The organism is Citrobacter sp. A316 (genome assembly GCF_002042945.1).
GTDB lineage: Bacteria > Pseudomonadota > Gammaproteobacteria > Enterobacterales > Enterobacteriaceae > Citrobacter > Citrobacter portucalensis.
On record NZ_MVFZ01000007.1, the window covers coordinates 172,277 to 229,947 of the forward strand.

General features: G+C 52.0%; 49 protein-coding genes, 1 tRNA gene and 1 pseudogene (2 of these 51 running past the window's edge). 19 read left to right on the forward strand and 32 right to left on the reverse strand.

What is annotated here, in order from left to right; all coding sequences use genetic code 11:
• A protein-coding gene (locus tag BZK41_RS10975; RefSeq protein ID WP_079938208.1) for a FadR/GntR family transcriptional regulator crosses the window boundary here: on the reverse strand, positions 1-46 show its beginning. 626 nt of this gene lie to the left of the window's left edge; 46 of the gene's 672 nt are visible here — the first part of the coding sequence; it begins with the start codon at positions 44-46; its stop codon lies beyond the left edge, outside the window.
• Positions 47-154: 108 nt separating this feature from the next.
• The gene (locus BZK41_RS10980; protein WP_079938174.1) at positions 155-1,351 is read right to left on the reverse strand and encodes an NAD(P)/FAD-dependent oxidoreductase; all 1,197 of its coding nucleotides are present in this window, start codon (positions 1,349-1,351) and stop codon (positions 155-157) included.
• A 229-nt stretch (positions 1,352-1,580) separates the two neighbouring features.
• Here BZK41_RS10980 and pitA point away from each other — a divergent pair, with 229 nt between their 5' ends.
• On the forward strand, positions 1,581-3,080 hold the full coding sequence (gene pitA, locus BZK41_RS10985) for an inorganic phosphate transporter PitA (protein ID WP_003827471.1): 1,500 nt from the start codon (positions 1,581-1,583) through the stop codon (positions 3,078-3,080).
• Positions 3,081-3,144: 64 nt separating this feature from the next.
• Here pitA and uspB read toward each other — a convergent pair whose 3' ends face one another.
• On the reverse strand, positions 3,145-3,480 hold the full coding sequence (gene uspB / locus BZK41_RS10990) for a universal stress protein UspB (protein WP_003023371.1): 336 nt from the start codon (positions 3,478-3,480) through the stop codon (positions 3,145-3,147).
• A 393-nt stretch (positions 3,481-3,873) separates the two neighbouring features.
• Here uspB and uspA point away from each other — a divergent pair, with 393 nt between their 5' ends.
• Both uspA and dtpB read left to right on the forward strand, forming a co-directional pair.
• The gene (gene uspA, locus BZK41_RS10995; RefSeq protein WP_003023368.1) at positions 3,874-4,311 is read left to right on the forward strand and encodes a universal stress protein UspA; all 438 of its coding nucleotides are present in this window, start codon (positions 3,874-3,876) and stop codon (positions 4,309-4,311) included.
• Between the two features lie 281 nt (positions 4,312-4,592).
• Positions 4,593-6,065, forward strand: coding sequence for a dipeptide/tripeptide permease DtpB (dtpB, locus tag BZK41_RS11000; RefSeq protein ID WP_079938175.1), 1,473 nt, complete (start codon positions 4,593-4,595; stop codon positions 6,063-6,065).
• An 85-nt stretch (positions 6,066-6,150) separates the two neighbouring features.
• Here the strand turns inward: dtpB and BZK41_RS11005 are convergent, their stop codons facing one another.
• Positions 6,151-6,654, reverse strand: coding sequence for an Rrf2 family transcriptional regulator (locus tag BZK41_RS11005; protein ID WP_003023361.1), 504 nt, complete (start codon positions 6,652-6,654; stop codon positions 6,151-6,153).
• 232 nt (positions 6,655-6,886) lie between these two features.
• Between BZK41_RS11005 and BZK41_RS11010 the strand changes: the two genes are divergently transcribed.
• On the forward strand, positions 6,887-8,086 hold the full coding sequence (locus BZK41_RS11010; protein WP_079938176.1) for an NAD(P)/FAD-dependent oxidoreductase: 1,200 nt from the start codon (positions 6,887-6,889) through the stop codon (positions 8,084-8,086).
• Between the two features lie 174 nt (positions 8,087-8,260).
• Here the strand turns inward: BZK41_RS11010 and rsmJ are convergent, their stop codons facing one another.
• The gene (gene rsmJ / locus BZK41_RS11015; RefSeq protein ID WP_079938177.1) at positions 8,261-9,010 is read right to left on the reverse strand and encodes a 16S rRNA (guanine(1516)-N(2))-methyltransferase RsmJ; all 750 of its coding nucleotides are present in this window, start codon (positions 9,008-9,010) and stop codon (positions 8,261-8,263) included.
• Positions 9,011-9,144: 134 nt separating this feature from the next.
• Complete coding sequence (gene prlC, locus BZK41_RS11020; protein ID WP_139762596.1) at positions 9,145-11,187, reverse strand: oligopeptidase A; 2,043 nt, start codon at positions 11,185-11,187, stop codon at positions 9,145-9,147.
• A 208-nt stretch (positions 11,188-11,395) separates the two neighbouring features.
• On the opposite strand from prlC, the gene BZK41_RS11025 reads away from it, so the two are divergent.
• Both BZK41_RS11025 and gorA read left to right on the forward strand, forming a co-directional pair.
• Positions 11,396-12,238: a 23S rRNA (adenine(2030)-N(6))-methyltransferase RlmJ gene (locus tag BZK41_RS11025; protein ID WP_079938179.1), complete on the forward strand. Its 843-nt coding sequence runs from the start codon at positions 11,396-11,398 to the stop codon at positions 12,236-12,238.
• A 104-nt stretch (positions 12,239-12,342) separates the two neighbouring features.
• Positions 12,343-13,695 carry a glutathione-disulfide reductase gene (gorA, locus tag BZK41_RS11030; protein ID WP_079938180.1) on the forward strand — a complete coding sequence of 451 codons (1,353 nt, stop codon included), beginning with the start codon at positions 12,343-12,345 and terminating at the stop codon, positions 13,693-13,695.
• Between the two features lie 41 nt (positions 13,696-13,736).
• Here gorA and BZK41_RS11035 read toward each other — a convergent pair whose 3' ends face one another.
• Positions 13,737-15,131, reverse strand: coding sequence for a cytochrome-c peroxidase (locus tag BZK41_RS11035; RefSeq protein WP_079938181.1), 1,395 nt, complete (start codon positions 15,129-15,131; stop codon positions 13,737-13,739).
• A 427-nt stretch (positions 15,132-15,558) separates the two neighbouring features.
• Between BZK41_RS11035 and BZK41_RS11040 the strand changes: the two genes are divergently transcribed.
• Entirely contained in the window at positions 15,559-17,208 is a 1,650-nt protein-coding gene (locus BZK41_RS11040; protein WP_079938182.1) for an alpha,alpha-trehalase, read from the forward strand.
• Positions 17,209-17,235: 27 nt separating this feature from the next.
• Here BZK41_RS11040 and BZK41_RS11045 read toward each other — a convergent pair whose 3' ends face one another.
• On the reverse strand, positions 17,236-18,825 hold the full coding sequence (locus tag BZK41_RS11045) for an STY4199 family HEPN domain-containing protein (protein ID WP_079938183.1): 1,590 nt from the start codon (positions 18,823-18,825) through the stop codon (positions 17,236-17,238).
• Positions 18,826-18,992: 167 nt separating this feature from the next.
• Here BZK41_RS11045 and BZK41_RS11050 point away from each other — a divergent pair.
• Together BZK41_RS11050 and BZK41_RS11055 are read left to right on the forward strand one after the other, a co-directional pair.
• Positions 18,993-19,531, forward strand: a pseudogene (locus BZK41_RS11050) (GNAT family protein).
• Between the two features lie 86 nt (positions 19,532-19,617).
• Complete coding sequence (locus BZK41_RS11055; protein WP_079938184.1) at positions 19,618-19,968, forward strand: lysozyme; 351 nt, start codon at positions 19,618-19,620, stop codon at positions 19,966-19,968.
• A 15-nt stretch (positions 19,969-19,983) separates the two neighbouring features.
• Here the strand turns inward: BZK41_RS11055 and BZK41_RS11060 are convergent, their stop codons facing one another.
• The 4 genes from BZK41_RS11060 to BZK41_RS11075 form a co-directional block, all read right to left on the reverse strand.
• Positions 19,984-20,589, reverse strand: coding sequence for a response regulator transcription factor (locus tag BZK41_RS11060; RefSeq protein ID WP_079938185.1), 606 nt, complete (start codon positions 20,587-20,589; stop codon positions 19,984-19,986).
• A 361-nt stretch (positions 20,590-20,950) separates the two neighbouring features.
• Positions 20,951-21,799, reverse strand: a complete 849-nt coding sequence (locus BZK41_RS11065; RefSeq protein ID WP_079938186.1) for an EAL domain-containing protein — start codon at positions 21,797-21,799, stop codon at positions 20,951-20,953.
• A gap of 51 nt (positions 21,800-21,850) precedes the next feature.
• Positions 21,851-23,788 carry a methyl-accepting chemotaxis protein gene (locus BZK41_RS27690; protein WP_079938187.1) on the reverse strand — a complete coding sequence of 646 codons (1,938 nt, stop codon included), beginning with the start codon at positions 23,786-23,788 and terminating at the stop codon, positions 21,851-21,853.
• A 135-nt stretch (positions 23,789-23,923) separates the two neighbouring features.
• On the reverse strand, positions 23,924-24,364 hold the full coding sequence (locus tag BZK41_RS11075) for a winged helix-turn-helix domain-containing protein (protein ID WP_079938188.1): 441 nt from the start codon (positions 24,362-24,364) through the stop codon (positions 23,924-23,926).
• Positions 24,365-24,930: 566 nt separating this feature from the next.
• On the opposite strand from BZK41_RS11075, the gene BZK41_RS11080 reads away from it, so the two are divergent.
• Positions 24,931-25,725 carry a winged helix-turn-helix domain-containing protein gene (locus tag BZK41_RS11080; protein ID WP_139762597.1) on the forward strand — a complete coding sequence of 265 codons (795 nt, stop codon included), beginning with the start codon at positions 24,931-24,933 and terminating at the stop codon, positions 25,723-25,725.
• Positions 25,712-26,176, forward strand: coding sequence for a hypothetical protein (locus tag BZK41_RS11085; RefSeq protein ID WP_079938190.1), 465 nt, complete (start codon positions 25,712-25,714; stop codon positions 26,174-26,176). The genes BZK41_RS11080 and BZK41_RS11085 overlap by 14 nt, the downstream gene beginning before the upstream one ends.
• Before the next feature lie 15 nt (positions 26,177-26,191).
• Here the strand turns inward: BZK41_RS11085 and BZK41_RS11090 are convergent, their stop codons facing one another.
• Positions 26,192-26,950: an SDR family oxidoreductase gene (locus BZK41_RS11090; protein ID WP_079938191.1), complete on the reverse strand. Its 759-nt coding sequence runs from the start codon at positions 26,948-26,950 to the stop codon at positions 26,192-26,194.
• A 119-nt stretch (positions 26,951-27,069) separates the two neighbouring features.
• Between BZK41_RS11090 and BZK41_RS11095 the strand changes: the two genes are divergently transcribed.
• The 3 genes from BZK41_RS11095 to BZK41_RS11105 all read left to right on the forward strand — a co-directional run bounded on the left by BZK41_RS11095 (position 27,070) and on the right by BZK41_RS11105 (position 30,699).
• Complete coding sequence (locus BZK41_RS11095) at positions 27,070-27,969, forward strand: LysR family transcriptional regulator (protein WP_079938192.1); 900 nt, start codon at positions 27,070-27,072, stop codon at positions 27,967-27,969.
• A gap of 71 nt (positions 27,970-28,040) precedes the next feature.
• Positions 28,041-29,042, forward strand: coding sequence for an inner membrane protein YhjD (yhjD, locus tag BZK41_RS11100; RefSeq protein ID WP_032945313.1), 1,002 nt, complete (start codon positions 28,041-28,043; stop codon positions 29,040-29,042).
• A 334-nt stretch (positions 29,043-29,376) separates the two neighbouring features.
• The gene (locus BZK41_RS11105; RefSeq protein ID WP_079938193.1) at positions 29,377-30,699 is read left to right on the forward strand and encodes an MFS transporter; all 1,323 of its coding nucleotides are present in this window, start codon (positions 29,377-29,379) and stop codon (positions 30,697-30,699) included.
• An 83-nt stretch (positions 30,700-30,782) separates the two neighbouring features.
• On the opposite strand, the gene BZK41_RS11110 is transcribed toward BZK41_RS11105, so the two are convergent.
• Positions 30,783-32,843: an AsmA family protein gene (locus tag BZK41_RS11110; protein WP_079938194.1), complete on the reverse strand. Its 2,061-nt coding sequence runs from the start codon at positions 32,841-32,843 to the stop codon at positions 30,783-30,785.
• 78 nt (positions 32,844-32,921) lie between these two features.
• A complete protein-coding gene (gene pdeH / locus BZK41_RS11115; protein WP_079938195.1) occupies positions 32,922-33,689 on the reverse strand; it encodes a cyclic-guanylate-specific phosphodiesterase in 768 nt (255 codons plus the stop codon).
• Between the two features lie 230 nt (positions 33,690-33,919).
• On the opposite strand from pdeH, the gene BZK41_RS11120 reads away from it, so the two are divergent.
• Positions 33,920-34,849 carry a sugar kinase gene (locus BZK41_RS11120; protein WP_008786409.1) on the forward strand — a complete coding sequence of 310 codons (930 nt, stop codon included), beginning with the start codon at positions 33,920-33,922 and terminating at the stop codon, positions 34,847-34,849.
• 99 nt (positions 34,850-34,948) lie between these two features.
• On the opposite strand, the gene BZK41_RS11125 is transcribed toward BZK41_RS11120, so the two are convergent.
• The 5 genes from BZK41_RS11125 to BZK41_RS27250 form a co-directional block, all read right to left on the reverse strand.
• A complete protein-coding gene (locus BZK41_RS11125) occupies positions 34,949-36,442 on the reverse strand; it encodes a pitrilysin family protein (RefSeq protein WP_079938196.1) in 1,494 nt (497 codons plus the stop codon).
• Positions 36,443-36,663: 221 nt separating this feature from the next.
• Entirely contained in the window at positions 36,664-37,950 is a 1,287-nt protein-coding gene (gene dctA / locus BZK41_RS11135) for a C4-dicarboxylate transporter DctC (RefSeq protein WP_079938198.1), read from the reverse strand.
• Between the two features lie 157 nt (positions 37,951-38,107).
• Positions 38,108-40,114, reverse strand: coding sequence for a biofilm formation regulator HmsP (gene hmsP / locus BZK41_RS11145; protein WP_079938199.1), 2,007 nt, complete (start codon positions 40,112-40,114; stop codon positions 38,108-38,110).
• Between the two features lie 226 nt (positions 40,115-40,340).
• Positions 40,341-40,448 carry a type I toxin-antitoxin system toxin Ldr family protein gene (locus BZK41_RS26920; RefSeq protein ID WP_139762598.1) on the reverse strand — a complete coding sequence of 36 codons (108 nt, stop codon included), beginning with the start codon at positions 40,446-40,448 and terminating at the stop codon, positions 40,341-40,343.
• Between the two features lie 85 nt (positions 40,449-40,533).
• The gene (locus BZK41_RS27250) at positions 40,534-40,755 is read right to left on the reverse strand and encodes a hypothetical protein (RefSeq protein ID WP_172313156.1); all 222 of its coding nucleotides are present in this window, start codon (positions 40,753-40,755) and stop codon (positions 40,534-40,536) included.
• 118 nt (positions 40,756-40,873) lie between these two features.
• On the opposite strand from BZK41_RS27250, the gene megL reads away from it, so the two are divergent.
• Together megL and BZK41_RS11160 are read left to right on the forward strand one after the other, a co-directional pair.
• Positions 40,874-42,070: a methionine gamma-lyase gene (gene megL / locus BZK41_RS11155; RefSeq protein ID WP_008786414.1), complete on the forward strand. Its 1,197-nt coding sequence runs from the start codon at positions 40,874-40,876 to the stop codon at positions 42,068-42,070.
• A gap of 117 nt (positions 42,071-42,187) precedes the next feature.
• Entirely contained in the window at positions 42,188-43,486 is a 1,299-nt protein-coding gene (locus tag BZK41_RS11160) for an aromatic amino acid transport family protein (protein WP_079938201.1), read from the forward strand.
• Between the two features lie 35 nt (positions 43,487-43,521).
• Here BZK41_RS11160 and BZK41_RS11165 read toward each other — a convergent pair whose 3' ends face one another.
• The 11 genes from BZK41_RS11165 to BZK41_RS11225 form a co-directional block, all read right to left on the reverse strand.
• Positions 43,522-44,724: a sigma 54-interacting transcriptional regulator gene (locus tag BZK41_RS11165; RefSeq protein WP_079938202.1), complete on the reverse strand. Its 1,203-nt coding sequence runs from the start codon at positions 44,722-44,724 to the stop codon at positions 43,522-43,524.
• Between the two features lie 176 nt (positions 44,725-44,900).
• A complete protein-coding gene (dppF, locus tag BZK41_RS11170) occupies positions 44,901-45,905 on the reverse strand; it encodes a dipeptide ABC transporter ATP-binding subunit DppF (RefSeq protein WP_003827418.1) in 1,005 nt (334 codons plus the stop codon).
• A complete protein-coding gene (gene dppD, locus BZK41_RS11175) occupies positions 45,902-46,885 on the reverse strand; it encodes a dipeptide ABC transporter ATP-binding protein (RefSeq protein ID WP_003024317.1) in 984 nt (327 codons plus the stop codon). Before dppD ends, dppF begins: the two co-directional genes overlap by 4 nt.
• A 10-nt stretch (positions 46,886-46,895) precedes the next feature.
• Complete coding sequence (gene dppC / locus BZK41_RS11180; RefSeq protein ID WP_003024315.1) at positions 46,896-47,798, reverse strand: dipeptide ABC transporter permease DppC; 903 nt, start codon at positions 47,796-47,798, stop codon at positions 46,896-46,898.
• A 9-nt stretch (positions 47,799-47,807) separates the two neighbouring features.
• On the reverse strand, positions 47,808-48,827 hold the full coding sequence (gene dppB, locus BZK41_RS11185) for a dipeptide ABC transporter permease DppB (protein ID WP_003837733.1): 1,020 nt from the start codon (positions 48,825-48,827) through the stop codon (positions 47,808-47,810).
• A gap of 166 nt (positions 48,828-48,993) precedes the next feature.
• Positions 48,994-50,601 (reverse strand): dipeptide ABC transporter periplasmic-binding protein DppA, encoded by a 1,608-nt coding sequence (gene dppA, locus BZK41_RS11195; RefSeq protein ID WP_079938203.1) that lies wholly within the window; start codon positions 50,599-50,601, stop codon positions 48,994-48,996.
• Entirely contained in the window at positions 50,516-50,752 is a 237-nt protein-coding gene (locus tag BZK41_RS27255) for a hypothetical protein (protein WP_162604169.1), read from the reverse strand. Before BZK41_RS27255 ends, dppA begins: the two co-directional genes overlap by 86 nt.
• A gap of 610 nt (positions 50,753-51,362) precedes the next feature.
• Positions 51,363-51,439: transfer RNA gene (locus tag BZK41_RS11210), tRNA-Pro, on the reverse strand.
• Positions 51,440-51,530: 91 nt separating this feature from the next.
• Entirely contained in the window at positions 51,531-53,225 is a 1,695-nt protein-coding gene (gene eptB, locus BZK41_RS11215) for a kdo(2)-lipid A phosphoethanolamine 7''-transferase (protein WP_079938204.1), read from the reverse strand.
• A gap of 210 nt (positions 53,226-53,435) precedes the next feature.
• Complete coding sequence (locus BZK41_RS11220; protein WP_003024301.1) at positions 53,436-54,638, reverse strand: MFS transporter; 1,203 nt, start codon at positions 54,636-54,638, stop codon at positions 53,436-53,438.
• A 251-nt stretch (positions 54,639-54,889) separates the two neighbouring features.
• Complete coding sequence (locus tag BZK41_RS11225) at positions 54,890-55,591, reverse strand: autotransporter outer membrane beta-barrel domain-containing protein (protein ID WP_079938205.1); 702 nt, start codon at positions 55,589-55,591, stop codon at positions 54,890-54,892.
• Positions 55,592-55,750: 159 nt separating this feature from the next.
• Between BZK41_RS11225 and tag the strand changes: the two genes are divergently transcribed.
• Both tag and BZK41_RS11235 read left to right on the forward strand, forming a co-directional pair.
• A complete protein-coding gene (tag, locus tag BZK41_RS11230) occupies positions 55,751-56,320 on the forward strand; it encodes a DNA-3-methyladenine glycosylase I (protein WP_003846107.1) in 570 nt (189 codons plus the stop codon).
• Positions 56,310-56,750, forward strand: coding sequence for an N-acetyltransferase (locus BZK41_RS11235; protein ID WP_079938206.1), 441 nt, complete (start codon positions 56,310-56,312; stop codon positions 56,748-56,750). The genes tag and BZK41_RS11235 overlap by 11 nt, the downstream gene beginning before the upstream one ends.
• On the opposite strand, the gene BZK41_RS11240 is transcribed toward BZK41_RS11235, so the two are convergent.
• The coding region annotated (locus BZK41_RS11240; protein WP_172313160.1) for a molybdopterin-dependent oxidoreductase crosses the window boundary (this coding region is incomplete at its 5' end): on the reverse strand, positions 56,719-57,671 show 953 of its 1,048 nt. The annotated region continues 95 nt past the right edge of the window. The genes BZK41_RS11235 and BZK41_RS11240 overlap by 32 nt on opposite strands.

Consider the following 57,671-nt stretch of genomic DNA (forward strand, 5'->3'; position numbering starts at 1 on the left):
CTATCTTTTGATAGAGCCGCTCCTGTTTTACCTCAGGAATAACCATGTGCATCCCGTTCCCTTCTGTGTACGATTTTTAACTGATTTATCTTATCATTCCCGGAGTTAAGAAACGCATGCCTGAGTCAGTTCCTTGTAACAGAGGTAAACAAATTCACTCACCAGATACCAAATCCTGTGCGCATGCCCAGGCGCTCGACCATGCCCACTGGAAGTTATAGCCTCCCAACCAGCCGGTGACGTCCATCACTTCGCCGATAAAGTAGAGCCCTGGCACTTTGCGGGCTTCCATCGTGCGCGATGACAGCTCGTTGGTATCAACACCGCCCAGCGTGACTTCAGCGGTACGATACCCTTCCGTACCGTTCGGCTGCACCCGCCACTCGGTCAGCGTTTCAATCAGCGTTTGTTGATCGCGCACGTTAAGCTGCTTCAGAGACACGTCAGGAATTTGCCCTAACTGCTGCAAGCATTCCACCAGACGCTTTGGCAACTGCATCGCTAATGTGTTCTTTAAGCTCTGGTTAGGGTGTGTGCTACGTTGTTCGTCGAGGAAGCTCGCCAGGTCAACATCCGGCAACAAATTAATGCTGACAAATTCGCCTGGCTGCCAAAAACTGGAAATCTGCAAAACAGCCGGGCCCGAAAGTCCTCGGTGTGTAAAGAGCAGATTTTCACGAAACACGGTGCCATCCTCGGCGGTGATAACGGAAGATACCGATACGCCAGAGAGCACCTGAAGCTGCTCCAGCAGTGGCTTATGCAACGTAAAGGGCACCAGTCCCGCGCGCGTTGGCAACACCTTCAGTCCGAACTGTTCGGCAATTTTATAACCAAACGGCGTTGCCCCCAGACCCGGCATGGAAAGCCCACCGGAAGCGATAACCAGTTTTTTCGTGCCGACCGTCATGCCGTTCAATTCGAGGGTGAAACCTTCATCATCCCGCGCCACGCTCAGGACTTCGCTACGTAACCGCATAGTTACGTTACCTTTTTCACACTCGTCTACCAGCATATCGACAATTTGCTGTGCGGAATCATCGCAGAAAAGCTGACCTAGCGTTTTTTCATGCCAGGCAATACCGTGTTTGCCCACCAGGTCGATAAAATCCCACTGCGTGTAACGCGCCAGCGCCGATTTGCAAAAATGGGGGTTTTGGCTCAAATAGGCGGCCGGTTCGACATAAAGATTGGTAAAGTTGCAGCGTCCCCCGCCAGACATGAGAATCTTGCGTCCTGGCTTTTTACCATTATCAATCAGCAGTACTCGACTACCTGCTTGTCCTGCCTGCGCGGCACAAAACATACCCGCTGCGCCAGCGCCTATAATAACGGTATCAAACCTTTCCACGTTGCGATCCTCTCTAAAAAGCGGGTGTGAATTGTAAAGATTCCTCAGTGGTCGCACCAGCACCAAACTACCGATAAAGGGTATTTAACTGAAATATATAGGATAATTCTTTAGTGGTGTAAAACAAAGCAGGAGACAAATCAAAAAAACTCTATATTTCACTTTGCCCGCGCCGCCAAAGTCACTGATAATGCGCCGCGTTCATGTCCTCAAAATGGCGTAACGTCCTATGCTACATTTGTTTGCTGGCCTGGATTTACATACCGGGCTTTTACTATTGCTTGCTCTGGCTTTTGTGCTGTTCTACGAAGCAATTAACGGCTTCCATGACACAGCCAATGCTGTCGCAACCGTGATCTATACCCGTGCAATGCGTTCGCAATTGGCGGTGGTCATGGCTGCGTTGTTCAACTTCTTTGGTGTTTTGCTGGGTGGTCTCAGCGTGGCGTATGCCATCGTGCATATGCTACCAACGGATCTGCTGCTTAATATGGGATCGTCACATGGCCTTGCCATGGTGTTCTCCATGCTGCTGGCGGCAATAATCTGGAACCTGGGTACCTGGTACTTTGGTTTACCTGCATCCAGCTCCCACACGCTGATCGGCGCCATTATCGGTATTGGTTTAACCAATGCACTGATGACCGGCACCTCGGTGGTGGACGCACTTAACATTCCGAAAGTTATCGGTATTTTTGCTTCGCTTATCATCTCGCCAATTGTTGGTCTGGTGGTTGCAGGCGGTCTTATTTTCATTCTGCGTCGTTACTGGAGCGGTACAAAAAAACGTGCCCGTATCCACCTGACGCCAGCAGAACGTGAAAAGAAAGATGGCAAGAAAAAGCCGCCGTTCTGGACCCGTATTGCACTGATCCTCTCCGCTATCGGCGTTGCGTTCTCTCATGGCGCTAACGACGGGCAGAAAGGCATTGGTCTGGTGATGCTGGTACTTATTGGCGTAGCGCCTGCAGGCTTCGTGGTGAATATGAATGCTTCCGGTTACGAGATTACCCGTACCCGTGATGCAATCAATAACGTCGAAGTCTTCTTCCAGCAGCGTCCTGACCTGCTTAAACAGGCCACTGGCGTAGACCAGCTGATTCCGTCCCCGACGGACGCGGCACCCGCGACGACGACAGAGTTCCATTGCCACCCGGCGAATACCATCAACGCGCTGGAACGTGCGAAAGGTATGCTGGCGAACCTGGAAACCTACGACAAGTTAAGCGTCGAACAGCGTGGTCAGCTGCGCCGTATTATGCTGTGCATCTCTGATACCACCGATAAGGTGGTTAAGCTGCCAGGCGTAAGCGCCGACGATCAGCGTCTGCTGAAAAAACTGAAAGCTGACATGCTGAGCACCATTGAGTACGCGCCTATCTGGATCATTATGGCCGTCGCACTGGCGCTGGGTATTGGTACGATGATTGGCTGGCGTCGCGTAGCCACCACCATTGGTGAGAAAATCGGTAAGAAAGGCATGACCTATGCCCAGGGGATGTCGGCACAGATGACCGCCGCAGTCTCTATCGGTCTCGCCAGTTACACCGGCATGCCCGTTTCCACCACCCACGTTCTCTCTTCTTCCGTTGCGGGGACGATGGTTGTTGATGGCGGCGGATTGCAGCGTAAAACGGTAACCAGCATTCTGATGGCCTGGGTCTTCACCCTGCCGGCTGCGATTATTCTTTCCGGGGTGCTGTACTGGCTTTCCCTGAAGCTTATCTAAGCGAATGCACGGTAAAAAAGCGGGTCAGGAAGCTGGCCCGCTTTTTTTGTATCTGTTATTGGAATCAGTGCCAAATAATCAGCGCAACCATGCTGATTAGCACCAGGCCGCATAGCGCGCTGGTAAGGATGAACTGACCGCGAACCCGCTCACAGCGGCGAATAAATTCATCATCATGATGATCGCGGTAACGCTGAGCGTAGATATACCACACCAGACGCATCTGCTTGTTCGGTTGCCCATGCGAGGTAAAAAAGCCCCCTCCATCTACATACTGGTAAAGTAATGGATCGCAACCACGAAGTACCACTAACAGTGCGCGTAGCGAAGAAAAATAGCGCGCCATATTAACAATGCAAACGACACATAAAGCCCAGAATAATGCAATGGTGCTTATCATACCTCCTCCCCGGCGACCCGCCCACGGAACTCCTTTCCGGGACTACCGCTCCCCGATACCCTGCCAAACCATTCAATGAAGAGTGCAGCCGAAACCGTTCGTGTTAGTATCACGCATCCGAACGCCTCTTTAAATAGTGTAGGAGATCAGTTAATTTTTTTGCCATAAGGTTAATCGCTATCAATGCAATTAACTAAAAATTTTGTTTAACTGCTTGGCAAGCAAGGCGGATTGACGGATTATCCTGGTCGCTATAATGTAAGGATAGTCCTTATATGGTACGTTTTTACGACTGGGCTAGCCCCGCGCATAAGGTTCGCAGGACGCGGATGACGCGGCGGCAGATAAACGCCAGCAGGCTAGTCATCGACAACTTATGGAAGGAGTAACACTATGGCTTATAAACACATTCTTATCGCGGTTGATCTTTCTCCGGAAAGCAAAGTTCTGGTTGAAAAAGCGGTTTCTATGGCGCGACCTTACAATGCTAAAGTCTCCCTTATCCACGTTGACGTAAACTATTCCGACCTGTACACCGGGCTCATCGATGTGAATCTGGGCGACATGCAGAAGCGCATTTCTGAAGAAACCCACCACGCGTTAACCGAGCTGTCCACCAATGCAGGCTACCCTATCACCGAAACCCTGAGCGGTAGCGGCGACCTGGGCCAGGTTCTGGTTGATGCCATCAAAAAATACGACATGGACCTGGTCGTATGTGGTCACCACCAGGATTTCTGGAGCAAACTGATGTCCTCCGCGCGCCAACTGATCAACACCGTCCACGTCGACATGTTGATTGTTCCGCTGCGTGACGACGAAGAAGCATAAAATGCTTGCTGCCGGAAGATAGCCCGGCACGCTGTAAGCAATTAAGCCTGTAAACGCCCGCCTTTGCGGGCGTTTTTGTTTTTATCATCCGGACACAATTAGTACATCAATCCAACAAATAAATCATAATTAGTGTGATCAACTAATTGGATCGAAAACTATCTCTATAATACTCTACACCCGCGGCCAATAACCGCAGTCTATAACAAAATAAGACTTTTTCGGCGCGTTTAAGTATACGCGTTCATACTTTTCGGGATGGCTTTGAAAGGCGATGGAATATGAATAAAACTGCACCTACGGGCTTGCTGCAGCAACCTCGTCCGTTCTTCATGATCTTCTTTGTGGAATTATGGGAACGATTTGGCTATTACGGCGTTCAGGGCATCCTGGCGGTATTTTTTGTTAAGCAGCTCGGATTTTCACAAGAACAGGCATTTGTCACCTTTGGTGCCTTTGCCGCACTGGTTTACGGCCTGATCTCGATCGGCGGCTACGTCGGCGATCACCTGTTAGGCACCAAGCGCACGCTGGTACTCGGTGCCATTGTGCTGGCAATCGGCTATTTCATGACCGGGATGTCGCTGCTCAAGCCGGATCTGATCTTTATTGCTTTGGGTACTATTGCCGTCGGTAACGGGCTGTTTAAAGCCAACCCGGCAAGCCTGCTGTCCAAATGCTATCCACCAAAAGATGCCCGTCTGGACGGGGCTTTCACCCTGTTTTATATGTCGATTAATATCGGTTCGCTGCTGTCGCTGTCGCTGGCACCGGTGATTGCCGATAAGTTTGGCTACGCTGTGACCTACAACCTGTGCGGGGCCGGGCTTATCGTCGCGCTGCTGGTCTACTTTGCCTGCCGTGGAATGGTGAAGGACATCGGTTCTGAACCTGACCATAAACCGCTGAATTTCCGTAACCTGTTGTGCGTGCTGGCCGGTACGGTAGTGATGGTATTTATCTGCGCCTGGCTGATGCACAACGTGCAGGTTGCCAACCTGGTGCTGATCGTCCTGTCGATTGCTGTCACCATTATCTTCTTCCGTCAGGCATTCAAACTGGATAAAACCGGGCGCAACAAGATGTTCGTGGCCTTTATCCTGATGCTGGAAGCGGTGGTGTTTTACGTGCTGTACGCGCAGATGCCGACATCGCTGAACTTCTTTGCGATCAATAACGTACACCATGAAATTCTTGGTTTCGCCATTAACCCGGTGAGCTTCCAGGCGCTGAACCCGTTCTGGGTGGTACTGGCGAGTCCGGTACTGGCCGCAATCTATACCCGTCTGGGCAACAAAGGCAAAGACCTGACCATGCCGATGAAATTTACGCTCGGTATGTTCCTGTGCTCATTGGGCTTCCTGACGGCCGCCGCTGCCGGGATGTGGTTTGCCGATGCGCAAGGGCTGACGTCGCCATGGTTTATCGTGCTGGTGTATCTGTTCCAGAGCCTGGGTGAACTGTTGATTAGCGCCCTGGGACTGGCGATGGTCGCCGCTCTCGTGCCACAACACCTGATGGGCTTCATTCTCGGGATGTGGTTCCTGACGCAGGCTGCGGCCTTCCTGATGGGGGGTTATGTCGCCACGTTCACCGCCGTACCAGAGAACATCACCGACCCACTGCAAACGCTGCCTATCTACACCAACGTCTTCAGTAAGATTGGCCTGGTCACCCTGGCAGTAACGGTCGTGATGGCGATTATGGTGCCATGGCTGAACCGCATGATTAATACGCCAAGTACCGAACAGTAATACTCAGTGCCGGATGCGGCTTACGCCTTATCCGGCCTACATTCAACAAGCCCGATCGCTTTGCGCCATCGGGCATTTTCGATCATTACCCTTTGCGAGCGTCTATCCACTCCTGCACTTCCACCACAAAGGTGTCCGGTGCTTTACGGTACATTTTGCGCGCCAAATCGAGAATCGTATGCTGGCCGAGCGCTTCTTCCATTCGCTGCTGGGCCATGTCCATTACCGAACGCACGCCACAAATGCCTTCACAGGCCCACTCAGGTGGATGCTCCTCAAATACCGCCAGCCGCTGGCGAATTTCACGACATTCAAAGATGCGCTTATCGCCATCAATAGCATTCACCACATCCAGCACCGTGATGTGTTCAGCGGGTTTAGCTAACTGGAAACCGCCGCCCTTGCCTTCAATGCTGCGCACCAGACCCGCTTTCGACAAACGAGTAAAAATTTTCGCCAGATAGTCATATGGCACGCTTTGCAGCTCGGCAATTTCCCGCACGCTCATATCCCGCGCGTCGCCCTTACTGTCGACCATACACATCAGGCTATGAATGCCGTACTCAACCCCAGAACTGTAGAATGCCATTCTCTTATCTCAGCCAAAATGAATCTGAGTTTATTGTAGCTTTTTCATCTCATTCATTCCAGACAGCAAAATAACCCGCCTGCAAAATAAAACTTTAAATATATATTTATCAAATAGATATTCAAAAACTCTCAACCTTTTAGGTAAAAAGGAGCTCGATCGCATTGCAATCCTTAACTACGACAAATAAAATCCGAGTAAATAATTCGTAGTCACCAGTGAGAAAAACCCAATGCGTAAACAAATTCTGATCGTGGGCGCCGGCTTTGCCGGTATGTGGGCAGCATTAAGCGCCGCGCGACTGGCGGATAAACATCAGCAGGCCATTGATATTACAGTAATTGCCCCACAGCCAGAGCTACGTGTCCGCCCACGTTTTTATGAAAACGCCGTTCATACGCTGGTCGCACCGCTGCAACCGCTGTTTGACGTTACCAGCGTCAACTTCTTGCAAGGTCACGTCGAGCAAATCCTCCCGGACTCTAAAGAGGTGAGCTGGAAAGATGCCAACGGTGACATTCATCTGCGCCGCTACGACCGCCTGGTGCTCGCCAGCGGAAGTCATGTAAACCGCGACGCCGTCGCCGGTGCCGCCGAGCACGCGTTTGACCTCGACCAACTTGAAAGCGCCGCCGTACTGGAGCAGCACATTAAAGATCTGGCATTACAACCGGAAAGTGAGGCTCGCAATACCGTGGTGGTCTGCGGCGGCGGCTTTACCGGGATTGAAATGGCGCTGGAATTGCCGGGTCGTTTGCGCGAAATATTGGGCGCTGATTCTAAGACCAGAGTTGTCGTAGTTGAACGCGGTGCTCAGCCAGGCGGACGCTGGAGCCAGGAATTACGTGACGTGATTATCGAAGCCTCTGCTGAACTGGGCGTCGAGTGGCTGGTCAATGCGGAAGTAGAAAGCGTGGATGCCTCCGGCGTCACGCTGAAAGATGGGCAGGTGATTGCCTCTCAGACGGTTATCTGGACCGTCGGCGTGCAGGCCAATGGCCTGACAGCACAGATTAACGCCCCGCGCGATCGCCAGGGCCGTCTGCATGTGAATGCCAATCTGCAGGTTGTGGGTCACGATGATATCTACGCCACTGGCGATGTCGCCTATGCCGCCACCGACGACAAAGGCAACCATGCGCTGATGACCTGTCAGCACGCTATTTTGTTGGGTAAATTTGCCGGTAATAACGCCGCGGCGGACCTGTTAAACGTAACACCACTGCCATATCGTCAGGAAAACTACGTCACTTGTCTGGATCTCGGTGCCTGGGGTGCGGTGTATAGCGAAGGATGGGACCAGCAGGTGAAACTGACGCGCGCAGAAGCGAAGAAGCTGAAGGTGTCGATTGTCAGCGAGCTGATTTATCCGCCGAAAGCAGATCGTGCAGTAGCATTTGAAATTGCCGATCCGCTGGCACCGTTTGTTTAATGGGTAATGCCGGATGCGGCTAACACCTTATCCGGCCTACAAAGACACGCTGCCATAGGCCTGATAAGCGCACCATGCCGGATGCGGCTAACGCCTTATCCGGCCTACAAAGACACGCTGTCGTAGGCCTGATAAGCGCAGCGCATCAGGCGATTCAGCACACAGACCAACAAACTATGCCGTCCCGGCGTAGATATCAAACCGATGCCCTTTCGTGACTACCGCGTTCGGCGTGGCGACATCCGCCAGCGGCGGCGCGTAGTCCGGGCGCTTCACCACCACACGTTTAGTGGCTAACTGACGCGCAGGCTCCAGCAGGCCATCCGCATCCAGGTCCGGCCCCACCAGCGACTGAAACACACGCATCTCTTTTTTTACCAGCGCGCTTTTCTGCTTATGCGGGAACATCGGGTCGAGGTACACCACCTGCGGGCGCGGCGTGATATCGGTTAACGCCGTCAGACTCGACGCGTGGATCAGCTGTAAACGTTCCTGCAGCCACGGACCGATTTCCGGGTCGGCGTAGCCGCGCGCCAGACCATCATCGAGCAGCGCGGCAACCACTGGGTTTCGTTCCAGCATCCGTACACGACAGCCTACCGAGGCCAGTACAAACGCATCGCGCCCCAGCCCTGCGGTTGCATCGACCACATCCGGCAGGTAATCGCCTTTAATGCCGACAGCCTTCGCCACCGCTTCACCGCGACCACCGCCAAACTTACGCCGATGGGCCATCGCTCCGCCCACGAAATCAACAAAGATACCGCCGAGTTTGGGTTCATCACGTTTGCGTAGTTCCAGATGTTCCGGCGTCATCACCAGCGCCATCAGGTTATCTTCATCGTGTTCCAGTCCCCAGCGGGCGGCAAGAACAGATAAGGCGCCGTCTCCGGCGCCTGTTTCATCAATTAAGCAGATTTTCAATTCCGCTTTACCCTAAATAATTCGAGTTGCATCAAGACAACAAGTGAAGGAATCCCTGGGAACGTACAAATAGTACGTGACCAGGGTGAGTGAGCGCAGTTGCCGAAGAGGCAGCTTGAAGTATGACGGGTAAATCAGCCTTTGATCCCGTAATGCTCCAGCATTGCATCCAGCTGTGGCTCGCGGCCACGGAAGCGCTTAAACAGTTCCATCGGCTCTTCAGAACCGCCACGGGTGAGGATGTTATCGAGGAACGATTGTCCGGTTTGACGATTGAAAATCCCTTCATCTTCAAAGCGAGAGAAAGCATCCGCCGCCAGTACGTCGGCCCACAGATAGCTGTAGTAACCCGCCGCGTAGCCACCAGCAAAAATGTGGCTGAAGGCATGCGGGAAGCGGCCCCAGGTCGGCCCCGGCACCACGGCGACCTGCTTTTTAATTTCCGCCAGCGTATCGAGGATTTTAGCCCCTTGCTGCGGGTTAAATTCCGCGTGCAGACGGAAATCAAACAGACCGAACTCCAGTTGACGCAGAATAAACAGTGCCGCCTGGTAGTTTTTCGCCGCCAGCATTTTATCCAGCAGTTCCTTCGGCAGCGGTTCACCGGTCTCAAAGTGACCAGAGATAAACGCCAACGCTTCCGGCTCCCAACACCAGTTTTCCATAAACTGGCTCGGCAGTTCGACCGCATCCCATGGCACACCGTTGATACCGGAAACGCCCGCGGTTTCGACACGGGTCAGCATATGGTGCAGACCATGGCCAAATTCGTGGAACAGGGTGATCACTTCATCGTGGGTAAACAGCGCAGGTTTACCGTTCACCGGGCGGTTAAAGTTACAGGTCAGGTAGGCGACCGGCTTTTGCAATGTGCCGTCGGCTTTACGCATCTGGCCGACGCAGTCGTCCATCCACGCCCCGCCGCGTTTATGTTCACGGGCATACAGATCAAGATAGAAGCTGCCGCGCAGCTCGTTATTTTCGTCGTACAGCTCGAAGAAGCGAACCTCCGGATGCCAGACGTCAACATCGGTGCGCTCTTTAGCGGTGATGCCATAAATACGTTTAACCACTTCAAACAGGCCGTTCACGGCTTTGTTTTCCGGGAAGTATGGACGCAGTTGCTCATCGCTGATGCTGTAGAGGTGCTGTTTTTGTTTCTCGCTGTAGTAAGCGATATCCCACGGCTGCAAGTCATCAACACCAAATTCCGCTTTCGCGAAGGCGCGCAATTGGGCCAGCTCTTTCTCACCCTGCGGACGGGCACGTTTCGCCAGGTCGGTCAGGAAGTCGAGAACCTGCTGCGGGTTCTCCGCCATTTTGGTAGCCAGAGATTTAAAGGCGTAGCTTTCAAAGCCCAGCAGCTGTGCCAGCTCATGACGCAGCGCGAGGATCTCTTCCATTATCGGGCTGTTGTCCCATTTGCCCGCGTTTGGCCCCTGGTCAGACGCGCGCGTGGAGTAAGCACGATACATCTCTTCACGCAGTCCCTGGTTATCACAGTAGGTCATCACCGGCAGGTAGCTTGGGATGTCCAGGGTTAACAGATAGCCTTCCTGCTCTTTGGCTTCAGCCTGGGCTTTTGCGGCGGCCAGCGCGCTTTCCGGCATCCCGGCAAGTTCTGCTTCGTCGGTCACCAGCTTAGTCCAGCCCATCGTAGCATCGAGGACGTTATTGCTGTACAGGTTGCCGAGCTCAGACAGGCGGGTAGCGATCTCACCATAGCGCTGCTGTTTTTCCTTCGGCAGACCAATACCAGAAAGCTCAAAATCGCGCAGCGCGTTATCAACCGCTTTTTTCTGTGCAGTGTTCAGAGTGGCGTAATGATCGCCATCACGCAGATCGCGGTACGCTTTGTACAGGCCTTCATGTTGTCCAACCCAGGTGCTGTATTCAGACAGCAGCGGCAGCGTTTGTTCGTAGGCTTCACGCAGTTCCGGGCTGTTTTTCACCGAGTTCAGATGGCTAACCGGAGAGAAAATACGCCCCAGCACATCGTCAACTTCCGCCAACGGCTGGCAGAGGTTTTCCCAGGTGTACGGCGCGCCCTGCGCAACCACGCGCTCAACGTTTTCGCGGCAATCATTCAGCGCCTTAGTAACGGCAGGCACAACGTGCTCAGGCTGAATTTTAGAAAACGGCGGCAGTTCGAAGGGAGTCAGCAATGGATTGGTCATTAGCGCGGTCCTGTTGAAAAGAGTGAATGAAGCGCGTATCCGGCGCTGTGCATATTAATTTGTACAATGGGGTTAAGTGTAGAGGATTTCAATGCTAACCGTGACGGAAAGACGCCCGGTAGCGCTGCGCTTACCGGGCCTACGGGTAATCTGTGCCGATCTGCTGTAAACTGTGGCAAATCGTCATTTCAGCGGAATTTCATTACCCATGCTCAGTTATCGCCACAGTTATCACGCAGGCAACCACGCCGACGTCCTTAAACATTCCGTTCAGAGTCTGATCATCGAGTCGCTCAAAGAGAAAGAAAAACCGTTTCTCTATCTGGACACCCATGCTGGCGCTGGCCGTTATCAGCTGAGCAGTGAGCATGCCGAACGTACCGGTGAATATCTGGAAGGGATCGCCCGCATCTGGCAGCAGGACGATTTGCCTGCCGAACTGGAGCCCTACATTGGCGTGGTGCAGCACTTCAACCGTAGCGGTCAGCTGCGCTACTACCCGGGCTCTCCGTTAATTGCTCGCCAGCTGCTGCGCGAACAGGACAGCCTGCAATTAACTGAACTGCACCCGAGCGACTTCCCTCTGCTGCGCGGCGAATTCCAGAAAGATGAGCGCGCTCGCGTGGCCAAAGCCGATGGTTATCAGCAGCTGAAAGCAAAATTGCCGCCGGTTTCCCGTCGTGGGTTGATCCTTATCGATCCCCCATACGAAATCAAAAGCGACTACCAGGCAGTAGTGACCGGGATTAACGAAGGCTACAAACGTTTCGCGACCGGCACCTATGCGTTGTGGTATCCGGTGGTTCTGCGCCAACAAATCAAGCGCATGATCCACGATCTGGAAGACACCGGCATCCGCAAAATTCTGCAAATTGAGCTGGCGGTACGCCCGGACAGCGATCAGCGTGGCATGACGGCATCCGGCATGATTGTGATTAACCCGCCATGGAAGCTGGAGCAGCAGATGAACAACGTCCTGCCGTGGCTACACAGCAAACTGGTCCCGGCAGGAACCGGGCATACTTCAGTAAGCTGGATCGTGCCGGAGTAATCGCAGCCATCGGTGGAACCTTTTAATATCAGGTATACAATCGCGAATATTTTGGCGGATGGCGTAACGCTTCTCCGCCCTACAATGAACATAAAGGAGCGGTCATGACCAAGCACTATGATTACATCGCTATTGGCGGCGGCAGCGGCGGTATTGCCTCCATTAACCGTGCAGCAATGTACGGCCAGAAATGCGCACTGATTGAAGCCAAAGAGCTGGGCGGCACCTGCGTTAACGTTGGCTGCGTACCGAAGAAAGTGATGTGGCATGCCGCACAGGTCCGCGAAGCGATCCACATGTACGGTCCGGATTACGGTTTCGACACCACCATCAATAAGTTCGACTGGGATAAACTGATCGCCACGCGTACCGCTTATATCGACCGCATTCATACTTCGTACGACAACGTGCTGGGCAAAAATAATGTCGATGTGATCAAAGGCTTTGCCCGCTTTGTGGATGCCAAAACCATTGAAGTAAACGGTGAAACCATTACTGCCGATCATATTTTGATTGCCACCGGTGGTCGCCCGAGCCATCCGAGCATTCCGGGTGTGGAATACGGTATCGATTCCGATGGTTTCTTTGAACTGCCCGCGCTGCCAAAACGCGTGGCCGTTGTTGGCGCAGGCTATATCGCCGTTGAACTGGCTGGCGTGATTAACGGCCTGGGTGCTCAAACGCATCTGTTCGTGCGTAAACACGCGCCGCTGCGTAGCTTTGACCCGATGATCGTCGACACGCTGGTTGAGGTGATGAACGCCGAAGGCCCGACTCTGCATACTCACGCGATTCCGAAAGCGGTCGTTAAAAACGCTGACGGCAGCCTGACCCTGCAACTGGAAGATGGTCGTAGCGAAACGGTAGACTGCCTGATTTGGGCAATTGGTCGTGAACCAGCCACCGATAATTTCAACCTGGCTGTTACCGGCGTGAAAACCAACGAAAAAGGCTACATCGTCGTTGATAAATTCCAGAATACCAGCGTGCCGGGTATTTATGCCGTCGGCGATAATACCGGCGCCGTTGAGCTAACGCCGGTTGCCGTTGCCGCGGGCCGTCGCCTGTCTGAGCGTCTGTTTAACAACAAGCCGGACGAGCATCTGGACTACAGCAACATCCCGACCGTGGTCTTCAGCCATCCGCCAATTGGCACCGTGGGCCTGACCGAGCAGCAGGCTCGTGAACAGCACGGCGATGACCAGGTGAAAGTGTATAAATCATCGTTTACCGCGATGTATACCGCTGTCACCTCACATCGTCAGCCGTGCCGCATGAAACTGGTTTGCGTCGGTCCGGAAGAGAAAATTGTCGGTATTCACGGCATTGGTTTTGGAATGGATGAAATGCTGCAAGGCTTCGCGGTCGCGCTGAAAATGGGCGCAACCAAGAAAGACTTTGATAACACCGTTGCGATTCACCCAACGGCGGCAGAAGAGTTCGTTACCATGCGTTAAGCAATAAAAAACCGGATGGCGCTTTACCATCCGGTTTTCTCTTATTTACCCTGCATATATGGCGTATACACGCCGTTTAAGCTTTCGAGGAACGCCACGATATCGTCGATATCTTCCTGCGGCAGTTCTTTACCTACCTGATAACGCAGCATCAGTTTTACCGCACCGTCGAGCGTAGGCACATCACCGCGATGGAAATAAGGCGCGGTCAGCGCAACGTTACGCAAGCCTGGGACTTTTTGACGCAGCTTGTCACGTAATTCATTAGTGACGTTCATGCGGCCAATATCTGCGGCAGTGACCTCGCCAAAATTAAAGTCCTTTTTCAAACCCAAAGGTTCGAATGAGCGTCCGCCTAAAATAATACCGCCATGACAGGTCGCACACTTATTATCTTTAAACAACTGATAGCCATGTTTTTGCTGAGCAGTTAACGCCGTTTCATCGCCGCGTAGCCATTTATCAAACGGCGAATTTGGCGTAATTAGCGTTTTCTCAAACTCAGCAATCGCATCGGTAATATTATCCCCGCTGAATCCCTGCGGATAAACCGCGATAAACTCTTGCTTGAGTTGCGGATCCTTGTCTAGTTTCTGGATAATTTCATCCCAGGATTTAGACGCCATCTCGATAGGATTCAACGGCGGGCCGCCTGCCTGCGCCTGCAATGTTGGCGCACGACCATCCCAGAATTGTTCAACGTTGAAGACCGAGTTAAACACCGTCGGCGCATTAATCGGGCCAACTGCGCCGCCTACGCCGATCGACGTTTTCCGGCCATCCACGCCGCCTGCATTCAGGGCGTGGCAATGCGCGCAAGAAATCGTGCTGTCACCTGAAATACGCGGGTCGTGGTAAAGCGTAAAGCCTAGCGCCACTTTGCGGGCATCAGTCGGGATGCTTTCCGGTATCGGCTGCACAGGTTCATTACGATGCTGCGTGGCGGTATCGTTACTGGCGTAATACTGCTCACGCTGTTTCGCAATCCAGCCCAGGATCTCTGCTCGCTCCGTATCGCTTACCTTGCCAGCCCAGTGCAGCGCGGTGTATCGCGTTGGCGGCATGGTGTCGTATTGCATCACCCATTCAATTTTATTCAGGTCGCTTTGCAAAACGGGTTTATCTGCGACCAGCGCCGCACGAACGGCTTCAAGATTGAATGATTTGTATCCCAGTTGAATATCGTAATTCATCAACTGCTTAGCGACAGGGAAAGAAGAATAGAAAGGTAATTCAGCTGAAGGCGTGTGACAATAATCGCATCCTTTTTCGCGTAAAAAACCTAATACTTTATTATTTTCTTCCAGCGTAGAGGCCTGAACATCTGCCTGTTTGCTACGTTGATTATCGTGATACCACACATAACCGGATAATCCAAAATAACAAATCGCGATGCCAGCTATGGCTATCGCGGTAAGACGGGTAATGATTTTCATTATTTTTACCCTCACCGTTGTGAGTTATTGTGACCCAGAAAATTAGAATAATTAATGCACAGTCTTTGTCAGACCTGACCATCATAGGAAATGAGGGAATTACTATTTTGATAAGTATCAAGCAATTACATGGGGGAGAACTATCAATAGAATAGCCTGCGCCTATTATAGAGATAAGACGTTACCTGTCTCTGTTCACACCTCGTTGCAATCGAATGCTCTGAAAATGGAATATATTCAGATCATGCAAAACTATGAATTATTCATTATTTTCATTGGGATAGTCTGATTTTTTAAATTTTGCTCAGCATTAAAACGTGATCAACCGCACGCTTTACTCACCCGACACCGAAGCGAATGTCTACGCTTAACTGACGACCGGGCAATAGCCTTAATCTTTCAACGTCCATCGGAGGTCTTTCTCATTATGCTCAACCAGAAACTACCCCACGCCCCTTCTGAAGAAATGACGATCGACATCGATCTGCTTTATGAAATGGATCCGTGCGAGTTAAAGCTGGATGAAATGATTGAGGCGGAGCCTGAGCCGGAGATGATTGAAGGGCTTCCCGCTTCAGATGCGTTAACCCCTGCCGATCGTTATCTCGAACTGTTCGAACACGTCCAGTCATCCAAACTGTTTGCGGATAGCAAAACCTTCCCTGACTGTGCGCCCAGAATGGACCCGCTCGACATTTTAATCCGTTATCGCAAGGTTAAACGCCATCGGGACTTCGATCTGCGACGCTTCGTCGAGAACCATTTCTGGCTCCCGGAAACGCCCTCCAGCGAATACGTTTCTGACCCGGAAAGTTCGCTGAAAGAACATATTGATCAACTGTGGCCGGTGCTGACGCGCGAGCCGCAGGATCACATTCCCTGGTCCTCGCTACTGGCGTTACCGCAGTCATACATTGTGCCTGGCGGACGCTTTAGCGAAACCTACTACTGGGATTCCTACTTTACCATGCTGGGTCTGGCAGAGAGCGGCCGCGAAGATCTGCTGAAGTGTATGGCGGATAACTTTGCCTGGATGATTGAAAACTATGGTCACATCCCGAACGGCAACCGTACTTACTATTTGAGTCGCTCACAGCCGCCGGTCTTTGCGCTGATGGTGGAACTGTTTGAAGAGGATGGCGTACGCGGCGCGCGTCGTTACCTTGATCATTTAAAAATGGAGTACGCATTCTGGATGGATGGCGCCGATTCCCTGGTGCTCAACCAGGCCTACCGCCACGTGATCAGAATGTCGGACGGCTCTCTACTTAACCGCTATTGGGACGATCGTGATACGCCGCGCGATGAATCATGGCTTGAAGACGTCGAGACCGCCAAGCATTCGGGTCGCCCGCCCAATGAAGTGTATCGGGATTTACGCGCAGGCGCGGCCTCTGGCTGGGATTATTCCTCGCGCTGGCTACGCGATGCAGGTCGCCTTGCCAGCATACGCACCACGCAGTTCATCCCGATTGACCTGAACGCGTTCCTCTACAAGCTGGAAAGCACTATCGCCAATATTTCCGCGCTGAAAGGTGACAAAGAAACGGAAGCGCAGTTTCGCCAGAAAGCCAGTGACCGTCGCGATGCGGTAAACCGCTATCTCTGGGACGATGAAAACGGCTGCTATCGCGATTACGACTGGCGGCGCGAACAAATGGCCCTGTTCTCTGCCGCCAGTATTGTGCCGCTGTATGTCGGGATGGCAACGCATGAACAAGCCGACCGGCTTGCTAACGCGGTTCGCAGTCGCCTGCTAACGCCCGGTGGCATTTTAGCCACGGAGCATGAAACCGGGGAACAGTGGGATAAACCCAACGGCTGGGCGCCGCTGCAGTGGATGGCGATCCAGGGCTTCAAACTGTACGGTGACGACCATCTCGGGGATGAAATCGCCCGTAACTGGTTGAAAACGGTGAATCTCTTTTATCAGGAACACCACAAGCTTATCGAAAAATACCACATAGCCGACGCAGCGCCGCGCGAAGGCGGCGGCGGGGAATATCCGTTGCAGGACGGATTTGGCTGGACAAATGGCGTGGTGCGCCGACTTATCGGTTTGTATGGCGAACCCTAGCGGCTGACGGTCTGAGTCATCAGGTTGTCAGTTAATCGCATCGTACAGCTCGGCGTGAATTTTCTGCCATTTCTTGTTCTCAGGGCTTGGCTGGGCGCGAACACGCAGCTCGGCCTGCTCAAGATCATATTGCTGACGCGCAACAACCGCAGGCACGGAACAAAAACTTTGCAGATAACTTTTATGCAGCGAAGTGAGCGATGCCCCATTCGACATCGCATGGCTGAGCGTGGTCATAAACTGTCGGCATGGTTTGCTTTCGTCCATCTGCGAAGGGTAACGCAGCAGCAGTCTCAACACTTCAGTATTGCCCGCCGAAAACGCCTGCTCCGTCCACGCCAGCTTCCAGTCCATCCCGCCCTGCAGAAACAGTGACGTCACGCGGATGTCATTGCGATCGATAGCCGCCCGCATGTTAAAGGCATCCCAGGTGATGCCCATTCGGGTTACCGCCTCCCGTGCGCTGGGGGCGTCACGTCGCGGTTCCTCCTGCACAATTTCAACGGACTGTCCGGATGACGCCTGTGGAGCTGGCGAAGTAAATAACCAGAACGCACCCAGCGAAATCGCCAGCACCATCACGCCGACCGCTACCCACAACATGCCGGAAATCAGCTGTTCACGTTCTTCCGCCGTGCGCTTGGCCCGCTTTTCCGGCGGATCAATACTGTCTGCGATTTCATGCTTATCGCCTCCCGCTTGCTCGTCTTTTTGCTTTGCCGTTTCCCAAAACTGGCGGACCATGGCCTCATCAGATTCCAGATACGACGCAGGGTTAATGCGCGTACGCCGTTCTTCAAATGCCCGTTGCACAGGATGAGTTATCTGTCGGTACTGATAGTCCAGCAACATCAGTTGTACCGACGTCAGTGGCTGCTGCGCGATAACGCAGTTACGAGCCAGGCGGCAATCATCCAAAAACATGCGTAGCGTGATACGCGGCTCAACAAATGACATGAGCACCGAGGTATCGTTATAAATCTGCGTAAAGTGGCGAACGAATAACTTCTTATCGACGACCATCAGCGCCAGCTCGCTAAACATCATACCGTCCAGCGCATCTCGTCCTTCGCCCAACTTTAGCCAACGACGCAAGCGTTCACCGCCAAAGTGCTGTTTCAGAAAGCTGTTGAGAGGATGTTGATCCGGCCATACCTGCGCAATCAGTGATTTGAGGGTTAATTCTATTGCGCGAAGTTGACGCTGCGCCCGCATCTGAGCATCCGGCTCCACAGGTGCAATTTCGGTTTGATACTTCAGGATGGGCTGTTGCTGGCGTAATTGTTCCAGAGAGGCCACAAAGCGCAGCGCTGAAATCAGCTGGTTTTCACTGACGTCCTGACCATTTTCATATTGGGGTACACTCTGTTGAAGATGACGTAGCCGCAGAGTGAACTGGCTCAATTGCGCATCATTCATCTGCAACCGTCTGGCGACAGCTCCCCAGCCGCCCAGATTCAGTCGTGCCTGATCCAGTTGTTCGAGAAACCACCGTGGGTCCTTGCCTTCTGCGACATGTACGCCTAACAGCAGTAATATTTCTACCGACGCCTGGCGGATAATCCCCAGACAATGTTCAAAGGGTGTACATGTCGCTTGTAACGCGCTATTGGTCATCATCTTCCCTAAAAGGACCCAAAACGTGCGGCCTCACCATGGTATGTAATTATCTTTTTTAAACGCTACGCTGTGCCGATGTAGACTAGAACACATTCATATAGCAAATAAATAAGTTTTACAGTGACTTCCGCACAATCATTGAAATTTATTCTGGAGATAAGCCTGTGCCTGTACTGCAAACATCGCGTCTGCTCTGCCGCCCACTGACAGAAAATGACTGGACGTTCTTCTTAACGCTACAGCAGAACCCAGATGTGATGCGCTTTGTCGCTGACCCACGTACTGAAGAGGAGATACGGACAGCCTTCAACTCCCGCTTACCTGAATGGTTTCCCGGCAGCCCGCACTGGCTATGTCTGGTCCTGTGCGATAAGACATCGGGAGCACCGCTTGGCGTGACCGGATATATTCAAGATAGCAATGGATGTGCCGAGGTTGGCTTTCTGCTCGCCCCAGAGGCGCAGGGTAAAGGTTATGGCGCTGAATCTCTGCATGCCGTATGTGAATACGCATTTTCCAGTGGCGGTCTGCGGCGACTGACAGCCTGTGTCACCGCAGGAAACGAAGCCTCACGGCGTCTGTTGGAAAAGATTGGGTTCATTCACGAAGGCACGCTACGCGCAAGCTACTGGCTACAACAACCTGGCACGATGACTGGATTTTTGGACTGCTAAAACAGGAATATCAGCCGCCCACGGCATAGGTCGTTTTGCGGTAAATACTGGCTGTAAGGCAACTAGCGTAACGGCGTGTTTTTTTTAGAATAGGTCTCTTTGCACAGAGATTATTATGTCGCTGCGTTCGACGCATTTCACGCCCGCTTGTATTGCATTTATTAAGCAATGGCAGGGCCTGTCGCTGGAAAAGTATCAGGACAAAAAAGGCATCTGGGTCATTGGCTACGGGCATGAAATCTCCGCCAATGAATCCTTTGATACTCCAATTACAGTGATGCAGGCAGAAGCATTGCTGCTTACAGATATGAGTATCTGCGAGGCATTCATCCATAAGGAAATGCCGCAAATAAAAGACAGGTTTCAGCTAGAAGCATTAATTACGTGGATATTCAGCGTGAGTATTACCCGATTTTGCGCTAAAAAGATCTGGCCGGAGTCTATTTCACAGCCAGAAACATCCTGACTGTGAAATATATTCCTAGTAAATAGTGTTGTTTAACATCATTGCCGCCTGGGTACGATTTTTTACCTCCAGGCGCTGGTACAACGATTCAAGATGGGCTTTTACCGTTCCGGTACTGATATTTAACAGTCGACCAATTTGTTTATTAGATTCTCCGGCGGCCAGCATGGTCAATATCTCCCGCTGACGCGCACTGAGTAATCTGATATTTTGCCCACCGCTTTCGGTAGCGGTTATGCAATCTCTGGGGATAAACATCATACCCATCGCGACGCTATTGAGGGCCAGCGTAAAGGTTTCCGCGTCAGAATCGCGCGGAACAATGGCCAGCACGTTCAGTTTAGTGACCTCTTGCAGCCATTTTTTACGGCAATCCGTTGCGGTTACCAGCACTTTCACCGTCGCAAAGCGTTCTGCTATCTGTTGCAGCAAGCTACAGCAGAACTCAGCATCAAGGTCGCCATCCAACATAACTAATGCCTCGGGTTTATCTTCCAGCATCAACCAAAGCTCATCTGTCTGACTGACACCCTGAACATCCACTCCTGGAATACGTTGCTGCAAACTTACATTCATTCCATGAATAAATATTGACTGCCTGTCAAACATTACTACCTGCATTATTTATCTCCATCCGAACAGGATATTAGCCTTAACATGTGGAAGGGTATTACCCATAGGATAAAATAAGAAGTCACCATTTGGCGGGGGCCATTTTACCGATAGGCGGGGAAGAAAGAAGCAGAAGTTATGAATAGTTACAGCTCAATCCGAAGGATCATACAAAGGAACAAAAACAGTTTCGGATATTAGGGAAAGTCTTAATATTTGATGTCCGAAATTAGAATGTTAATATTATTTTTTTGAAGTCTATATTCTTAGCCAAAAATAAGGAATGCACAGTAACAGACAAAGATGTTACAAAATGAAATGTCGCATCAATTGATCATCACCTGTAGTTTCCCCAGGCAGTATTGCTATATCAATCGACACTAAAGATTGCGGGCGATTGCATCACTCCGATCAGATCTTCAAGTGGAACGGGTCTGCATAAATAATACCCTTGTAAAAAATCACAGCGTTTTACGCGCAGATAATCGGCCTGAGCCTGAGTCTCAACGCCCTCGGCAATCATTCGCAGACCCATCTTCTGCGCCAACTCAATAAGCGTATCGACAATCCTGGTATCACCCCCCTCACCAATCTGGCCGACAAACAGTTTGTCTATCTTAATAAACTCCGGTTCCAGCGCGTGGAGGTAACACAGATTCGAGTATCCCGTCCCGAAATCATCTAACGCCACGGCGATATTGGATTTTCTCAACGAGGCAAACCACTCACTTAGCTGGGGGGTAAAGTGTAGAGGGCGTCTTTCGGTAATTTCGATAACCAGTTGAACCTGACCCGGGGCAAGCTTTTGCATGAGCGCCACAGCGTCCGACTCAAAGCGCGGATCGAGGCAGTTTTCAGGACTCAGATTTAGGTTAAGGTAAAGTCCATTAGGGAAGAGAGGGAGCCGCGGCTGCAGGTCGGCAATGACTTGCTGGATAAGTTGATGCGTCAGCGAGACGATAAGGCCATGCTCCTCCGCCAGGGGAATAAAGACATCAGGAGGAATAGTGCCATATTGGGGATGCGTCCATCTGGCAAGCACCTCAATACCTGCGATTTTACCCGTCTGGCTGTTAAAAATGGGTTGATACACCGGTCTGAACTGGCGTTGGGCGATGGCTGTCTTTAACACTTTTACCGGTGCGCAGGTAAGGCAGCGGGTCAGCAAGATACTTGTGTCAGAGAATAATGTCGGGAGTTGCCTGGTTGTGGTAATCATCACGAGCCTCAAGCGTGCGGCAGCCTGTCCAGAACAGCCGCACGGCAATCATCAGAACTTGACCCAGTCATCCTGGTCGTTAGAGGAAGGACGTGCCATTGAGGTCGCCCTGACGGTGTTCACACCCTTTGCCTTATGGTTTTGCGCAATGGCGGTTTGATCGTTCGACACGCGAAAGATCGATACCACTTTTTCAAGTTGAACGGCCTGATCCTCCAACGAACTGGCCGCCGCTGAAGACTCTTCAACCAGAGCGGCGTTTTGTTGGGTGGTGGTATCCATCTCCGCCATAGCCTGCGCAATTTGTGAGATCCCGCGGCTTTGTTCATCGGTCGCAGCGGCAATTTCATTCATGATGTCGCGCACCTGAGACACGGAAGTCTCAATCCTGTTCATCGCAACGCCCGCGCTCTCCACCAGGTGAAAACCGTTATCCACATACACCACGGACTCATTGATCAGGTTTTCAATCTCTTTTGCTGACTGAGCGCTGCGCTGGGCAAGAGTACGCACTTCGGCCGCAACCACGGCGAAACCTTTCCCCTGATCGCCCGCACGGGCTGCTTCTACCGCGGCATTGAGCGCCAGAATGTTGGTCTGGAAAGCAATACTGTTAATGACGGTGGTGATTTCAGAAATACGGTGCGAACTGTCGCGCACGCTCTTCATGGTCTCGATCACCTTCAGTGAGATCGTGCTTCCTTCCGTCGCATTCTGTGAGGCTTCATCCGCCAGCAGCCGCGCATGGTTAGCATTTTCAGCGTTCAGCGCGACGGTCGAGGTAAGCTCTTCCATACTGGCGGCAGTTTCCACCACAGCGGCAGACTGTTGCTCAGTGCGGGCCGATAAATCCATATTCCCCGCCGCAATTTCAGAGGACGATCTGGCAACACTATCCACGCCGTCACGCACATCGTTAATGATGTTTTTCAGGTTGCTGTTCATGGTGGAAACCGCCTGCATGAGCAGACCCGGCTCATCACGACGCGTACTGGTTAGAGTGCTGGTTAAATCACCCCTGGCGATAAGCTCAGCCACGCGCAGGGTTTCATTCAGCGGACGGGTAACGGATAAAGTAATCCCCATTGCCAGCAGGACGCCCAACGCTATACCAATAACGGCAACGATGCCCATCTGCAACTGCACGCTCTCTACCGTATCGGTGACCTTTTTCTGCTGCATGCTAAATAACGTCTGAATCGCCTGAGTCAGCGTGATCGCTTTATCAGTTAAGGTATCGGAGAGCGCTGCCTGTTGATCCCAAACGCTTTTGTAATTGACCAGCTCTACCGCTACGCTCTGCATGTCTTCAAGCCCGGACTGCAACCAGACCTTTTGCTCTTCAGAAGCCATGGGTAACAACTGCCCGGTATCGGACTTTGCTGTCTCCAGACGTTTGCGGATCCCATTCATTAACTCTTCTGTCGGGTGCTGTTTATACAGCGACATCTGTGAGTCAATGTCACTCATAATAAATGCGATTTGGGCCGCAACAAGCGCGTGTTGGGCATCCAGCGTACCATTCCGGCTCAGCTTTGAGGCCAGCTCAGAGTTATCGCACAGTCCCTGGGTATTCAGTTTTTGTTCGCTGATTTTCTTTTCAGAAAGCGCTTTCGTAAAAGGTTCAAGGCTCGCTACGTAGCTATTGACTGCATTTACCGTATCATCCAGCGCCTTTTTCCCTTCCTGGGACCAGGACAATGTATCCATATCAGCAGCAATACCCTGCATGCGTCTGGTGGCGGCATTGATTTGATCCAGGTATTTCTGGTCCAGCGTGTACTGAAAATTCGTGCGTCCCAGGCGTACCTCGGACAGCGCGTTAAACAGATCGGTGGTATGCCCATTTTTTTTCACTTTGTCCTGGATATTCGCCAAACCAAGCAAGCCTGAAACCAGAATAGCAAGTGTAACGAGCAGGACGATTGAAAATCCAAAGAATAATTTCTTACTGACTTTTAAATTGGTAAAGCGATTAATTATGCCCATATATTACCCCAGAGTCGGTATATACCGAACAACAATGCTATTTAACGAACATTAATAGAAAATAAACATAGAAAAGATAACGATAAAAAAAAGCCCCTCACACCTGCGTGCTTAGGGCAAATACCTGGGTTGACATCACTCACTCAGGTTATCTGTCTTCTCCCTTTTTCTAACGGCATGAGTCGGGAGTTCGCTCACTCTATAATAAACGGGGATAACATCAGGATAATTGATAACATACCCCCGCCCTCTTATGTTAAGAATAAAATCCGGGGGTAAGCCCAGCAGGCCGAGTTTATTATTAAGATTGTGCAGGACCTGCCATAATCTTTGCGTGGAGGGGCTCAGACTGTGCGCCTCCCAGATTTTTTCAAATAGTTCTTCTTTCGTTACAGGCTGGCTCCTGGCATTCATTAATAAATACAGGAAAAGCCTTAACATTGTTTCATTAAAATAGATTGACGCAAAAGCGAGGCTTTTCTCTGTATGGCTACCTGTAAGCCGATACAGTCGGCGATTAGAAATGTCAAAATGAATTTCGTCACCGATCATAAATCCATATAGACGATAGCCCATATCTTATACCCACGTTAAATGAAGACGAACATGCACCTCTACATATAAGCGTTGAGATAATCCATACCGTTTATGTGGTGGATTATATGGCTGCTATAAATGCTTTCCAATCCACAACCCGATGTACTATCAGGAACCGGTCGTTTAGCATTCGTTTATGGTAGATTAGAAGTTATAAATTAAATTCACGGTTTATTATTCTTCATATGAGAAATTTTCAGCGTATGTACCCTGTTTTCGTATAAGCGATCGAACACTCAACTTTTAATATCGAATTTATCTGACTTTAAAGAATTAACCCCTGAACCCCCTGGTTCGCTACATGGTCTACTCCCTTTCTCCCATTAACGCCACGATAAGAGCAATCGGCCACAAGAAGCAGTGATATTTTTTGATTTATAATGAATCATAGCGCACGACTCGAGGGGGAAACGCGTGAAACACACTGGCAGGTATAACGATAATTATTTGATTTACAAAATTAAAAATCTGAATCAGAAGTTTAGCGCTCAAGCCAGTTAAACATCGTGGACAATCCGGCCCAAGATGCCGCAAATGGTCAAGTCATGAATAAAGTGTTTCTGATAAACGAAACGGTAATATTTGAACCAGAACTTCGCCGCCTTGGGTCATTAGCGAGTTACCCAGAACGCGCGGTCACTTTGCATGGCCCGGTAAATGAATGCCTGGCACAACTGATTGAACACAATGGAGAAGTGCTTACACAACGTTATCTGTTCGCTGCCGTATGGGAAAAGCAAGGAGCGGTAGTGACAACCAATGCGCTTTACCAGACGATTTCATCCATCCGCAAAGCATTGAAAGCGGCTGGTCTGGCTGATGATGTGGTAAAAACACTGCCCAAGGCAGGCTTCAAGTGTATCGCCCGGGTTGCCGCGGGTGAGCGGGACGATTTTCTTAAACCGCAGAAAATATCTGCCGACCCCATTTTAATCGCACCATCATCTGAACAAACAGAAGCATTTTCCGAGACCGTTAAAACAGCACCAAAGCGTTTGTGGCCGTACTGGATAGCAGCCCTGCTGTTTATTCTCTCTTGTAGCGTGCTTTATCAAACGTGGAAATATGATGAACCCATTTTTGTTCGCTATCACCCTGTTGGCCAAATGAACGGATGCAAAGTTTTTTCCTCCTGGTACGATCGTGACAAAAGCCAAAGCGCATTTGAAGCATTGTCCGGTCGCTATTCATTCAGCTGTCGTGAAGGTGAGAATGCTTATTTAACGCTCAACCATGCGCAGCGTGGTGTAACGGTGTTAATTTGCGATAATAACCCACAAAAGAGCGCCACACGTTGCCGCTCCATTTATTATAAGCAGCAATATAATGAAAATGAATAAGGGTTTTTTAATCTGGTCGCTGATTGGTCTGGCGATTGCTGCGCCGCTATTGACTACCGGTTATATTCAACATCAGCGAGCGAATTTTAGCTGTGAGATCCATACCGCCATTGTGTATGACAATTCGGTACTGGATATGATCCTGGATTTTAATCTTAATAATGGCAATGGTAACTATGAAGCTGTGGGGGAATATAAAGAGGTTGGTGCTCAGTCTCAGTCCGTTAGTAATAAAGTGACATTTAAGTACTGGCATGAGGATGGGGAAGTAATCATGGTTTCTGATGAAACAAATCCACTCCCGAAGAAGAATGAACTCTTCAGAACGTTCATCCCCGATTTCTTTCAGCACCGCGATCGCGGTATCAGATTTCAGATAATACCGGTAAACGCCACCAGCTATATTTTTAACTATGATGGCGCGCCCGTTTTCTATTGCTCCAAAGGCTGAGTAAGAGACTGTCGATTACAGGAACATGCCGCCGGATACCTCAATACGCTGTGCCGTCATCCAGGCCAGTTCATCGCTGAGCAGCGCAGCAATGGCATCGCCGATATCATCCGGCAAACCAACGCGTCCCAGCGCCGTTTGCGATGCAATGTACGCATTCAGTTGCGCGTTATCCCGCACGTTTCCGCCGCTAAAATCCGTCTCTATTGCGCCAGGCGCAATAATATTCGCCGTTATACCGCGCTCTCCCAGCTCTTTGGCCTGATAACGGGTTAACACTTCCATCGCACCTTTCATGGCTGCGTATGCGCTGTAACCCGGTAGCGCAAAGCGGGCTAGCCCGGTCGAGACATTGAGGATGCGACCACCTTTATTCATCAGCGGTAGCAGGCTCTGCGTCAGGAAAAAGGGGCCCTTAAAATGGATGTTCAAAAGTTGGTCAAATTGCGCTTCGGTAAATGCCGGATACGGCGCGTTAATGCCGATTCCGGCATTGTTCAATAAATAATCAAACGAGTTACATTGCCAATACGTTTGTAGGGTTTCCTGCAGCTGTTGAACAAACTGAGGGAATGTAGAAATATCCCCGACATTCAACGGCAATGCCGCCGCTTTACCGCCAGATTGGCGAATTTCATCCACAACCTGCTGCGCTTCTTTTTCATTACTGTTCCACGTCAGGATAATACCAATTCCTTTACTCGCCAGCTTCAGCGCCGCGTTTTTACCGAGTCCACGACCGCCACCGGTCACCAATGCGATACGTTGCGTCATAAGAAACCTCATTTCAGGTGTTGTGAAGATTGAGACAAAGCTTATTAGGTGATAGAAAAACAATAAATACTGCTAACTGCGCATTACTGTTTCATTTAGAACAACAATAGGGCATAAGAATGGATAAAATTCACGCAATGCAGTTGTTCATCCGCGTCGCAGAACTGGAGAGCTTTTCGCGCGCGGCAGACACCCTCGGACTTCCTAAAGGTAGCGTATCGCGCCAGATCCAGGCTCTGGAAAATCATCTGGGCACGCAGTTGTTGCACCGCACCACCCGCCGCGTTCAGCTCACGCAAGACGGCATGATCTATTACGAACGCGCGAAAGATCTGTTGAGTAATCTGGATGAGCTGGATGGGCTGTTCCATCACGATCCGTCCAGCATCAGCGGCAAACTGCGCGTTGATATGCCGGTCGGTGTCGCAAGAAACCTGGTGATGCCCCGCTTACCGAGCTTTTTGCATCAGTATCCAGGCCTGGAACTCGAACTCAGCAGCAGCGACCGCCTGGTGGATCTGGTCCGCGAAGGTTTCGACTGTGTGGTACGCGTGGGTACGCTGAAAGATTCAGGGCTGATTGCCCGCCCGCTGGGAAAACTCACGCAGATTAACTGCGCCAGCCCGCAGTACCTCGCCCGCTTTGGTTATCCGGAAAGCCTGGAGGATTTAGCCTCACATGCAGTGGTGCACTACTCGGTCAATTTGGGAACACGTGCGCAAGGCTTCGAAGTTGCGACAGAAAACGGCACGCAATGGGTTAAAACTGGCGGCATGCTAACGGTAAACAGTACCGAAACCTATCACGCAGCATGCCTTGCCGGTCTGGGCATTATTCAGGTGCCGCGTGTGGGCGTGCGTGATGCTCTGCGCGCCGGTACGCTGGTCGAAGTGTTACCGCAATATCGCGCCGAGCCAATGCCGGTCTCTTTGCTTTATCCGCATCGGCGCAACCTATCCCGCCGGGTACATCTGTTTATGGAATGGCTGACTGGCGTAATGAAAGACTATGTGGATTAGTCCATTTTTCAGGATGCGCCCCTGAGCAGGCTATAATGTCATGAGTGAACAAAATAAGGACAACCGATCGGATGACGCAGGAACAAGACGCAAAGCACCCTACGCCAGAACATAAACCAGCCTCCGCCGCGCCGGAGAAAAACGCTAAAGCGAACCAGGCGCTGAAAACCGCTCTGACCTTCGCCGATAAAATTCAACGTCAGCCCATCATCGCCCATCTTATTCGTGCCGCAGAGCGGTTTAACGATCGTATGGGAAATCAGTTTGGCGCCGCCATTACCTACTTCTCGTTTCTGTCGATGATCCCAATCCTGATGGTGTCGTTTGCCGCCGCGGGTTTCATTCTCGCTTCGCACCCTACGCTGTTGCAGGACATCTTCAGCAAGATTCTGCTTAACGTCAGCGATCCGACGCTCGCCTCTACGCTGAAAAACACCATCAATACCGCCGTTCAGCAGCGTACTACCGTAGGTTTGGTAGGGCTGGGCATCGCGCTCTATTCCGGAATTAACTGGATGGGGAACCTGCGCGAAGCGATTCGTGCCCAGTCGCGGGATGTTTGGGAACGTACGCCGCAGGATCAGGAAAAAATTTGGGTCAAATATCTGCGTGATTTTGTTTCCTTGATTGGTTTACTGGTTGCGCTGATTGTTACCCTGTCCATTACCTCTATCGCCGGTTCCGCCCAGCAGATGATTATCTCTGCGCTGTATCTCGACGGCATCGAATGGCTGAAGCCCGCCTGGCGACTGATCGGCCTGACCATCTCTATTTTCGCCAACTACTTGCTGTTCTTCTGGATTTTCTGGCGGCTACCGCGTCACCGACCGCGTAAGAAAGCGCTCATCCGCGGTACATTTATCGCGGCGTTGGGGTTTGAAGTCATCAAAATGATCATGACGTATACCCTGCCGTCACTGGTGCAGTCGCCGTCAGGCGCGGCATTTGGTTCCGTGCTTGGATTGATGGCGTTCTTCTACTTCTTCGCTCGTCTGACCCTGTTTTGCGCAGCCTGGATTGCCACGGCGGAATACAAAGACGACCCGCGTATGCCAGGGAAAACACACCGCTAATTCATCATTCATGCCGGATGGCGCTACGCTTATCCGGCCTACAGGAGGTTTAGTTGTAGGTCGGGCAAGCGCAGCGCCCCGGCAGGTGACGACACCTTAACCGCCACCGTTTGCAGAATATAAATCTAACCAGTAACTTTTATTTAACCAAAAACCAGTTTTATCATCCAAGTTTTAAATTGTGTGAAGCATTTCATAGAAGTGAAATCTCAAGCCTAAAAATTATCCCCTTTTTGCTCCATTTTTGACCGTTCTCAAAGTTTGTTACAGATTGAAATGTCTCTTTTGCTGTGCGTAATATGACCTTTCGTTCGGCCAAAAATAAGAAAATATTATGCAAGCAACAGCCACAACACTCGACAACGAACAGGAACACACCCCGGTCAACTCGCGCAATAAAGTCGTCGTCGCCTCGCTCATTGGCACCGCCATTGAGTTCTTCGACTTCTATATCTACGCCACCGCTGCGGTAATCGTGTTCCCGCATATCTTTTTCCCGCAGGGGGATCCGACCGCGGCTACGCTGCAGTCCCTCGCCACTTTTGCTATCGCCTTTGTGGCCCGACCGATCGGTTCTGCGGTATTCGGGCATTTCGGCGATCGCGTCGGCCGTAAAGTCACGCTGGTTGCTTCACTGCTTACCATGGGGATCTCGACGGTGGTCATTGGCCTGCTGCCGGGCTATGAAACTATCGGCATTTTCGCCCCACTGCTGCTGGCGCTGGCGCGTTTTGGCCAGGGTTTAGGTCTGGGCGGTGAATGGGGCGGCGCGGCGTTGCTGGCGACGGAAAACGCGCCACCGCGCAAACGCGCGCTGTACGGCTCCTTTCCACAGCTGGGCGCACCTATCGGCTTCTTCTTCGCCAACGGCACTTTCCTGCTGCTCTCCTGGCTGTTGACCGACGAACAGTTCATGAGCTGGGGTTGGCGCGTACCGTTCATCTTCTCTGCGGTACTGGTGATTATCGGTCTGTACGTTCGCGTTTCGCTGCATGAATCCCCGGTCTTCGCCAAAGTAGCCGCGGCGAAAAAACAGGTGAAAATCCCGCTGGGTACCCTGCTGACAAAACATGTTCGCGTGACGATCCTCGGCACGTTCATCATGCTGGCGACCTATACGCTGTTCTATATCATGACCGTCTATTCGATGACGTTCAGTACCGCCGCAGCGCCTGTAGGGCTTGGCCTGCCGCGTAATGAAGTGTTGTGGATGCTGATGATGGCGGTCATTGGTTTTGGCGTCATGGTGCCGGTGGCGGGCCTGCTGGCCGATTCGTTTGGTCGCCGCAAGAGCATGCTCATCATCACCACGCTGATCATTCTGTTTGCACTGTTTGCCTTTAAACCGCTGCTTGGCTCTGGCAATCCGGTACTGGTGTTCGCCTTCCTGTTGCTGGGCTTAAGCCTGATGGGTCTGACATTTGGCCCGATGGGCGCACTGCTGCCGGAGCTGTTCCCGACCGAAGTACGCTACACGGGGGCGTCGTTCTCGTACAACGTTTCGTCGATTCTCGGCGCATCGGTTGCCCCATACATCGCTGCATGGTTGCAGGCAAATTATGGTCTGGCGGCGGTTGGTACGTATCTGGCATCGATGGCGGCGTTAACGCTGATTGCGCTGCTGTTAACCCACGAAACCCGCCATCAGTCGTTGTAATTCTTTTGCCGGATGCGGTGTAACCACTTTATCCGGCCTGGGTTGAGCATGAAATCCAGGCCGGATAAACATCCGGCTAAACATCACTTCTTCATCTGCGACAGAATTGTCCGGCACTGATTCGCGTCACCCTCTGATGGCGAAATCAGCGCCAACAAGGCCGCCGCAGGAGTAACTAACGTAGCTAATGCGGCAGCAACCGCACCACGCGCAATCAGCGGTCCGGCCTTCACGCCAGCCTGCGGATTCTTAAAGGTGCCGCGAACATACAGCGGCGAACGCAGCGTAATAATACGAATCCCTTTACTCTCCGGATCGATGGTTAAATCCAGTTGCTCCGACGCAAAGCTTGCCGTACCAGTGACATTAATGACTGCGTTTTCCGTGTCGAAAGCAAAAATCTGCGGACGCGCCACGCCGTTAACAATATCCAGATTCGCCGCCGCACAGTTCACCCGCACTTCGTCATCGCCAAATATCTGTCCGACGATATAGTTGCCCAGATTCAAGCCCACGATTTCCATCAGATTCCGGCTGATCAAGCCGTCATTCATCAGCAGTTTCAGGTTGCCATTGCTGTTACCCAGCAGCGCCGCTACCGAGTTTCCACTTCCGCTAAACCGGGCGTCCCCGTTCATTTCACCGAGCGTTTTCTGCATCAGTTCCACATCGGGCATCAGCGCTTTTAGCTTCAGCCGCCGCGCCTGAATATCCGCCTGCCCCCGCATTGGCTTTTTATCCCCTTCCAGATGGATGCTGGAGACAATGCTGCCTCCCGCAAGACCAAATTTCAGCGGTTGCAGGCGCAGGTCGGCATTTTTCAGGATGATATGAGTGGAGAGATCGCTGATCGGCAGGTTACTGCCATGCTCAATACGCCGTCCTTTGAAACGCACGTCAGCGTCCATCACATTCCATTTGTCGGTTTCAAAACGGTCATACGGCAAGACCTTGCCCGCAGGCTGAACGCTCTTCTCACCTTTGCGCTGTTCAGATTGTTTTGCCCGTTCCGCCCCTTTACCTGAATCCACACCGATTAGCGGCCCCAAATCGGCCAGCCTCAGCTGGCGTGATTCCACATCGCCCTTCAGCATGGGTCGCGGCTTACCGGTGGTGTAGGCCAGCGTTCCATGAATATCGCTGTCGCCAATGCGGCCATTGAAATCGCGATAATCAAAAACAGAGGATTTTTCCGGGTCAATTTTCGCCACCAGACGTCCGTCGGTTTCAAACGGCGGCGTATCCGGCAGCAGTACGCCGGTCAAATCGTACAAATCTCCTAGCGAATCTCCCGAGAATTTAAGCCGCAGATCCGCCCCACCCATGTTCATCGGATCGTTTATCGTGCCGATAAACGCTACGCGCGTATTGCCCGAACGGAAATCAGCCTGAATCGGGAAAGGTGTTCCTTCGCCACGCAGCGCCAGCATCCCGCCTATTTTTCCGCTACCGCTTAGCGGTTCGCCGTTATATCGCCCTTGCACTTTCAGCCCAAACACGTAGTCCTCGACGCGGGCATTGCTCTCTTTACCTTTTGCGCCGGTCACTTCGCTAAAGGGTAACGGTTTACCCAGCGGATCGACCAGGATCTCAATCTCCGACTTCGTCACCTTATCGTTAATGGCGATACGTCCCTGGTCGAACAGAATGTTATCCAGCCGGAAAGACCATGCGGATGGCGGCGCATCAGGATCGCGGTTTTCGTCCCCAGCTAAGTTAAAGGTCCAGTTATTGTTTTTCTCCGACAGGCGGATCAGCCGCGCATCCGGTTTGACCAGCTTGACCCACGGGAGCCAGACGGTTTTTGTCAGCAGTGCCAGCGGGGCGAGCGTAGCTTCAACACGCGGGAGATGCACCATGGTGACGTCAGGAATGTCTGGCGGGTTGCCGAGGATGATATCTTCAGCATGAACGTGCGGCCACGGAACCCAACTACGCCAGCCGGTTTCCTGCTTCTGGCGTTCCCAAACCACGCCCAGGTCACCCCGTATAGCAAAGGGACGGTTGAGTTCTGTAGAGACTTTCTGGTTGATGGTCGGTTTGAGCCGGTTCCAGTCAAATGTCGCAATCACAATGATGAGTACGACGATCAACAACAAGAAAACCCCTATTACTGAAGTGGTTATTTTACCTGTTTTCGTCATGTCTAACCTCCTTACTTCCTTCCTTGCCTGTCCTAAAGATAGTCCAGCAGGATGAAAAGGAGGTGCGCTACGCACTCATCAAAGCGACAGAATTACGTCTTCGAGGGTATCCAGGGGCACTGGACGAGAGAGAAAATAGCCTTGCGCAGCGAAAGCCGGTGAGTTTTGCACATCACGCCACTCTTCCAGCGTTTCAACGCCTTCGACAATGACACCGCGGCAATAGCGGTTCATGAGCTGCAATAGCAGTGTGAAGAGATTACGTCCCTCCGGCGTCTTGCGCAGCATGACGAACAGGTCTCGCGCCACTTTGATATAGTCATAACTCACTTCACTAAGCGCCGAGAAATTCGCCATTCCCGTACCAAAATCATCCAGCCAGAGCGGACCGAACTCGCACATTGAGGCGAAAGACGACCCCTTCGGTAAGCGGATATGTTCCACCAGCTCAAAACGCAGCCACGGCAGGCCTTCAATAATTTTCAGGATTTCGGGATCCTGGCGCATCGCAATGAGCGTTGGTCCGTCGACGTTCACGGAAGCCAGCAAGTTGTTGGCTCTGAAAAAGTCCCCTTTCAGCGCAAGTTGAAGAAGTTGCTCCATCACCACATCAACACGATGTCGGACGGTTACTTCGGCAAAATAGCGGTCTGGCGCAATACGTTGGGATGGATTATCAGGATGGCTCACGACAGTCAGCAGTTCAACGGCCATCAGCCGTCCGTTGGTCTGGTAAATTGGCTGGTAGGTGTAAGCACGCTCGCACTGCAGCCAATAGCGTCTTTCCTGCAAGCTTTCAATACTCGCATCGGGCGTAATGAGCTGCTGGGTAACCTGCTTTATCATCTGAGATGTCCTGTAAATAAGAGTGTGACTGACCGGACTCGTCAAAGGTTATCGGCGCTCAGACGCAGAACTTTACGTTCAGCTGTGCGCAAAAATAAAAACTAAGCGGCAAAAACAACGCAGAACACGTGCTGGCTCAAAAAAATAATGGAACGATGTTTTAATATAGTTGACCACTTAACACCCACAGCGCACACTAACGCTAATTTTTTTCAAAGCAGGTTACGACTATGTCCAGAAAGATTGCCGTGATTGGCGAATGCATGATTGAGCTGTCACAGAAAGGCGCTGACGTTCAGCGCGGATTCGGTGGCGACACGTTGAATACATCCGTTTATATCGCCCGTCAGGTCGATGCTGCGGCACTTTCCGTACACTATGTGACTGCACTGGGTACCGACAGTTTTAGCCAACAAATGCTGGAGTCCTGGCAGGGTGAAAACGTGGATACCTCATTAACCCAGCGCATGGAAAACCGCCTGCCAGGTCTCTACTACATTGAGACCGACAGCACTGGCGAGCGCACCTTCTATTACTGGCGTAATGAAGCCGCCGCAAAATTCTGGCTGGAGAGCGAGCAGTCTGCCGCGATTTGCGAAGAGCTGGCGACATTTGACTACTTGTATCTGAGCGGAATCAGCCTGGCGATTTTAAGCCCGGCAAGTCGTGACAAGCTGCTGTCATTGCTGCGTGAATGCCGAGCTAACGGTGGAAAGGTCATTTTTGACAATAACTACCGCCCGCGTCTGTGGAGCAGTAAAGAAGAGACCCAGCAGGTGTATCAGCAGATGCTGGAATGTACCAATATCGCATTCCTGACGCTGGACGATGAAGACGCGCTGTGGGGTGAAAAACCCGTTGCTGAGGTGATTGCCCGTACTCACGCGGCTGGCGTTCAGGAAGTGGTAGTGAAGCGCGGCGCAGATTCATGCCTGGTGTCTATCGCGGGCGAAGAACTGATCGACGTTCCGGCCGTTAAATTGCCGAAAGAGAAAGTGATCGATACCACTGCGGCCGGAGATTCCTTCAGCGCCGGGTATCTGGCGGTACGTCTGACCGGTGGCGATGCCGCCGAAGCCGCAAAACGCGGCCACCTGACGGCAAGCACCGTGATTCAGCATCGCGGGGCGATTATCCCACGCGACGCTATGCCGCAATAACGCGTTGTTCTTGTAGGCCGGATAAGGCGTTTACGCCGCATCCGGCATTGGGTACGCCGGGAGCGCTTCGCTTGCCCGGCTTACCGATTACGATACCCTTTACTGTACCGGCGGAATGTCCGTCACTTCAGGGTGTGATTCATCCGTTTCAACAGACGTTGCCGCTGCGGTAACGGGCGCCATAATGCTATCCCACGTCGCCTGCAGATCCTTCATATTGAATTCAGGTTCACCCTTCGGCTGCAGCAGAATTAACGCCATATCTTGCGACAACTGCTGACGCAGGTCCTGATTCAGCATCTCAACGCTCAGGCTGTTGAGGAAGCTCTGGCGTAAGCGCTGGTACTGTTCAGGCGCAATATCCACCACCTGATTTTGCAGCGAGCGCAAACGCTGGCTGATCAAAATATCGGTATCGGTACGACCATAGGTGGCAAACAGCTTCTGCAGTTCCAGATTCTTTTGCGCTACCAGCGCATTGAACTCTTCCTCCGGAAGTCCTTTATCACGCACTTTCGCCAGCTCACGCGCAACCGTACCCAGATTGGCGTTCAGCTTATCGTTCGGCGACTCAACGTTAATCGCGCACTGCGCGCGCAGGAACAGCACCCGGCAGTCAAATCCGAGGCCAATATCTTTGGCATTGTTTTTGGTTAGCTCTTGCTGAATGTGCCAGAACAGCGCCTCACGCGCTAAATCAGCGCGCCAGTAACGTAACAGCGCGGCAGATTCACGGATAGGCTGCCACGGCGTATCCCACATAATAGACAGGCGATCCTGGCGTACCGCGTCAGTCATAATGCTCACGGCTTCTGCTCGCAGCGGCGAGAGCGTGGGAACCGGTGCAGGCGTTTCGCGCTTTCCTTTTAACTCACCAAAGGTTTTATTGATTTGCTCAGCTACGCTGCGTGCATCAACGTTACCGACGATGATCAGCGTCATCGCGTCCGGGGTATACCATTTCTGATAGAAAGACTGAATTTTCGACGCGTCTACAGGCGTTTTCAGCGGATCGGCGGGATCGTGCCCCAGCAGGGTCGATCCCTTCAGACGGTAACGCCACCACCCTTCTTTGGTATCTGACGGCCAGGTTGCCACCATATCTTCGCTGCTCAGCGCATGATTGACCGTTTCAGAGGTGATGCTCAGTTTACCGGAGATATTCGCCAGATAAGAAAGTGACTCTTTCAGTAGATCGTTACGGCTGTTAGGCAGACTGAGGTTATACAACGTGGAATCATAGGAAACGATAACCGGCGGCATGGGACGTTTGGGATCGAACCCCTGCTGCCACAGTGAACGGGCCTGCGAGGCATCGAGGCCACCGCTTTGCGTCAGCGCGATACGCGGGATCGCATGGCTGAAACCACTCTGTTGCGCACTTTCGGTGAGTGAACCGGTATTAACCAGCAGGCGAACCTCAATACGGTCGCTCGGGCGCTGGGGAGTGGCTAACACTTGCCACTGCAAACCATTTGCCAGCGTGCCCTGTTGCCATGCTGGATCAGGCTGGAGCGCATCTGCCTGCACATAGCCGGCAGTGGCCATCATCAGCAAGCCGCCCGCTAAAAGTCGAATTTTTGTGCCCTGCATGTGAACCCCTGATCAACTATCCTGGAAATAAAAAGACAGCCCTCGAAAGGACTCTCTGAATATGACGTTAAAAACACTTCGTGTTAGACCGCGAGAACATAAAAATGTCACGGAAGAAGTGAAAAAATCCCGAGCCGCCGAATCGACGGTTTCAGGCACAGGGGGTAATTATGCGCAAACGCCCGCAGTCCTGGAAGGGACTACGGGCATAAGTGACGAGATTAAGAGGATAAATCGTGCGTTTTGCCATCCGGCGCACGATTATTCAACGTGTCATCCAGCTTTTTGGCATCCAATTCTTTCACCCATTTAGCCACAACGACAGTTGCAACACCGTTACCAATCAGGTTGGTCAGCGCACGGGCTTCAGACATGAAGCGGTCAATACCAAGAATCAGCGCCAGGCCAGCAACCGGCAAATGCCCCACCGCAGAGATAGTCGCGGCCAGAACAATAAAGCCACTCCCGGTCACACCCGCAGCACCTTTTGAGGAGAGCAGGAGCACCACCAACAGGGTTATCTGATGGAAGATATCCATGTGACTGTTGGTAGCCTGAGCGATAAACACCGCCGCCATCGTCAGATAGATTGATGTCCCATCAAGGTTAAACGAGTAGCCCGTGGGTATAACCAATCCGACAACCGACTTCCGACAGCCCAGTTTTTCCATCTTATCGAGCATACGCGGCAGCGCAGACTCGGAAGAAGACGTCCCCAGAACGATCAGCAGTTCTTCACGGATATAGCGGATGAATTTAAAGATACTGAAGCCGGTTGCGCGCGCAATTGAACCCAGCACCAGCACCACAAACAGAATACAGGTGATGTAGAAGCAGATGATTAACTGACCCAGTTGCACCAGCGTTCCGACGCCATATTTACCGATGGTAAAGGCCATAGCACCGAAAGCACCGATCGGCGCCAAGCGCATGATCATATTAATGATGCCGAAAATAACCTGCGAGAAACTTTCAATAACGTTGAAAATCATTTGGCCCTTGCTGCCCAGACGATGCAGCGCAAAACCAAACATTACTGCAAACAGCAATACCTGCAGGATGTTACCGCTGGCAAACGCACCAATAACGCTCGCTGGGATAATATCCATCAGGAAACCTACGATCCCCTGGTCTTTTGCCTGTTCGGCGTACATCGCAACCGCTTTGGCATCCAGTGTCGCCGGATCGACGTTCATCCCAGCACCGGGTTGCACTACGTTGACGATGATAAGACCGATGATCAGCGCAATGGTACTAACAATTTCAAAATAGAGCAGTGCAACCGCGCCGGTGCGGCCCACGGCTTTCATACTTTCCATGCCTGCAATGCCGGTAACGACAGTACAGAAGATGACAGGTGCGATGACCATTTTGATGAGCTTAACGAAAGCATCACCAAGCGGCTTCATTTGGGCGCCTAATTCAGGGTAGAAATGGCCAAGGAGAATACCTATGGCAATCGCTGTCAGGACCTGAAAGTAAAGGCTTTTGAATATAGAGGTTTTCATAGGGTGTCCTTAAAGTAAAAACCACAGGTCTTGTAAGGTTTTGTTTAACCTGCGGCCTTAAGGTAACACCCACACAACTTGACAGAAATGTACCTGGATCATAATTGATACAGAAATGTTAAAAATTTTGAGCTGGCTCGCACAAGCGAGACCTTTTTTAACTTTTGTAATCAGTGCTTTCGGGCGCCAGATAACGTTCTTCGAAGATATTTGCCGGAACCGGTCGGGCAAACAGGAACCCTTGTGCCACTTCCACCCCGGCTTGTGATAGCCATTCACGCTGCGCTTCGGTTTCGACACCTTCGGCAATCATCTGCAAATTAAGGCTGTGGGCCAACTGAATGATGGCAGAGATCATGCTGCAATCTTCAGGTACCCCGTCGACAAACATCTTATCGATCTTGAGGACATCCACCGGTAGCGACTTCATGTGCTGCAACTGTCGCAAGCCCGCATACCCCATGCCAAAGTCATCCAGTGCGATACGTACTCCCGCATTACGCAATGGGCGCAAAATGGCCACCGCGGCGTGGGGATCATCAATATGTCGACTTTCAGTCACTTCCAGGATCAACGTACCAGGCTTGATACGATAGCGGTTTAACAACTCCAGCAGGTCCGAAACCATACTCGGGTGCATCAGCTGTAGCGCAGACAAATTCACCGATAGCGGCAGCATCAGACCACGTTCCTGCCACGCTGACAGCTGGCGGCACGTCTCTTCCAGCACCCAGTAACCAACCGTCACCATCAGACCGCAGGACTCAATCCTGTCGATTAACCCTTCGGGCAGCTCCCAGCTTCCGTCCGGCTGCTGCATTCGCAATAATGCTTCAGCGCTCAATACCTTACCGCTGGACACCTCCACTTGCGGCTGCATCCAGAGCGCAAACTGATGGTTATCCAGCGCGCTGAGAATATCGTTCTCTTCCGTCAAACGCTGCTGTGCCTCTTCCATCTGCAACGGATCAAAGAACTGAATCTGATTTTTACCCTTATGGCGCGAGGTTAACACGGCCGAGAGGGCGCGGCGATATAGCTGTTCTGCAGTCAAATCGCCATAGAACATTGCCACCCCAATGTTGCAGGTAGGACGCAGTTGAATACCCTGAATAGGTAATCGCTCGTTAATGATAGTGAGTACTTGCTGACCTAGCGTAATAGCATGCCAGGGTTCTTTTACACCATGGGCGATGATGGCAAAGTCATAGCCACTCACCTGGGAAAGCACCATCCTGGGGGCCAATACAGACTTGAGTTTTTCGACCAGCGTAAGCAGCAGGATTTCCCGCTGGGTTTCGGTTAACACACCCGCGGTGTCACGTAGGGTTTCGCAGGTGACAATCATCAGCGCCGTCGTCTGCTGGCGGGTAACAACCTGCTCCAGCAGCCCCATCAAAAACGACTTATTGGGTAGTTCGGAAACCGGGAAACGCATTGCAAAGTCGCTTTGCTCTTCGCTATGTCGCTGAATCAACTGTTGATTAAGATTGTAGCTACGCACCAGCATACCAATCTCATCATCCTGATGTAGACGCGGCAATGCCAGTTGATAACCAATCAGATCCTGCTGTTGAATGTCGTTCAACTCACGGGCAATTTTACGTAAGGGGTGCACAATCAAGCGATTAATGCACCAGGAGATGGCGACGGTCAGTATTAACGACAAAAGTAAGTAAATGGTCACTAACGTCGAGAGTGTACTCATCACGAATTTGTACATGCGGTACGAATCCGCCTGCAGCACCAGATATGCCAGCGGCTGCGGGTTAGCGGAACGCTCAAGAGAATAGATCGGCAGCGAAATTTGAACCGGAAGCTCAAACAGGCGGGTCACCGTAACTGGAACCGGGCGTTCAGGTATAAAGCTCATCCGCAGCGCCTGAAACTGATTGGGCAGCACCACATCGGCGCGACTTACCACGCCTGCTGGCCGAATACTTCTTAAAATAGCTTCCGCTTCGGGAATATCCCCTTTCAGGATAGTGTCCGACAGAGGCTCACGGACGGAGCGGGCGATACTTTCCAGTTGCGTAGCCGTGTTATAGCGGTTTTGCTGAACCAAATGGAACAACAAAACGGTGCAAAAAATAAAAACGAACACCATAACAACGGCCGCAACCATTGCCATCTGCTTAATTGTTAACGAGCGACTGACACGCAAACTGACTCTCCACGGATAGACGAAACTGCCGTCAGAGTATACCCGATCGTAGCGGTATTAAGAGAGGCGGTATCTGAAAACTTCCCAGCGTGCATTATCGCGACAGGATAGGCACCTGGCGACGAGATTTATCTGCATTTAAGCCGAAAAAGGCCGCAAGGTTGCCCCCTGCGGCCTGGTTCGGGCGCATGTTGCCATCACGGCAGGCAGACGCCCACAAGGCGCATTACTTCCTGTTACGCAGCCAGCTCACAATCAGGCTGGCAATAATGCCAGCGATGACTGGAGCCGCTAAATCGTGCCAGAAGGCCACGCCTGACTGTGCGAGCGTCATATAGCCGCCTGTGTTGCAATGGCAACTGTTCACGGCTATCCTTGAGTTGTTCAGGTTCAAGTCAGCCCCCGTTTTGTTGCCAGGTTTATACCGAACAACGTGCGGGGGTTTTCTCTTTCCAGCAACCGATGCCGCCGGGGATCAAGCCCCCGCAACATTGCGCCTCACCGGGGATTCCCGGCTTGCCGCTGATTCTACGGTAGCCCACTTGCCATTTCACTGCGCAATATTGCGCTCTGCGTAGCGCCTCGCATTTCACCCGTTTTCTCACCAGCACGCTGGAAAGATTCTTGCCAGTTGGCAACATTCCTGCCAACCATTAATTCAGATTAAAAAATAACACATTGATATCTATCACTTAATTTTCTGGCACAGCGATTGCTATTTGACTGTGAGCTGTTCTGTTCCGAATTAAAGGAGATATCATGTCTGACTGTCGTACTTACGGATTCAACACCCAGATCGTTCACGCGGGGCAACAACCCGACCCTTCAACTGGCGCGCTCAGTACGCCTATTTTCCAGACTTCAACGTTTGTTTTTGACAGCGCCGAACAAGGTGCCGCCCGCTTTGCGCTCGAAGAGTCCGGGTACATTTACACCCGTTTGGGTAACCCCACCACCGATGCGCTGGAGAAAAAGCTGGCGGTACTGGAACGAGGTGAAGCCGGACTGGCAACCGCGTCCGGTATTTCTGCTATCACCACAACACTGTTGACGCTGTGTCAGCAGGGTGACCACATCGTTTCCGCCAGCGCGATTTACGGTTGTACCCACGCGTTTTTGTCGCACAGCATGCCGAAGTTTGGGATTAACGTCAGCTTTGTCGACGCGGCAAAACCTGAAGAAATCCGCGCCGCCATGCGCCCGGAAACCAAAGTTGTGTATATCGAAACACCCGCTAACCCGACGCTGTCGCTGGTCGACATTGAAACGGTGGCCGGTATCGCCCATCAGCAAGGCGCATTGCTGGTCGTGGATAACACCTTTATGTCGCCGTACTGTCAGCAGCCTTTGCAACTGGGCGCGGATATTGTAGTGCACAGCGTCACCAAATATATCAACGGTCACGGAGATGTGATTGGCGGCATCATTGTTGGTAAGCAGGAGTTTATCGACCAGGCGCGGTTTGTAGGCCTGAAAGATATCACCGGCGGCTGTATGAGTCCTTTCAATGCGTGGTTGACGCTGCGCGGCGTTAAAACGCTGGGCATTCGTATGGAACGCCACTGTGAAAACGCGTTGAAAATCGCCCGCTTCCTCGAAGGGCATCCGTCCATTACTCGGGTGTATTATCCTGGCCTGACTTCGCATCCGCAGTATGAGCTGGGCCAGCGGCAAATGAGCCTGCCAGGTGGAATTATCAGCTTCGAAATCGCCGGCGGCCTCGAGGCTGGCAGACGGATGATCAATTCTGTAGAATTATGCCTCCTCGCGGTCAGTCTCGGTGATACCGAAACCCTCATTCAGCACCCAGCGTCTATGACACATTCGCCCGTTGCGCCAGAGGAACGGCTTAAAGCAGGTATTACCGACGGGCTTATCCGTCTTTCTGTGGGTCTTGAAGATCCAGAAGATATTATTAACGACCTTGAACACGCCATCAGAAAGGCAACATTCTGACCCATATGGCCTGAACCGACGCCGTTCGGTTCAGGTTGTTGAGAATCAAGGCACAACAGTCTGGCAATACACGCAATCCTCTTTCGGGGAGAACGTGTATTTTGGGCAGGGGGTTCTATGCAGGACAACACATTACAATTAAGCAACAATACAGCAACCGCCGTACCATTCTCAAAAAAAATACCGTTTACGAAATACGATTTTGGCTGGGTATTACTGTGCATCGGCATGGCCATTGGCGCCGGAACGGTACTGATGCCGGTACAAATTGGCTTAACAGGCATTTGGGTATTTATCGTCGCCTTTATTATTGCTTATCCTGCAACTTATATTGTGCAGGATATTTATTTAAAAACATTATCAGAAAGCGAAACCTGCAATGACTACACGGATATTATAAGTCATTATCTGGGAAAAAACTGGGGCGTATTTCTTGGCGTCATCTATTTTCTGATGATTATTCACGGCATATTTATCTATTCATTATCCGTGGTTTTTGACAGCGCCTCATATATCAAAACTTTCGGCCTGACCGAGGCCGATCTTTCACAATCGATAATCTACAAAGTGGCCATTTTTGCCGTGCTGGTCGCCATTGCTTCCGGGGGAGAAAAGCTGCTGTTCAAAATCTCCGGCCCGATGGTGGTGGTCAAAGTGGGTATCATCATCGTATTTGGTTTTGCGATGGTTCCGCACTGGAACTTTGCTAATATCAGCGCCTTCCCTGAAGCATCGGTCTTCTTTCGTGATGTACTGCTAACCATCCCGTTCTGCTTCTTCTCAGCGGTGTTTATTCAGGTGTTGAACCCAATGAACATCGCCTACCGCAAACGGGTGACGGACCGGGTGCTGGCTACGCGTATGGCAATCCGTACGCATCGCATTAGTTACATTACTCTGATTGCTGTCATTCTGTTTTTCTCCTTCTCTTTTACCTTTTCTATTAGCCATGAAGAGGCCGTTTCGGCTTTCGAACAAAATATTTCCGCACTGGCACTGGCGGCTCAGGTCATTCCTGGGCAGATTATTCATATCACCTCAACAGTATTAAATATCTTCGCCGTATTAACCGCGTTCTTTGGTATTTATCTGGGATTCCACGAGGCGATCAAAGGTATTATTCTCAACGTCCTGGGCCGCGTCATTGACGTTGAGAAAATTAATCCGCTAGTACTCACGCTGGGTATTTGCACCTTTATTGTTATCACCCTGGTCATTTGGGTGTCATTTCGCGTATCGGTACTGGTGTTCTTCCAGTTAGGTAGTCCGCTTTACGGAATTGTGTCGTGTATTATTCCGTTCTTCCTGATCTATAAAGTCACGCAACTGGAAAAACTACGCGGGCTGAAAACCTGGTTGATCCTGCTGTACGGAATTCTGCTGTGCCTGTCGCCCTTATTGAAGCTGATTGAATAACCCACGTATATCGCGCCGTCAGACGCTGGCGGCGCTTAACTCACACTCTCCAGCTGATAGCCGCGAATTTTATTCAGCACCGTGGTGTGCGACACGCCCAGCGCTTTGGCGATATGCCGTGACGACACATTATCTTCCACCATCTGTTCAATGAGCTGGCGTTCAGCACACAGAACCTGCTCTTTAAAAGGACGTTCTGTCGGGCCCCGCTCAACGGCAGGCAAATTCACCATCCCTAATTCTTCCCGCGTAATGACATCGGATTCCGCCATCAGCATCAGGCGAATAATGGTATTTTCCAGTTCGCGCACGTTTCCCGGCCAGGTGTGATGGTGCAGGGCATCAAAACAGGCTTTATCCAGAATGATCCGCCGCTGAAATTCCTTCGCGTATTTCTGCACAAAGTGGCGAATCAGCAGGCTGATATCCTGTGGGCGCTCTCGCAATGGCGGAATAGTGAGTGAAAGCACATTGATGCGATAATAAAGATCGGCGCGCAGCAGACGTTGTTCCACCATCTCTTCCAGATTGGCATTAGTTGCCACAATAATGCGCACATTGACCGGAATAATTTGCGCCCCGCCAACACGACGGATCCCGCCATCCTGAAGCACGCGCAGGAGTTTAGCCTGTAGGCTCAGCGACATTTCGCCAAACTCATCGAGAAAAAGGGTGCCTTTATCGGCCATTTCAAACAGCCCTTTTTTGCCTTTACAATCCGCGCCGCTGAAAGCCCCTTTCTCATAGCCAAAGAATTCACTCTCCATTAGCGACTCAGGTAGCGCAGAGCAGTTGACCGGAATAAACGGATAAAAACGTCGCTGCCCGGAATTATGGATAGCCCGGGCCAGCAGCTCTTTACCGGTCCCCGTATCGCCACGGATCAGAACGGTATATTTGCTGTCGGCAATTTTTATCGCCTTTTCGATAAGCGCGTGCATGCTCTGGCTGCTGCAAATAATGTCAGAGAAATAGCGCGGGCGTTCCAGCTCCGGCGTTGACAGCTCGCTTATCTCCTCACAGAGGTAAGCAACATTAATAATATCGGCGCGCTGGCTTAAACAGGATTGCACACAGGAAATATCCTGTAGCTGGCGGCACCAGGATTTAATCAGGATCCGCCCAGGCGTGACTTTCATGGAGATGATATTGATATCACAGCAGGAAAATTCCTTCAGGACATCCTCCACCATCGACAGACGATCAATTGTTTTAATATCCCAGCGTATCGTGACCACATTTGCTCCAGGTAGTTAGCAACTGCGAAATAGATATTTCTGTGACTAGAGGGAATCTGACTACATTCTAGACGCTGTGGAATAATGTTCTGCCAAAGGACTCACATTGTGGACGTAAAGAGAAGATATAAAAAAACCGGAGCACAAGGCTCCGGTTATTGGGTCATAACCCAGGTTTATTGCTGTGGGTTCTCATCCTGGTCAACGGCAAAACAAGCCACCAGTTGACCGCCGTAATCTTTCAGCTGCGGCTGAAGCTGGGTACACGGACCAAAGCGACGACGGCAGCGGGCGTTAAACGCACAGCCCGGCGGCGGATTCAGTGGGCTTGGCAGTTCACCGGTCAGCTTGATACGCTCACGGCGATCGTCCGGGTTCAGGCGCGGCGTCGCGGAGAGCAGCGCTTGCGTGTACGGATGACGTGGATTATTAAAGATTTGGTCCTTCGTCCCTTTCTCCACGCAGCGGCCTAAATACATCACCATTACTTCATCGGCAATGTGCTCGACCACCGACAGGTCGTGCGAGATAAAGACGTATGACAGCCCCAGTTCCTGCTGCAAGTCCATCATCAGGTTCAGCACCTGCGCACGCACCGAAACGTCCAGCGCTGATACCGGCTCATCGGCAATCACCACGTCCGGGTCAAGCATCAGACCGCGAGCGATGGCAATACGCTGACGCTGACCGCCAGAGAACATATGTGGATAGCGGTCGTAGTGCTCGGTTTTCAGCCCCACTTTCGCCATCATCGCCAACGCTTTTTCACGACGCTCTTCTTTGCTGAGCGTGGAGTTGATCAGCAGCGGCTCTTCCAGAATTTGTCCGACTTTCTTACGCGGGTTCAGGGAACCGTACGGGTTCTGGAACACAATCTGGATTTTCTGCCGACGCAGCTTTTGCGCCTGCGGGTCGTGCTTAAGCAGGTCCTGCCCCTGGTAATACAGCTCACCGCCGGTCGGGACTTCAATCATCGTCAGCAGGCGGCCAAGGGTGGATTTTCCACAGCCCGACTCGCCTACCACTGCCAGCGTTTTACCGCGCTCTAAGGTAAAGGAGACACCGTCCAGCGCTTTCACCAGACGCTCCGGGGCGAACATGCCCTTTTTCACCGGGTAGTGTTTCTTCAGATCAATAGCCTGCAACAGCGGCTGTGGCAAAGCGGCCTTTTGCGTACTCATAGCCCAGGCCTCCCGGCATCATCAAGTGGGTAGTGGCATTTCGACTGACGACCGCCTTCCAGCAGGTTCAGTTCAGGTTCTTCAGCACGGCATTTGTCGGTCGCATAGGGGCAGCGTGGGTTCAGCAAACAACCGCTCGGGCGGTCATATTTACCGGGAACCACGCCCGGCAGTGAGGCCAGACGCGCTTTGTCCTGAGCAAACTCCGGCAGCGCGCGCAGCAGCGCCTGGGTGTAAGGATGACGCGGCGCGCGGAAGATATCCTGCGCGGCCCCGGTTTCCACTACCTGACCGGCGTACATCACGATGATTTTGTGTGCCGCTTCAGCCACCAGCGCCAGGTCGTGCGTGATTAAGACCAGCGCCATGTTCTCTTTTTGCTGCAATTCCAGCAGTAGCTCGATAATCTGCGCTTGAATAGTCACATCCAGCGCCGTTGTCGGTTCGTCGGCAATCAGCAGTTTCGGACGACAGGCAATCGCCATCGCGATCATCACGCGCTGACTCATCCCACCAGACAACTGGTGCGGATAGACATCCAGACGCGAGGCCGGATCGGGGATCCCCACCAGCGTCAGCAGGTCAATTGCCCGCTGAATACGCGTTTTTTTGTTGCCGCCCTGGTGCACCTTGATGGCTTCCATAATCTGGTAGCCGACGGTATAGCAGGGATTAAGGCTGGTCATCGGGTCCTGGAAGATCATCGCCACTTCCGCGCCCACTAACTGGCGACGCTCTTTCTCAGAAATGCGCTTCAGGTCGCGACCATTAAACTCCAGATTTTCGGCCATAACGCGGCCTGGGTAGTCAATCAGTCCCATAATCGCCAGCGAGCTGACGGACTTACCAGAGCCGGACTCTCCTACAATGCCAACCACTTCACCCTGATTCACACTGTAGCTAATGCGGTCTACGGCGCGGAATTCGGAACCTACGTCGCCGAAATGCACCGATAATTTATCTACATTTAATAACGCCATCTCGAACCTCTTACTGCTTCAGTTTGGGATCGAGCGCGTCACGCAGACCGTCACCCATCAGGTTAAATGCCAGCACCGTCAACAGGATCGCCAGCCCCGGGAAGGTCACGACCCACCAGGCGCTTTGGGCAAACTGCAGAACGTCAGAGAGCATGGTGCCCCATTCCGGCGTAGGCGGCTGTGCGCCCATCCCCAGGAAGCCGAGGGCAGCCATATCGAGAATGGCGTTAGAGAAACCAAGCGACGCCTGAACAATCAGCGGCGCAAGACAGTTAGGAAGAATGTTAACGAACATCTGGCGCATCGCACCGGCTCCCGCCACGCGAGATGCGGTAACGTAGTCGCGGTTAACCTCCACCAGCACGGCGGCACGCGTCAGACGGACATAGTGCGGCAATGCCACGAACGTCAGCGCCAGCGCGGCGTTGCCAATCGAGGGGCCAAATACCGCCACCAGCACCAGCGCCAGTAACAGACTCGGCAATGCCAGCATGATATCGACCACACGCATGATGACGTTATCGACAATCCCGCCAAAGTAACCGGCGATCAGCCCAAGAACCACGCCCATCAGCAGGGAGAGTACGACTACCAGACAGCCGACCAACAGCGACAGACGCGCACCGTACATCAGGCGGGACAACACGTCGCGGCCTACATCATCAGTACCAAACAGATGCGCCATGGTACCGCCTTCCTGCCACGCAGGAGGAGCCAGCAGCGTATCGCGGAACTGGTCTGCCGGGTTGTAGGGGGCAAGGACGTTGGCAAAGACCGCAATCAGGATCATCACCACCACGTACACCAGCCCAACAACCGCACCTTTGTTGCGTTTAAAATAGTGCCAAAACTCCTGCAGCGGAGTCATCGGCACCGGTGCAGCAATAACTTTATTTTCAGTAACCTGTGACATGATGGCCCCTTACTTCTTATGCCGAATACGCGGGTTCACCACGCCGTACAGCAGGTCTACCAGCAGGTTGACGAGGATAATCATCGTCGCGACCAGCAGCACCCCGCCCTGCACCACCGGATAATCGCGGCGTTGCAGCGCATCGATCAGCCAGCGCCCCAGTCCCGGCCACGAGAAGATGGTCTCGGTCAGGATTGCCCCAGCCAGCAACGTACCAACCTGCAGGCCGATAACGGTTACAACGGGCAGCATCGCGTTACGCAGAGCGTGAATAATGATGACGCGCATACGGGTCAGGCCTTTTGCGCGCGCGGTACGGATGTAATCTTCACCCAGCACTTCCAGCATCGATGAACGAGTCATACGCACAATGACCGCCAGAGGAATGGTACCCAGCACCATCGCAGGCAGGACCATATGCGCCAGCGCATCGATAAAGTTGCCCTCTTCACCCCAGATGGCGGTGTCGATCAGCATAAAACCGGTTAGCGGATTGGAATCATCAAGGAACACCATGTCGCTCACCCGCCCAGAAACTGGCGTCAGGTTCCACTGCACGGAAACCAGCATGATCAGCATCATGCCCCACCAGAAAATCGGCATGGAGTAACCGGTCAGCGCCAGGCCAACTGCGGTATGATCGAAAATGGAGCCGCGCTTAACGGCAGCAAGTACACCCACCGGGATACCCACTGCGACGGCGAAAATCATCGCGCAGACGCCGAGTTCCAGCGTTGCTTTGAAGCGAGGTACGAACTCTTCCCACACAGGTAAGCGGCTTTTCAGTGAAATGCCTAAATCACCATGCATAACCCCCCAGATATAGTGGAGGTACTGCTGCCACATCGGCTTATCCAGACCGAGTTCAGCCAGCAGTTGAGCATGACGCTCAGGGGAGATCCCACGTTCACCCGCCATGATCATAACCGGATCGCCGGGGATCATATGGACGAAGGCAAAGGTGAGAAGAGTGATACCGATAAACGTGGGGATGACGAGTCCCAAACGTCGGAGAATGAACTGCAACATAACCCGGATTCTCTCTAATGACGCACGGCCTGGAACCGTGAGTCTGTATTGCTCACAAATCTTATCCCACGCAAACTGCATCGCGGGTAAAGCATTACGCCGGAGGGCGCTGCGCTTATCCGGTCTACACAATACCGGGGCGCAGCGCTTCCTTAATTGCTTTTAATTATTCGACAGAGACGTTTTCGAAGTGGTGTTTACCTAATGGATCAACCACATAGCCTTTCACTTCTTTACGCACTGGTTCGTACACGGTGGAGTGAGCAACAATCAGAGCCGGAGCCTGGTCGTGCATAACAACCTGAGCTTGCTTGTACAGTTCAATACGTTTGTTGTGATCGTCGGTCGCACGCGCCGGCTGGATCAGGTCTTCAAACGGCTTGTAGCACCAGCGAGAGTAGTTGGAACCGTCTTTCGCTGCCGCACAGCTGAACAGGGTAGCGAAGAAGTTGTCCGGATCCCCGTTGTCACCGGTCCACCCCATCATCACCGCCTGATGCTCACCCGCTTTGGCGCGCTTCAGATACTCGCCCCACTCGTAGGTCACAATCTTGGCCTGAACGCCAATTTTCGCCCAGTCAGCCTGAACCATTTCCGCCATACGGCGTGCGTTCGGGTTATACGGACGCTGTACTGGCATAGCCCACAGCTCAACGGTAAAGCCTTTGTCCTGACCGGCTTCCTTCAGTAGCGCTTTGGCCTTCTCAGGATCGTAGGTGTAGTCTTTAATATCATCGTTATAGCCCCACATGGTCGGTGGGATCAGGTTTTTGGCGGCAACGCCAGCGCCCTGATAAACCGCCTTAATGATGGCTTCTTTGTTCACCGCGTAGGTCAGCGCCTGGCGGACTTTCACGTCGTCAAACGGTTTCTTCTCGGTGTTGAAAGAGAGGTAGCCAACGTTCAGACCCGCCTGCTCCATCAGGTTGATGTTTTTATCCTGCTTCATGCGCGCGATGTCTGCCGGGTTCGGGTACGGCATCACCTGGCACTCGTTCTTCTGCAGTTTGGCGTAACGCACGGAAGCGTCAGGCGTAATGGAGAAGACCAGACGGTCGATCTGCGGCTTGGTGCCCCAGTAGCCTTCAAATGCTTTATACAGAATACGGGAGTCTTTCTGGTACTGCTGCAGCTGGAACGGACCGGTCCCGATTGGGTTCAGATCCACTTTCTCCGGAGAACCGGCTTTCAGCATGTTGTCAGCATATTCTTTGGAAAGAATAGAAGCGAAGTCCATCGCCAGGTCAGCCAGGAACGGTGCTTCCGGGCGAGTCAGCACGAACTGAACGGTTTTATCGTCCACTTTTTTCACTTCGGAGATCAGATCCGGCAGACCCATCCCTTCGAAGTATTCATAGCTGCCGCCGGACACTTTGTGGTACGGGTTCTGGGCATTTTTCTGACGATCGAAAGAGAACACCACGTCATCGGCGTTAAAATCGCGCGTCGGTTTAAATTCTTTGTTGTCCTGCCACTTCACGCCCTGACGCAGGTGGAAGGTGTAGGTTTTGCCGTCTTCGCTGATTTCCCACTTCTCAGCAAGGCCCGGGATCACTTCAGTCGTACCGGTTTTGAACTCGACCAGGCGGTTATAGATCGGTACGGAGCTGGCATCATAGGTAGTGCCAGAGGTGAAAAGCTGCGGGTTAAAGCCTTCAGGAGATCCTTCTGAACAATAAACCAGAGTTTTAGCCTGTACGCTTGCTGCGACGGTCATAGCCACCAGGCTCAGACCAAGCTTCAGCATCCCTGACTTCTTCAAGGAAATACTCATTCTTCTGCTCCAAATGTGATGTTTGTTGTTTTACCCTTTGCAGTGGGTTTGCACCGCCTGGCCTTTTTTGTTTTTTACCCGGCCGGGTCGGCGTTAAGAGGATGGGGATTCCGTTCACATAAGCGACTGAGTTGCAGTGCGGATTCTCCATGAAATGCCCCTCATACCCTACAATCTGTCAACAGAATGTGAAAACGTCAATACAGGTCACCGTGATTTACGCCAACGGTGAGAATTCACAAACAAAGATTAAAAAAAGTGCGGAAGGACATTTTCAGCAGGGAAATTTGTGCTACGCGTACTATGCCAGAATAAACATCTTCATATTTCGCAACATTTGGTGATTAACATTTATGCAATTTATTCAAACTTTCTAAATTAATGCTGCATATCTGAGCGATTAATACCATGAACGTTAAAGCGCACAGCGTAAAATGCCAGCTTCAGCCATAAGTAGCGCAAAAAAAGTTTCAAGCAAATATAAAAAAAGGCAATGGAATATGTCACAGAATCGTTAACAGTCAGTGGGAAGTGGTGCACAATTTTTGCAGATAAAATGAAGGTCAAACGTGGGGTCGGAAAAACACAAAATACGCCCTGCCAGCGCTTCGCCTGTAGGCCGGATAAGGCGCTTGCACCGCATCCGGCAATGTCTGTTATAGCGTAATGTTTTGCCTGATGGCGCTGCGCTTATCAGGCCTACAAAAGCCACAAACGCCCCAAACGCAAAAAACCCGCTCAGAGAGCGGGCTTTTTAAATTTGGTCGGTGATAGAGGATTCGAACCTCCGACCCCTTCGTCCCGAACGAAGTGCGCTACCAGGCTGCGCCAATCACCGAATGCGGGGCGCATCTTACTGCTCAGCTGCGCGCCCGTCAATCCCTTAGTATCAAAATGCCATTTGATCGGCGAGAAAGTCAGCAGCTTAGTTACTGGGCTGAAGCCTTATTCGCGTCCGGGATACGGCACCAGTTGTTATTCTCGTTAATACCGCCATTTGGCGAGGTATAACCGAGGCAACCCAAAATGGTGTCGTACAGTTCCACATGACGACGCGGCACTTTCATATCAGCTTCTTGCTTCAGGTGTGCAAACGCCTTCGCATGGTCTGGGTCTTCCAGATACTTGTCAGACATCCACACCAGCATAGGAACGCGGAACTGCTCAGGCGGCGCCATTTTACGCGGCGTACCGTGCAGGTGCTCACGTTCGTTAATCGACTCACCGTGATCGGCGGCGTAGAACACAATCGCTTTCTTATCGCGCAATTGATCAAACACTTTGGTAATAAAGTGATCAACATAGGTTACCGAGTTATCGAATGAGTTGATCATCTGGGCCTTCGAGCAGCCGCTATCAACATTGACACACTCCGGCTTCCACTGTGCATATTCACGGGTATAGCGCTGGGTGTAGTTAAAATGCGAGCCCTTAGTATGCAGAATAATCAGATGCTTGCCACCATCTTCATTATTTTGCAGAGACTGCTGCATCTCGGTAATCAACAGCATATCGTCAACGTTCTTGCCGCGGTTACGCGGCTCTGCGCCAATCTGCTCACGATAGGCGATGTTCTCCGCCATGGTGTTACTGTAGAACCACATCTCGCTTTGCATCGCGTAGAGATCTGTCTTGAACCCTAACTGGCCGAGCACGGAAAAGACGTTTTGCTCTTTCAGGGTACGCTGCGGGTTTTCTTCTGCCCCACCCTCACGCACAAACATGCAACGCAGCGAAAGTTTGGTTGCCGTATCACAGGAATATCCACGGAAGGCGGCCAGATTTTTCTCCTGGGCGAGCCTTGGCGTGGTATTGCGCTCATAGCCAAAAATTCCCATATGATCCCAGCGGGTCGTTTCGCCGATAATAAAGACCACATAGGTGTCGTCGAGGTTCTTGGGGGCAACATAGGTAAACTTCTTCGCCGGGTTCATCAACGATTTGTTGTCTGAAGATTCATCCACCTGCGCCCAGGCGTACAGACCCAGCGCGGAAAGCCAGTTTGACGGCAAATAAGAGTTCGCCACCACGCCGCCATAGCTGGGTAAATCGATCCCCGTTTCCCGCTCAACGCTTTTCTGTTGCATGCTCAGCAGGCGAATCGGCGCCCATACCATCAGACCGGCCAGTAAAACTACCGCTACGCTACGCCATCTCATGCCGGGCGTACGGATCTGTTTCATCAGGGTATAGCGGCAGCGATTACTCCAAATCAGAACCAACGGTAAAATGCTGACCGAAACCAGCCACACGATAAAATGCCAGCCAACAACTTCTTTCGATAAATCAATATCCGTGGTCATTACTGAGGCAATAATACCGTAACCAATTACCACATTCAGGAAGGTCATGTAATAGCTGGCACCGGCAGAGCACAGTACCACTAAGGTTGTCAGGACACGCCAGGCACGCCGACCAAATAAAGAGAGAAGCCGTAGTAAAAAGAAGGTCACCAGCACAGTGCCGGCTAATTCAACAACCGCAGAGAGTCCTTTCCAGACGGTAAACTCGTGTGCATATCCGCTAAAGCGACGGAAAAATACAGCACAGTTCATAAACAAACCGATATAGATTGCCAGCAGGAAACTGAGTTTCTGCTGCGTCATCGACTTAATGTATCTCATGCAAACAAACCCTGGGAATCGGGATAAAAACACCCTGTGCAGTAGTCAAACAGACCAGGCAGGGGAAAATGCGACAACAGCAGAGGTGAAATGTCTACGGGCGCGGGTAAGTAGACCACAGGAGGGTGAAAAAGTGCTTATGGAGAATGCAAATGGCGCATATATTTTTGTAAATATATGCGCCAGATATTAATCAGACTACTAATAGGTTTAGGCGTGCGCCTCGGTATATACGCTACGCTGTGGCTGGCGGATGGTGGTGGAGAGTGCCAGCGAGATAATTAACAGCGCAAAGATAACGCAGAAGGTCACATAGAAACCGCCGAACAGCGAGGCGATGATGGAACCACAAATGCTGCCGATACCGAAACCTAAGTAAATGACACCGTAGTTTTTAGCCAGGTTGTTCAAACCGAAGAACTCGCTCACCAGTGACGGGAACACGGTGATGGTACCGCCAAAGTTAAATGCTACACAGGCAATCGCCGTAAAGAAGGTCACATCATTCAGCGGAGCAAACAGCAGTGCCGCCATACCCACCAGCGAAACGACCTGCCCAATGGTGATAACGCGAATACGAGAGATTTTATCGGACAGAATCCCCAGAACCAGACGACCGGACAGGTTAGCGATAGAAATGACGGTAACCGCATTTGCCGCCGTTGCCACATCCATATGCGCCAGACTTTGTGCGATATCTTTCGCCACGCCAATCACATACAGCCCACTCATACACGCCGTCAGGAACATAACCGCCAGCATCCAGTACTGCGGTTTACGCATGGACTGCGCCAGGGTGTAGTCATTCTCAACCACACCATTTTTCGTTTTCACTTCCTGATTCGGCGCGTCTTTCATCAGCGTGGAGCCAAAGACGATCATAACCAGCACAATCGCGCCCCAGATCATGAAGGTTTTTTCCAGCCCCACGGTGCTCAACAGTTGGCTGTCGATGAATTTAAAACCGAGGCTGCCAAGACCGTAAGAACCGATAGCGAAGGCAGAAATCAGTCCTTTACGCTCCGGGAACCATTTTACGCAGTTGGAAAGTGTTAACAGGTAGCCTGCGCCATCCGCCAGACCGACCAACACACCGGCGCTCAGCCACAGCATAATCAGGCTGTCAGAGTGGGCGGTTAAGAAGAAGCCCACACCGAGTAAAATACCGGAGGCCATGGTGACGCGTTTCACGCCAAAACGTTCCTGCAGTTTCCCAGCTACGGAAGAAGAAATCGCCAGCCCGAGGCTCAACAGGCCAAAGGAAAAGGCAACCTGACTCACCGGCGCATCAAGCTTAGAAGAGAGCGCACCGTTAAACAGGCTCCAGGTATAAACAGAACCTAAGGCAAATTGGGTAATGATGGTGCCGATCAGTGTCAGCCAGCGGGTACGCTGATAATCAGAAGTTTTCATGGCAGTCTTCCTGCATAAACAAAATGGGAAATTCTCTGCCAACTACCATACCGAAGCGCTTTTATGACCAGGAGAAAACGGCATGAAATGCCGCCAGGACGGAATGAAATGCCTGGAATGCGGAATGAATGACGAGACAAAAAGTCGGACTACTGAATTTTATCACATGAGTTAGTACACGCTATCGCTGGAGTACGTGTGATTGTTGATCTCAACATGTAATCAAGATGTTTATTTGATGATTGCTTACGTTAAAATTTGGCGCTCACTCCCATGGTGTACATATAGTCGCTGTTGTTGATACTATTTTCCGCCTGCGAAAGCGCTGCGTAAGCCGCCATGTGCGGGTTCAACAGCATATCCGCACCGACGGTGACATCCACCCAGTTACCGTCCTGACCCGCTGCCGACATGCGGCTGAGACCCGACTGCGCCTTCCAGATATTCTCGCCAAACTGCTGGTTATAGCTGATTTGCGCCCACGGTCGCACATCACCGAACTGCGAATTGACTCGCCAGCCCAACGAGCTCACGCTGGCATGCCACAGCGGATCGCTCTGCGTTACCGACGTCGCGCTATCGCCAAATTCGTTGTAAGAAGATGTGGTTGAACCGTCATAATGCAGCGCGGCAACCGGACCAGTTGTCACCTGCCTTGAAAGCGGGAAGTTCCAGCCCATACTCATGCCGCTGGTCGCATCCATAGGCGTCTCATCCGCCAGATTCACCACGGGCCCCGCCACGTTTTGAGTGGAGCGAATACGTTCTTCCAGAATGTCGTTATAACGTGGTTGGTGATCGCTGTCCCATGTATAACGTTCAGCCGTATGCCCTGACATAGCATCAACGATATATTCTTGTTGCCAGCCATATGCTGTATTGGTGGACAGCGCACAAACTACGACGCTCGCCAGAGTTAACCTTTGGCGACCACTACTGTTTCTTATAATCATCAACGCGACTCCAGAAAAGAGCCGAATTCGGCGATATTATTGTCATTGTGTGAAGGATATCGGGCCCATCAGGCCCTGTATTAAATATTGTCTTTTTAGCTGGCGCGTCAAGGCGGGCCGAATGAAATTTTTACGCCAGTAAAAACAGCGAGGAAGAATATGCAGCGTTGCGGATGGGTCAGCCAGGACCCACTTTACATTGCCTACCACGACAAGGAATGGGGCGTCCCCGAAACCGATGGTAAAAAGCTGTTCGAAATGATCTGCCTTGAGGGCCAGCAGGCCGGGTTATCGTGGATTACCGTGCTAAAGAAACGGGAAAATTATCGCCACGCTTTCCACCATTTTGACCCGGAAAAAGTGGCGGCCATGACCGAAGAGGATGTGGAAAGGCTGGTACTGGATGCCGGCATTATTCGTCATCGCGGAAAAATTCAGGCCATTATCGGCAACGCTCGCGCCTTTCTGACGATGGCGCAAAACGGAGAGTCGTTTAGCGAATTCGTCTGGTCATTTGTTGATAACCAACCACAAGTGACCCGCGCCGCCAACCTGAGCGATATTCCCACCTCCACGCCTGCGTCAGACGCGCTGTCTAAAGCGTTAAAAAAACGCGGATTTAAGTTTGTCGGCACCACCATTTGTTACTCCTTTATGCAGGCATGCGGCCTGGTCAACGACCATGTCACCAGCTGCATCTGTTATCCGGGAGAACAACATGATTCGTGAATCAAAGGCTGAAGATCTACCGGCGATTCTGACGCTGTGGATGGAAAGCACAATCCATGCCCATCCGTTTATCGAAGAGCGCTACTGGCGCGAAAGTGAATCCATCGTGCGGGATGTTTATCTGCCAGCCGCGCAAACCTGGGTGTGGGAAGAAGAAGGCGAGCTTAAAGGCTTTGCCAGCGTCATTGACGACCGCTTTCTCGGCGCGCTATTTGTCGCGCCAGCCGCCATCAGAAGCGGGATCGGCAAAGCGCTGGTGCAGCATGTCCAGCAGCGCTTTTCGATACTCAGCCTGGAGGTCTACCAGAAGAATCAATCAGCGGTGAACTTCTACCATGCGCTGGGTTTTCGCATTGAAGACGGCGCATGGCAGGAAGAGACTCACCATCCCACGTGGATTATGGGCTGGCAGGCGGATCAAACGCCGTAAGCGTCAACGTGGGTCCGCTGTATTTTTCAAGCCACGCCAGCGCGGTGTTACCCGCGCAGCCATTCCCCAGCTTCGAGCTGGGGAGATCTTTGGTCAGCACGTTGACGGCGCCATTTTTACAAATACCATTCGCTGCGAGATCCAAATCAGGCCAAGCGCCTTCATGAATACAGATGACGCCGGGTTTAATACCCGCCGTCACCACCGCGCCCGCCAGAACTTGCCCACGCAGGTTCCACACCCTGACCGTATCGCCATCCGCAATGCCGCGCGCGTGGGCATCCTGCGGATGGATCGTTATCGGCTCACGATCCGCTACCGCGTACTGTTCACGTAGCGCACTGTAGTTAAGCTGACTATGCAAACGGTGCGCCGGATGGGCGGAAAGCAGCTGTAGCTGGTCCGGTTTGGCGTTACCGAACCACTCATCCGGCTCCAGCCACATCGGGTGCCCCGCACAGTCCGCGTAGCCGTAATCGGCAATCCTCGCGGAGTAGATTTCAATTTTGCCGCTGTCCGTTTTCAGCGGATGCGTCTGCGGGTCGCGGCGAAAATCCGCAAAACGGATAAACTGCGCGCTGGCAGCATTTTCCGGCATTTCGATCAGGGCGTTGCGCTGCCAAAACTCGGCGAAAGGCGGCAATGTCACCTGCTGACTGGCCCCACGTTGCCCGGCAATATTATAAAAAGTCTCCAGCCACGCCAGTTCACTTTTACCTTCGGTGAACCGGTCATATCCGCCCTTTTCCCAGCGCTCACTCAGCTCGGCAAAAACATCAAAATCATTTCGTGCTTCGCCCTGCGGCGGTACGACCTGCTTCATCGGCACCAGGTGCTGGTTGCTGTAATCGCCGGTCATGGTCAAATCATTACGCTCAAAAGAGGTGGTTGCTGGCAGCACGATATCGGCATGCTTTGCTG

Coding starts and splice junctions, on each gene's coding strand:
- BZK41_RS11080 (WP_139762597.1), top strand. CDS start 24,931: ATGAATAAAGTGTTTCTGATAAACGAAACGGTAATATTTGAACCAGAA.
- dppF (WP_003827418.1), bottom strand. CDS start 45,905: ATGAGTACGCAAAAGGCCGCTTTGCCACAGCCGCTGTTGCAGGCTATT.
- pdeH (WP_079938195.1), bottom strand. CDS start 33,689: ATGATAAAGCAGGTTACCCAGCAGCTCATTACGCCCGATGCGAGTATT.
- pitA (WP_003827471.1), top strand. CDS start 1,581: ATGCTACATTTGTTTGCTGGCCTGGATTTACATACCGGGCTTTTACTA.
- BZK41_RS11055 (WP_079938184.1), top strand. CDS start 19,618: ATGTCGCTGCGTTCGACGCATTTCACGCCCGCTTGTATTGCATTTATT.
- dctA (WP_079938198.1), bottom strand. CDS start 37,950: ATGAAAACCTCTATATTCAAAAGCCTTTACTTTCAGGTCCTGACAGCG.
- BZK41_RS26920 (WP_139762598.1), bottom strand. CDS start 40,448: ATGACGCTCGCACAGTCAGGCGTGGCCTTCTGGCACGATTTAGCGGCT.
- BZK41_RS11065 (WP_079938186.1), bottom strand. CDS start 21,799: ATGATTACCACAACCAGGCAACTCCCGACATTATTCTCTGACACAAGT.
- BZK41_RS11235 (WP_079938206.1), top strand. CDS start 56,310: ATGATTCGTGAATCAAAGGCTGAAGATCTACCGGCGATTCTGACGCTG.
- uspB (WP_003023371.1), bottom strand. CDS start 3,480: ATGATAAGCACCATTGCATTATTCTGGGCTTTATGTGTCGTTTGCATT.
- BZK41_RS11060 (WP_079938185.1), bottom strand. CDS start 20,589: ATGCAGGTAGTAATGTTTGACAGGCAGTCAATATTTATTCATGGAATG.
- BZK41_RS11225 (WP_079938205.1), bottom strand. CDS start 55,591: ATGATTATAAGAAACAGTAGTGGTCGCCAAAGGTTAACTCTGGCGAGC.
- dppD (WP_003024317.1), bottom strand. CDS start 46,885: ATGGCGTTATTAAATGTAGATAAATTATCGGTGCATTTCGGCGACGTA.
- dppC (WP_003024315.1), bottom strand. CDS start 47,798: ATGTCACAGGTTACTGAAAATAAAGTTATTGCTGCACCGGTGCCGATG.
- BZK41_RS11075 (WP_079938188.1), bottom strand. CDS start 24,364: ATGGGCTATCGTCTATATGGATTTATGATCGGTGACGAAATTCATTTT.
- BZK41_RS11005 (WP_003023361.1), bottom strand. CDS start 6,654: ATGGCATTCTACAGTTCTGGGGTTGAGTACGGCATTCATAGCCTGATG.
- BZK41_RS11045 (WP_079938183.1), bottom strand. CDS start 18,825: ATGACCAATAGCGCGTTACAAGCGACATGTACACCCTTTGAACATTGT.
- dppA (WP_079938203.1), bottom strand. CDS start 50,601: ATGAGTATTTCCTTGAAGAAGTCAGGGATGCTGAAGCTTGGTCTGAGC.
- BZK41_RS11035 (WP_079938181.1), bottom strand. CDS start 15,131: ATGAAAATCATTACCCGTCTTACCGCGATAGCCATAGCTGGCATCGCG.
- BZK41_RS27250 (WP_172313156.1), bottom strand. CDS start 40,755: ATGTTGCCAACTGGCAAGAATCTTTCCAGCGTGCTGGTGAGAAAACGG.
- BZK41_RS11025 (WP_079938179.1), top strand. CDS start 11,396: ATGCTCAGTTATCGCCACAGTTATCACGCAGGCAACCACGCCGACGTC.
- eptB (WP_079938204.1), bottom strand. CDS start 53,225: ATGAGATACATTAAGTCGATGACGCAGCAGAAACTCAGTTTCCTGCTG.
- tag (WP_003846107.1), top strand. CDS start 55,751: ATGCAGCGTTGCGGATGGGTCAGCCAGGACCCACTTTACATTGCCTAC.
- BZK41_RS11090 (WP_079938191.1), bottom strand. CDS start 26,950: ATGACGCAACGTATCGCATTGGTGACCGGTGGCGGTCGTGGACTCGGT.
- prlC (WP_139762596.1), bottom strand. CDS start 11,187: ATGACCAATCCATTGCTGACTCCCTTCGAACTGCCGCCGTTTTCTAAA.
- BZK41_RS27255 (WP_162604169.1), bottom strand. CDS start 50,752: ATGGAGAATCCGCACTGCAACTCAGTCGCTTATGTGAACGGAATCCCC.
- BZK41_RS11095 (WP_079938192.1), top strand. CDS start 27,070: ATGGATAAAATTCACGCAATGCAGTTGTTCATCCGCGTCGCAGAACTG.
- BZK41_RS11105 (WP_079938193.1), top strand. CDS start 29,377: ATGCAAGCAACAGCCACAACACTCGACAACGAACAGGAACACACCCCG.
- dppB (WP_003837733.1), bottom strand. CDS start 48,827: ATGTTGCAGTTCATTCTCCGACGTTTGGGACTCGTCATCCCCACGTTT.
- BZK41_RS11120 (WP_008786409.1), top strand. CDS start 33,920: ATGTCCAGAAAGATTGCCGTGATTGGCGAATGCATGATTGAGCTGTCA.
- BZK41_RS27690 (WP_079938187.1), bottom strand. CDS start 23,788: ATGGGCATAATTAATCGCTTTACCAATTTAAAAGTCAGTAAGAAATTA.
- gorA (WP_079938180.1), top strand. CDS start 12,343: ATGACCAAGCACTATGATTACATCGCTATTGGCGGCGGCAGCGGCGGT.
- BZK41_RS11085 (WP_079938190.1), top strand. CDS start 25,712: ATGAAAATGAATAAGGGTTTTTTAATCTGGTCGCTGATTGGTCTGGCG.
- BZK41_RS11010 (WP_079938176.1), top strand. CDS start 6,887: ATGCGTAAACAAATTCTGATCGTGGGCGCCGGCTTTGCCGGTATGTGG.
- dtpB (WP_079938175.1), top strand. CDS start 4,593: ATGAATAAAACTGCACCTACGGGCTTGCTGCAGCAACCTCGTCCGTTC.
- BZK41_RS11125 (WP_079938196.1), bottom strand. CDS start 36,442: ATGCAGGGCACAAAAATTCGACTTTTAGCGGGCGGCTTGCTGATGATG.
- uspA (WP_003023368.1), top strand. CDS start 3,874: ATGGCTTATAAACACATTCTTATCGCGGTTGATCTTTCTCCGGAAAGC.
- BZK41_RS11040 (WP_079938182.1), top strand. CDS start 15,559: ATGCTCAACCAGAAACTACCCCACGCCCCTTCTGAAGAAATGACGATC.
- BZK41_RS11220 (WP_003024301.1), bottom strand. CDS start 54,638: ATGAAAACTTCTGATTATCAGCGTACCCGCTGGCTGACACTGATCGGC.
- BZK41_RS11160 (WP_079938201.1), top strand. CDS start 42,188: ATGCAGGACAACACATTACAATTAAGCAACAATACAGCAACCGCCGTA.
- yhjD (WP_032945313.1), top strand. CDS start 28,041: ATGACGCAGGAACAAGACGCAAAGCACCCTACGCCAGAACATAAACCA.
- BZK41_RS11110 (WP_079938194.1), bottom strand. CDS start 32,843: ATGACGAAAACAGGTAAAATAACCACTTCAGTAATAGGGGTTTTCTTG.
- megL (WP_008786414.1), top strand. CDS start 40,874: ATGTCTGACTGTCGTACTTACGGATTCAACACCCAGATCGTTCACGCG.